We start from the raw sequence: 57671 nt of genomic DNA on the forward strand, positions 1-57671 counted from the left end.
CGGATGGCCAGGAAGTGCGTCGGGTCGCGGAACATCTCGCTGACCGGAATCGTCAGGAACTGCAGCAGCTGCATGAACGCCGAAGGGTCATGCAGCACGCGCTCCTGCAACGCGGAAATGGTCTTGAGTTCAAACTGACGCAACGCGTGGGTGACCCGTCGTTTCACCGACGCGCCTGAGTAATCGCGGAAATCGTAGCTGTACTTCAAGTAGATCGCTTCAATCAGCAAGCGCAACTCGATATCGGCGTCTCGTTCAGGCATCGGCAACACTCTGGGTCGGGCAACGGGCGGTCAATTGATCCGATCCACTCAGATACGTTCCATCTTCGGCAGCCACACGCGAATCAGCGAGAACAGCCGGTCCAGATCGATCGGTTTGGCCAGGTAGTCGTTGGAGCCGGCCTGCAGGCAGCGATCCTGGTCATCTTTCATGGCCTTGGCGGTCACCGCGATGATCGGCAGCTTGCGCCACCGCGGGTTCTTGCGGATCTCAATGGTGGCTTCATAGCCGTCCATTTCCGGCATCATCACGTCCATCAGCACCAGATCGATGTCATCCACGGTGTTGAGCTTCTCGATTGCTTCCAGGCCGTTGCGCCCGACCTCGACGATCGCGCCTTTGTGCTCCAGCGCGCTGGTCAGGGCGAAGATGTTGCGCACGTCGTCGTCCACCACCAGGATCTTGCGGCCCTCGAACACGCGGTCGCGACTGCGCGCGGTCTTGAGCATCTTCTGGCGCTCGTTCGACAGCTGCGATTCGACCTTGTGCAGGAACAGCGTCACCTCATCGAGCAGGCGCTCCGGCGAACGCGCACCTTTGATAATGATGGTCCGCGAGTAGCGCAGCAGCTCGGCTTCTTCGTCACGGGTCAGGTTGCGGCCGGTGTAGACGATGACCGGCGGGAACGCGCAGATCTCGTCGGTGGACATGCGCTTGAGCAACTCGTTGCCGAGCATGTCCGGCAGTTTCAGGTCGATGATCATGCAGTCGTAGGCGTTGTCGCGCAGCAGATCAAGGGCGTCCTGAGCGAAGCCCACCGCCGTGATCTCGATGTCGTCGTCGCCGATCAGCCGCGCGATGCTGTCACGCTGCAAGGCATCGTCTTCGACCAGCAGGATGCGTTTGACCTTCTGCGTGAGCTTGGCTTCGAGGCGGGCGAAAACGTCCTTGAGCTCTTCGCGGGTGGTCGGCTTCACCGCATAACCGATGGCGCCCATTTGCAGCGCGGCTTCCTGACGGTCTTCGACGGAAATCACGTGCACCGGAATGTGCCGGGTGCTCGGCAGCTCTTTGAGGCGTTGCAGAACGGTGAGACCGGAATGGTCCGGCAGGCGCATGTCCAGCAGGACGGCGTCCGGCACGAAAGAGGACGCCAGATCGAAGCCCTCGTCCGCAGCGTGGGCCACCAGGCAGTTGTAGCCAAGTTCATGGGCCAAGTCATAGAGGATGTGGGCAAAGCGCACCTCGTCTTCGATCACCAAAATGCAGCGCTTGGTGAACGGTGCCTTTTCACGGTCATCGGCGAAACGCGGAATCGGCTCTGCAGGCGGTGCAGCCTTGGCGGCCACTGGCGTCGGCGGCGTGATGCGGGACGCAACCGGCGCAGGCTGCACGGCAACCACGGGCGCATCGGCGTACTGCGAAGGCTCCAGCTCGACGTATTCTTCCGGCACCACCAGGGTGAAAATGCTGCCCTGACCCGGCGCGCTGGTGACGCTGATCGAGCCGCCCAGCAGGCGTGCCAGATCGCGGGAAATCGACAGGCCCAGACCGGTGCCGCCGTAGCGGCGATTGGTGGTGCCATCGGCCTGACGGAACGCTTCGAAAATGCTTTCCTGCTGCTCTTCGGCGATGCCGATGCCGGAATCGCGAACGGTGAAGGCCACGCCCTCGCCGGGCTGACGGGAAACGGTCAGGCTCACGGCGCCGCTTTCGGTGAACTTGATCGCGTTGGACAGCAGGTTCTTGAGGATCTGCTCCAGGCGCTGGCGATCGGTGTAAAGGGACACCGGCGTGCCCGACTGAATTTCCACCGAGAATTCCAGCTTCTTCTCGGATGCCAGCGGCTGGAACGTCATGCGCAGGCCGTCCACCAGACGGCTGACACTGCTGTTCTCCGGGCGCATGTCCAGCTTGCCGGCCTCGACCTTGGAAATATCCAGAATGTCGTTGATCAAATTGAGCAGGTCATTGCCGGCCGAGTAAATCGACTCGGCGAACTTGACCTGTTCAGCGGTGAGGTTGTCCTGGGGATTTTCCGACAGCAGCTTGGCCAGAATCAGCGAACTGTTGAGCGGCGTGCGCAGCTCGTGGGACATGTTGGCGAGGAATTCGGATTTGTATTTGCTGGAGCGCTGCAACTCGTCGGCGCGGGCTTCCAGCTCAATCTGGGCGATGTGCAATTCTTCGTTATTGCGGTCCAGCGCGTCACGCTGGTCAGCCAGCGCCTTGCCCTGCTCGGCCAACTGCTCGTTGGTCTGCTCAAGTTCTGCCTGCTGGGTTTCAAGATGCGCCTGGGATTCCTTGAGAATCCGCGACTGCTCTTCCAGCTCTTCGTTGGCGGTGCGCAGTTCTTCCTGCTGCACCTGAAGCTCTTCGTTGAGCTGCTGTGTTTCGGCGAGCACTTCCTGCAAGCGTTGACGGTAGCGCGCCGCCTCGATGGACGTGCCGACGTTCTCGGCCACCAGTTCAAGAAACTCCAGGTCGCGGGGCGTCAATTCGCGCAGAAAGCCCAGTTCGATCACGCCGTTGACGTGGTCATCATTGCTGGTCGGTACCACCACGACGCTGCGCGGTGAGCCTTCGCCCAGGCCGGACGTCACTTTGAAGTAGTCCTGAGGGACGTTGTCCAGAGTGATGATCTGATCCTGCTCGGCGGCTTTGCCGACCACGCCCTCACCGCTGTAGATCGACTGCTCGTGCTGTTCCTGCTCCCGGGAAAAGCCATAGGAAGCCACGCGTACCAGCCCGCCGTGTTCCTGACGCACATACACTGCGGCCACCACCGCGCCCAGGTATTGAGCGAAGAAATGCAGCACGTTGCGGCCCAGCAGATTGAGGGTGAGCTGGCCGATGACCTGCTCGGCCAGTTCGCTCTGACCGTTGCGCAGCCAGGCGACGTGGGACAAGCGTTCGGCGTCCAGCTGCTGGGCCCTGAGGTTGGCAGCGTAGGTGTCGGACAACGTGGTCATGTCTCGACGCCCGACCCAGGCAAGAATCCCGCTGACGATCAGCACGAAGGTAATGTACAGCGACACTGACAGGACCGTGGTGTGCGTCACGTCGGTATTACGCGACATACGCAGTTGATGCTCGACGGTGGCGGCCTGGTCGTACTCCTCGCGTATCTCGTCGGACAGGCGCTTGCCGCGACGGTCCTTGATCGGCGTCTGGTAGTCGCCACCGCTGCGCCGCAGAGTGATCATCTCCTGGGCAAAGTCGTTCCACGCCGACTGCAGCGCCGCGAGTCGCTTGAATCGGTCAACCTGGGGCGGGTTGTCCGCGACCAGTTCTTCGAGGCCCTGGAGCTCTGTGCTGATGGCCGGCTTCGCCACTTCATAGGGGTCGAGAAAACGCTCGTCGCCGGTCAGCAGGAAGCCGCGCATCCCGGTTTCCATGTCCACCGACAGCTTGAGCGAGCGATTGATGTTGTTGATCACCCGGTCGGTGTGCTCGACCCACTGGATCGCCGACAACAGGTAGGAAATCAGAATGACGAAGAAAGCCGCACTCAGCACGCCGACGGCCAGAGGTAAACTGACGTTGCGGCTTAACAGTTTGCGGAAACGTTGCTCATCGACTGCAGAGTTGGTGATCATCGCGGGGGCTCAGGCGGGTTCGTCTAAACGACGGAGTTTGCCGCAAACCTCGGCAAAAACTCCAGCTTCAGACGCACAAGGTTGAATTTTCTGACAATAGATCGAGACCATTCGGGTGCGCACTGTACATTTGAGTGCAATCTAAAAGCCACTACACTCAATTGAATCGTGTTGTTGCGGCGAAGAACTTGTCACAATTGCGCCCCCAGCGAAACGCTGTATTGCCCCATGCCGTGCGATGCGCTCCCTGCCCAATTAAGGAACTTGCCATGTCCGATTCACCCCGCACGATTCTGGTGGTCGAAGATGACAACATCGTCCGGATGTTGATTGTCGACGTCCTCGAAGAGCTTGACTACACAGTGCTGGAAGCTGCCGACGCCGCCGAGGCCCTTGCGGTTCTGAACAACGCTGGCCAGACCATCGACCTGATGATGACTGACCTGGGCCTGCCGGACATGAACGGTAAGGACCTCGCAGTGGAGGCGCGCGCGATCCGCCCGGACATTCCGGTGCTGTTCGCCAGTGGCTACGCGGACTCCGTTGACGTGCCAGCGGGCATGCATAACATCGGCAAGCCGTTTTCCATCGACCAGCTGCGCGACAAGGTCAAGGGCATTCTTGGCAACTGAGCAACGGGCGCAGCGATCCTCGATCCATGTGCTGATCATTGGCTACGTCTGGCCCGAGCCGCGATCGTCGGCGGCCAGCGGGCATGTCATGCAACTGATCGACTGTTTCCTTGGGCAGGGCTGGCAGATCACCTTCGCCAGCGCCGCCACCGAGGGCGAGCACAAGGCCGACCTGGCCAAGCTGGGCATCGCTGAAGTCACCATCGCCCTCAATCACAGCAGTTTTGACGCTTTCATCGGTGAACTGAAGCCCGACGTGGTGCTGTTCGACCAGTTTCTGATGGAAGAGCAGTTCGGCTGGCGGGTGGAAAAGCACTGCCCCAACGCGCTTCGCCTGCTTGAAAGTTCCGACCTGCAGAGCCTGCGCCATGCCCGTCACCAGGCGGTCAAGGAACGGCTCGACGGCAAGCCAGATGCTGACCTGACTGATTACTTTCAGATGCCTCGGGATCAGCTGTTCACCCGAATGGCGACCACTGATCTGGCCCAGCGCGAAATCGCCGCGATCCACCGCAGTGACCTGAGCCTGATGGTGTCCGACGTCGAAATCGACCTGCTGACCCAGGCATTTTCGGTGCCCGCTGCTCAGCTCCATTGGGTCCCGCTGCTGGTACGAGAGCCGGGCGAGGCGCCCGATAGCCCGCGTAGTTTCGAAGACCGGGCGCACTTCATCACCATCGGCAACTTTCGCCATGCGCCGAACTGGGATGCCGTGCTGTGGCTGAAAAACACCGTCTGGCCGCTGATTCGCGCGCAATTGCCCGCCGCTCAGGTTCATGTGTACGGCGCGTATACGCCGCCCAAGGCCGCTGCGCTGCATAACGCTGCCCAGGGGTTTCACATCATGAACTGGGCGCAAGACGCGCTGGCGGTGATGGGTGCGGCGCGGGTTTCCCTGGCGCCGCTGCGTTTCGGCGCGGGGATCAAGGGCAAGATCATCGATGCCATGATCTGCGGCACGCCAACTGTCACCACGCCCATCGGCGCCGAGGCCATGCACGGCGAACTGGCGTTTCCCGGCGCCGTGGCCTCTGATGCGCAAGGGTTGGCGGACGCGGCAGTCAACCTTTACACCGATCAGGTGCGCTGGGAGCAGGCGCAACGGGATGGCTGGCAACTGCTGCCGGCGCGCTTTGGCCATGAACGCCATTGCGCCGTGCTGATTGAACGCATCCTCGCGCTGCGGGACTCCCTTCAGGCCCATCGCACGGCCAACTTCACCGGCGCCATGCTTCGCCACCATCAGCACAAGAGCACCCAGTACATGTCCCAGTGGATCGAAGCCAAGAACAAAAATGCCTGATGCGTTTTGTTTAGCGCACGGCGCGGCGCAGCAGATAGGTATCCATGATCCAGCCTTTCTGTGCCCGCCCCGTTTCACGGGCCTGACGTATCTGCGCGCTGACTTCGTGCAGCGGGCCTGATATCAGCATCTCGTCAGGAGTGCCCAGATAAGCGCCCCAATAGATGTGCAAATCCTGATCGACGAACCGCTCGAAGGTGCAATGGGCGTCCAGCATCACCACGCTGTTGCTGATCTGCTCGCGCTGCTGCGCTGCAAGCTCCCGGCCGGTGGTGATGTGGATCGGCTCGCCGATGCGGTTCAGGCCGATGCGATGCCCGGCCGCCAGCGCCTGCACGCTGGTGATGCCGGGGATGACGTCGTAGGCGAATGACTCGCGACCGCGGGCGAGCACCTGATCGAGAATCCGCATTGTGCTGTCGTACAGCGCCGGATCGCCCCACACCAGAAATGCGCCGGTTTCGCCTGGGTTTATTTCATCGGCGATCAGTTGTTCGAACAACACGGCGCGCTGCTCGTGCCAGTGTTCGATCCCGCTGCGGTAAGACGGCGAATCGTCCCTGCGCCTGGGATCGCTTACCTGCACCAGACGATAGTCATGCCCCTCGATGTAGCGCTCGCAGATGTCCCGGCGCAACGCCAGCAGGTCATCATTGGCGTAACCCTTGTCGAGGATGAAAAACACCTGGGTGCGGTTCAGCGCCTTGATCGCCTGAACGGTGATGTGCTCGGGATTGCCCGCACCGATGCCGATCACGAGGATTGTTTTCATGGGGTGACGACTCTCTGGAGGCGTTTGCGGAAGGTGCATAAGCGTATCGGGTTGTTGATGGGTGTAGTTAGTCCACGGCCAGATGAGCATTACTCCGCAGAATTGATGGTGCTTAGACTGGCCTCTTCACGGCTGAAGCCGGTCCCACTGAAAACACCGCGTACACCCGTAGGACTGGCTTTAGCCGGGAAAGCGTCGGGTGTCACACCGCAAATTGGAGGGTGTTCAAACCGGCCTCTTCCCGGCTGAAGCCGGTCCTACTGAAAACACCGCGTACACCCGTAGGACTGGCTTTAGCCGGGAAAGCGTCGGGTGTCACACCGCAAATTGGAGGGTGTTCAAGCTAGCCTCTTCCCGGCTGAAGCCGGTCCTACCAAGCACCGCATTCAACCTGTAGGACTGGCTTTAGCCGGGAAAGCGTTGGACGTCACTCCGCAGAATTGATGCAGCTCAGACTGGCGTCTTCCCGGCTGGAGCCGGTCCCACTGAAAACACCGCGTACACCCGTAGGACTGGCTTTAGCCGGGAAGGCGTCGGGTGTAACACCGCAAATTTGAGGGTGTTCACGCTGGCCTCTTCGCGGCTGAAGCCGGTCCTACAGAACCCCGCGATCACCTAGTGGGACCGGCTTTAGCCGGGAAAGCGTTGGACGTCACTCCGCAGAATTGATGCAGCTCAGACTGGCCTCTTCCCGGCTGAAGCCGGTCCTACCAAGCACCGCATTCAACCTGTAGGACTGGCTTTAGCCGGGAAAGCGTTGGACGTCACTCCACAAATTTGAGGGTGTTCAAGCTGGCCTCTTCCCGGCTGAAGCCGGCCCTCCTCAAGCCACGCGCCCATCTGCATCTGTTTAAAGCCCGCATCTGTATTCCGCCCAACAAATAGTGCACATTATTGCCACGCCACTCTCCAGACCGGCACGCGCATGACCAAAACAACAAGAGTCACCGACCCTTCCTATGAGCTGATGGATGACCACAACGGGCTGTCGATCATCTACCGCGAGCACGGGTTTCCCTGTCCGCTGGTGCGCTGGCATTTCCATAAGGAATACGAGCTGCACCTGATCGTGGCCAGTTCCGGCAAGGTCTTCGTCGGCGATTACATCGGCAATTTCTACCCCGAGACCCTGTTTCTCACCGGTCCCAACCTTCCCCACAACTGGATCAGCCAGATCGAGGAAGACGAGGTCGTGCCCAAGCGTGACATGCTGGTGAACTTCACCGAAGAGCTGCTCGAAAGCGGCAATCAGGTGTTCGCCGAGCTCAAGACCCTGGCACCGCTGCTCGAACGCGCGCAGTACGGCATCGAATTCCGCTGCAAGCGCACCATCCGCCAAGCCACGAAACTGATGCAGAAAATCGCCGACACCACAGGCATGACGCGCCTGGGGCATTTCTTCATTCTGTTGGAAGTGTTGGCGGCCAGTGATGATTTCCAGTTGCTGTCGGGCACCACCGCGTCGCACCTGTCAGATGATCACGCCGTGGAGCGCACCAACAAGGCCGTGGAATACATCTTCACCCATTACGCCCGCGAGCTGCCGCTGGAAGAAGTCGCGGACTACCTGGGCATGAAGCCGACCTATTTCTCCCGGGTGTTCAAGCAGGCCACCGGCCGCTGCTTTGTCGAATTCGTCAACCGCCTGCGCATCAGCAAGTCCTGCGAACTGCTGGCCGATGGCGACCGGCCGGTCACCGACGTCTGCTTCGAGTCGGGTTTCAATAACATCTCCAACTTCAATCGACGCTTCCAGAAGCTCAAAGGCATGACCCCCTCGCACTACCGACGCCTCGCCGTACAGCGCCTGACCGAACAAAACCTGTACTGATTCGTTGCCCTTTGCCCCCATCAACTACGCTGGAACTGCCCCGCCCCATGCGCTGGCGCAGTTGTGCGGCGCGCCCGTTGGAAACCCCAGTGCAAAAAAGTATCAGTTCAAGTGCGCCGCAGGATTTGTCAACCCGCGCGCACAAGGCTGTAATCAACTGACATTCTTCCTGGCCTCCGGAAGAAACAAAAACAATAACCAAGCTTCTGACGTCCGCCTGGGCGCAGAAGAGGAGTGATAAATGAAGACCTCTGCAAATGTTCTCCTTGCCGGTACCTGTCTGACCCTCCTGTCCCTTTGCACCAGCGCCACTGCCGGTGAAGTCACCATCGCCACCGTCAACAACAGCGACATGATCCGCATGCAGCGGCTGTCCAAGACCTTCGAAGAACAGCACAAGGACATCAAGCTCAAGTGGGTGGTGCTGGAAGAGAACGTGCTGCGTCAGCGCCTGACCACCGACATTGCCACCAAAGGCGGCCAGTTCGATGTGTTGACCATCGGCATGTACGAAGCCTCACTCTGGGGCGCCAAGGGCTGGCTCAAGGAAATGAACGACCTGCCTGCGTCCTACGCGCTGGATGACGTGTTTCCTTCGGTACGCGATGGCTTGTCGGTGGACGGCAAGCTCTTCGCCCTGCCGTTCTATGCAGAAAGCTCGATCACCTACTACCGCAAAGATCTGTTCAAGGCAGCCGGCCTGACCATGCCGGAGCGCCCGACCTGGACGCAGATTTCCGAGTTCGCCGACAAGCTGACCGACAAGTCCAAGGAACAGTACGGCATCTGCCTGCGCGGCAAGGCCGGCTGGGGCGAGAACATGGCGCTGATCACCACCGTCGCCAACTCGTTCGGCGCCCGCTGGTTCGACGAACAGTGGAAGCCGCAATTCGACCAGCCTGAATGGAAGAACGCGCTGACCTTCTACACCAACGTGATGAAGAAGGACGGCCCGCCCGGCGCCTCCAGCAACGGTTTCAACGAAAACCTCGCCCTGTTCAACAGCGGGAAGTGCGCGATCTGGGTGGATGCCAGCGTGGCCGGGTCGTTCGTCACCGACAAAGCCCAGAGCAAAGTCGCCGACAGCGTAGGCTTCACCTATGCGCCCCATGAAGTCACCGACAAGGGCTCGGCGTGGCTGTACTCGTGGGCACTGGCGATCCCGACCAGCGCGAAGAACGACAAGGACGCGCGCGCCTTCACCGAATGGGCGACGTCCAAAGAGTACGCCGCGCTGGTGGCCGAGAAAGACGGCGTGTCCAACGTGCCGCCAGGCACCCGCGCATCGACCTACACCGATGCCTACAAACAAGCCGCGCCGTTCGCCAACATCACCCTGGAATCCCTCAAGGCGGTGACGCCTAAATCACCGACCCTGAAGCCGGTGCCTTACGTCGGCATCCAGTTGGTGACCATCCCCGAGTTCCAGTCGATCGGCACCTCCGTCGGCCAACAGTTCTCGGCGGCACTGGTAGGCACGTCCACCGTGGATCAGGCCCTGACCAACGCGCAAAGCGTGGCCGAGCGTGAGATGAAGCGCGCGGGTTACCCGAAGAAGGGCTGACACCCGTTGCCTGAAGGCGGCAGGCGCTGATTGCCTGCCGCCCACGTTCACGCTCACGTTTTTGCCCGGTTCGGAGTCGACATGAACACCTCTACCCTCACCCCGCGCACCGCCGCGGCCGACGATAAGTCGTCCGCCAAAGGCAGCGTCACCAAGCCCGGCTGGTTTCTGGTCAGCCCCTCGGTGCTGTTGCTGCTGGTCTGGATGATCGTGCCGCTGGGCATGACCATCTACTTTTCGCTGATCCGCTACAACCTGCTCAACCCCGGCGAAAACGAATTCGTCGGGCTTGAGAACTTCGAATTTTTCGTCACCGACGCAGGCTTTCTGCCTGGCGCCATGAACACGTTGTTGCTGGTCGGCAGCGTGCTGGCCATCAGCGTCATCCTCGGCGTGCTGATTTCTGCGCTTCTGGAAGCCAGTGAGTTCTTCGGTCGCGGCATCGTGCGCGTGCTGCTGATCTCGCCGTTCTTCATCATGCCGACGGTCAGCGCGCTGATCTGGAAGAACCTGATTTTCCACCCGGTGTCCGGCATCCTCGCCTGGGTCTGGAAACTGTTCGGGGCGCAGCCGGTGGACTGGCTGGCCAATTACCCGATGCTGTCGATCATCATCATTGTGTCGTGGCAATGGCTGCCCTTCGCGATCCTGATTCTGATGACCGCCATGCAGTCCCTGGATCAGGAGCAGAAGGAAGCGGCGCGTCTGGATGGCGCCGGCCCGATTGCGATTTTCTGGCACCTGACCCTGCCGCACCTGGCGCGCCCGATTGCCGTGGTGGTGATGATCGAAACGATCTTCCTGCTCTCGGTGTTCGCCGAAATCTTCACCACCACCAACGGCGGCCCGGGCTTCGCTTCCACCAATCTGGCGTACCTGATCTACAACCAGGCACTGCTGCAATTCGACGTGGGCATGGCATCGGCGGGCGGCTTGATTGCCGTCGTGATCGCCAACATTGCCGCGATCATCCTGGTACGGATGATCGGCAAAAACCTCACCGACAAGTCTTGAGGGCAAGGCCATGATGACGCTCAAACAATCCCGTCGCCTGCAAAGTGCCCTGCTCGGCACCTTGTCGTGGCTGATCGCGGCGCTGATTTTCTTCCCGATCTTCTGGATGGTCCTGACCAGCTTCAAGACCGAGATCGACGCGTTCGCCACGCCACCGCAGTTCATTTTCACGCCGACCCTGGAAAACTACCTGCACATCCAGGAGCGCAGTGACTACTTCCACTTCGCCTGGAACTCGATCCTGATCTCTTTCAGCGCAACGATCCTGTGCCTGCTGATCGCGGTGCCGGCGGCCTATTCCATGGCGTTTTTCGAAACCAAACGGACCAAGGGCACGCTGCTGTGGATGCTCTCGACCAAGATGCTGCCGCCGGTGGGCGTGCTGATGCCGATCTACCTGCTGGCCAAGACCTTCGGCCTGCTGGATTCGCGCATCGCGCTGATCGTGATCTACACGCTGATCAACCTGCCGATCGTGGTGTGGATGATTTACACCTACTTCAAGGACATCCCGGGGGAGATTCTCGAAGCCTCGCGGCTGGACGGCGCCACCACGCGCCAGGAAATCTTTCGGGTGCTGATCCCGATCTGCAAGGGCGGACTGGCATCGACGGCGCTGCTGTCGCTGATCCTGTGCTGGAACGAGGCGTTCTGGTCGTTGAATTTGACCTCCTCGAATGCCGCGCCGTTGACTGCGTTGATCGCCTCGTATTCGAGCCCTGAGGGTTTGTTCTGGGCCAAGTTGTCGGCGGTATCGACCCTGGCCTGCGCGCCGATCCTGATCTTCGGCTGGATCAGCCAGAAACAACTGGTTCGCGGCCTGTCATTTGGTGCCGTGAAATAACTAACGCAGCCCTCTGTAGGAGCGCGCTTGCCCGCGATTGCGGTGTGTCAGCGCCGAATTTATCGCTTGAGCTACCGCGTTCGCGGGCAAGCGCGCTCCTACAGGTCGGTGTTGAGGCCACCCGAACATCTGGCCCTTCTTGAAGAACAAAAACTGGAGCCCATCATGGCTAACCTGACAATCAGAAATCTGCAAAAAGGCTTCGACGGCCACCAGATCATCAAAGGCATCGACCTGGACGTGAAGGACCGTGAATTCGTGGTCTTCGTCGGTCCGTCGGGCTGCGGCAAATCCACCCTCCTGCGCCTGATCGCCGGCCTGGAAGACGTGACCAGCGGCAGCATCGAACTGGATGGCCGCGAGATCACCCAAGTCACCCCGGCCAAGCGCGACCTGGCGATGGTGTTCCAGACCTACGCGCTGTACCCGCACATGACCGTCGGCAAAAACCTGTCGTTCGCCCTGGACCTGGCCGGCACGCCAAAGGACGAGGTCAAGAAAAAGGTCGATGAAGCCGCGCGCATCCTCGAACTCGGCCCGCTGCTGGAACGCAAGCCCAAGCAACTGTCGGGCGGTCAACGCCAACGGGTAGCGATCGGTCGCGCGATCGTGCGCAACCCTAAAATCTTCCTGTTCGATGAACCCCTGTCCAACCTCGACGCCGCCCTGCGCGTGCAGACCCGACTGGAACTGTCGCGCCTGCACAAAGAGCTGCAAGCGACGATGATCTACGTCACCCACGACCAGGTCGAAGCCATGACCCTGGCTGACAAAGTAGTCGTGCTCAACGGTGGCCGCGTCGAACAGGTCGGCTCACCGCTGGAGCTGTACCACCACCCGGCCAACCTGTTCGTCGCGGGCTTTCTCGGCACGCCGAAAATGGGCTTCCTCAAGGGCATCATCAGCGGCGTCGAAGCCTCGGCCTGTGAAGTCACCCTCGACGCCGGGACGAAAGTACTGCTGCCCTTCACCAATGCTCAGCAGAGCGTGGGCGACTCGGTGACCCTGGGCATTCGTCCCGAGCACCTGGAGCTGGCCAACGAGGGCGATTGCCAGTTGACCGTCATCGCCGACGTCAGTGAACGCCTGGGCAGCGACACCTATTGCCACGTGCGCACCACCTCCGGCGAGCCGCTGACCATGCGAATTCGCGGTGACCTGGCCAGCCAGTACGGCGAGACCCTGAAACTGCACCTGAACAGCGCGCACTGCCACCTGTTCGACGCTCAGGGCCAGGTCATTCGTCGCGCGCTGCAGGCCGCTGCCTGATCCCTCGCACTCCACAGCATTCGGGAACACCGTCATGAAACTGAACAAGCAGAACCTCTCCAACCTGGGCGCCGGGATCGCCATCCCCGCCTACTCCCTCGATGAGCGTCGCCAGGGCATCGCCCACATTGGCGTCGGCGGTTTCCACCGTGCCCACCAGGCGTTTTACACCGATGCGCTGATGTCTCTCGGGGCAAACGAACACAGCGGCGAAGGCCTGGACTGGGCCATCTGCGGTGTCAGCCTGCGCGAGGAAGACCGCGGCAACTTCGACGCGCTGAAGGGCCAGGATTTCCTCTACACGTTGTTCGAGCTGGGCGACACACCGGACACCGAAACCCGCGTGATCGGCGCCATGAGCCAGATGCTCATGTCCACCGACAGTGACCTGGCGCTGATCGACAAACTCGCCAGCCCGGACATCCGCATCGTCTCGCTGACCATCACCGAAGGCGGCTATTGCATCGACGACAGCACCGGCGAATTCATGAGCCATCTGCCGCAGATCCAGTACGACCTCGAACACCCCGCCACACCGAAAACCGTGTTCGGCTATCTGTGCGCCGCCCTGACCCGACGCCGCGCGGAAGGCACACCGGCGTTCACCCTGATGTCCTGCGATAACCTGCCGCACAACGGCGCGGTGACACGCAAGGCCCTGCTGGCGTTCGCCCGACTGCGCGACCCGGAACTGCACGACTGGATCGCTGAAAACGTCAGCTTTCCCAACGCCATGGTCGACCGCATCACGCCGATGACCAGCACCGCCCACCGTCTGCAACTGCACGACCAGAAAGGCATCGACGACGCCTGGCCCGTGGTCTGTGAACCCTTCGTGCAGTGGGTGCTGGAAGACAAGTTCGTCAACGGCCGTCCGGCCTGGGAAAAGGTCGGCGTGCAGTTCACCGATGACGTGACTCCGTACGAAGAGATGAAGATCAAGCTGCTCAATGGCAGCCACCTGGCGCTGACCTATCTGGGCGCGCTGAAGGGTTATCGCTTCGTCCACGAAACCATGAACGACCCGCTGTTCGTCGAGTACATCCGCACCTACATGGACCTGGACGTCACCCCGCAACTGGCGCCGGTGCCGGGCATCGACCTGACCGAGTACAAACAGACCCTGATCGACCGCTTCTCCAATCAGGCGATTGCCGACCAGTTGGAGCGCGTGTGCTCCGACGGCTCGTCGAAATTTCCGAAATTCACCGTGCCGACGATTAATCGTCTGATCGTCGACGGAGGCAACATGGACCGCGCCTCGCTGGTGGTCGCGGCCTGGGCGCTGTACCTGCAGGGCAACCGCACCGGCGACTTCACCGGCGAGAACGGCGTGCCCTACACCGTGGTCGACCCGCGGGCCGACTTCTGCAAGGCGCTGGTGGCCGATGACGTGCTGATCACCCAGCGGTTGCTTGAAGTGGAAGAGATCTTCGGCGCGGCGATTCCACAGTCCGCCGAGTTCGTGGCATCGTTCGAGCACAACCTGAACAGCCTGAAAGAACTGGGCGTCAGCAAAACCCTGGAAAACCTGTTGGCGAAAACCGCCTGAGGTGGAACATGTTTCTCGGCATCGATTGCGGCACCCAAGGCACCAAGGCGATTGTTCTGGATGCGGTCAGCGGCAAGGTACTGGGCGAAGGCTCGGGCGCCCATCACATGATCAGTGGCGCCAACGGGCGCCGCGAACAGGCTGTGCAGGAATGGCTCGATGCGTTCGAGCAGGCGACGGCGGCGGCCTTGCAGCAGGCCGGGGTGTCCGGCGCGGACATCCAGGCCATCGGCGTGTCCGGGCAGCAACATGGCCTGGTGATGCTGGATGAAGCAGGCCAGCTGCTGCGCCCGGCCAAGCTGTGGTGCGACACCGAGTCTTCGCCCGAGAATGATCGCCTGCTGGCGTATCTGGGCGGTCAAGCCGGGTCGCTGGAACGTCTCGGCATTGCCATTGCGCCGGGTTACACGGTCTCGAAACTGCTGTGGAGCAAAGAGCAGTTTCCCGAGCTGTTCGCGCGCATCGACAAGATTCTGCTGCCCCACGATTACCTCAATTACTGGCTGACCGGCCGCAGTTGCAGCGAGTTCGGCGATGCGTCGGGCACCGGATATTTCAACGTGCGCACCCGCGAGTGGGACCTCGACATTCTTCAGCACATCGACCCCAGTGGCCGGTTGGTCAAGGCGTTGCCGGAGCTGATCGAGGCGCATCAGCCGGTTGGCCGGATTCTTCCCGCGATCGCCGAGCGGCTGGGCCTCAACCCGAATGCCCTTGTTTCCAGTGGCGGCGGCGACAACATGATGGGCGCCATCGGCACCGGCAATATCGCGCCGGGCTCGATCACCATGAGCCTGGGGTCGTCGGGCACGGTCTACGCCTTTGCCGACGCGGGCAATGTCAGCGCTCAACCGTCGGTGGCGACTTTCTGTTCTTCATCGGGCGGCTGGCTGCCACTGATTTGCACCATGAACCTGACCAACGCCACCAGCGCCATCCGTGAGCTGTTCGCGCTGGACATCGGCGCCTTCAACGCGGCAGTCGCGTCCTCACCGATTGGCGCCCATGGCGTGCTCATGCTGCCGTTCCTCAACGGCGAGCGGGTGCCTGCCCTGCCCCACGCCACCGGCAGCATTCTGGGGCTCGACAGCACCAACCTGACCCAGGCCAACCTGTGCCGCGCGGTGGTCGAGGGCACCACCTTCGGCCTGCGTTACGGCCTGGACCTGTTGCGCGACAGCGGCATTAAGAGCGATAACATCCGCCTGATCGGTGGCGGCGCCAAAAGCGCAGTCTGGCGGCAGATCGTCGCCGACATCATGGACACGCCGGTCATCTGCACCACCGGCACCGAAGCGGCAGCCCTGGGCGCAGCGATCCAGGCGGCGTGGTGTCATGCTCACGCCGATGCCGGGGGTGACGGCGGCGGCGGCGGCGGCGGCGGCGAATCGCTGCAAGCACTGACCGAGCGGTGCGTCAGCCTCGACCCGGCCAGCGAAACCCGGCCGGTGGCCGAACACGTTGCGGCGTATCAAACTGTCTATCAGCACTATCGCAATCAATTGCAGGGCCTCTGACGGACAGCCCCGTCGGCCTTTATGGAGCAACTATGTATCTGGTCTGTGGCGAAGCACTGTTCGACTTTTTCTGTCAGCCGGACAGCGGACAAAGCAACAAAGTGGGGTATCAGGCCATCGCCGGCGGTTCGCCGTTCAACGTCGCGGTGGGGCTGCGCAGGCTGGGCATCGATGCCGGCTTCTTCGCCGGCATTTCCAGCGATTACCTGGGCAAGCGCCTGTTGAAGGTGCTGGCGGAAGAAGGCGTGCGCGATGACTTTCTTGTGCACGTCGACGCGCCCACCACCCTGTCGATGGTCGCCGTGGGCCCCGACGGCTCGCCGCAGTACAGCTTTCGCGGGGAAGGCTGCGCGGACCGGATGCTGGGCCTCGAGCATCTGCCGACGCTGGACGACAGCGTGCGCGGGTTGCATGTGGGGTCGTTTTCGCTGGTGGTGCAGCCGGTCGCCGATGCGCTGCTGACGCTGGTGCGGCGGGAAAGCGGCAAGCGGTTGATCACGTTCGATCCCAATGTGCGCCTGAACCCGGCGCCGAGCATCGATCTGTGGCGCAGTCAGGTGGCGAAGTTTGCCGAGCAGGCGCACATCATCAAGGTCAGTGATGAGGACCTGGAGCTGTTGTATCCGCAGAAGGACGCGGCGGCGGTTGCCGAGGGTTGGCTGAAGGACAATTGCCAGTGGGTGATCATGACCCGCGGGCGTCAGGGCGCCACAATATTTACGCGGGCGCTGGGCACGTGGTCGGTGGCGGCGCGCAAGGTGGAGACGGTGGATACCGTGGGTGCCGGGGATACGTTTCAGGCGGCGCTGATTGCGTTTCTGACGGAGCGGGGCCTGGATGCGCCCTCTGCTTTGGCGGGGGTAGATCGCGAGACGCTGACGAAAATGCTGGAGTTCGCGGTGGCGGCGGCGGCGGTGACCTGTACCCGTGAAGGGCCGGATTTGCCCTATCGGGCGGAAGTGGTCTAGCGCCCAGCACTCTTAAAAGCAAAATCAAGATCAAGGGCGTCTGCCTGGGGGCAGACTGTTTCGCCTTCGGCGAGTTACTTGGAAAAGCACCCCAAGTAACCAAGGGTGCTTGCTCCTGGTTTGGCCCGACTTCGTCGGGTTCCCTCACTCCGACGACACTCCGTGGGCCCGCGCCGAACGGACATCCCTGTCCTGACGGCGCTCTCGCGGCATCCATGCCGCTCGGCCCACTGCGCGTCGTCTGCGTTCAGCCTGCACCGAAGTCGCGTTTTGTGGTGTTTGAGCTTTCTGCGTATGAAGATCAAGAGCAGATCAAGAGCAGATCAACGGCTTCCCGGCTAAAGCCGGTCCCACTAAAGCCCCGCGTCACTTCCCCAGGCCTGAATGCGCGTCGTCTGCGGGACGCGGAGCGTCGGGGGCGGTGTTAACACGCGGAGCGTGGGAACGATCAGGATCGGCAAACGCATTTGCGGCCTGCGTGTTCGGGGAATGTCCTTCAGCCTGATGAATATCCCCTGTAGGAGCGCGCTTGCCCGCGAATGCGGTGGGTCAGCTGCATATCTGTGGCTGACAGGACGCCATCGCGGGCAAGCGCGCTCCTACACTGAATGTGCATGCGGTCAGTAAGACCGGCTTCTGATCAGAAATGAGGGTGCGGCAACCCCGACCGTAGGACCGGCTTTAGCCGGGAAGCCTTTGATCTGCATTTGCTTCGCTTTTGATCTTCCTACGCAGTAAGTCCAGACACCGCCAATCGCGACTTTGGTGCAGGCTGAACGGAGGTCTCGCGGAGTGGGCCGAGCCGCATGGATGCGGCGAGAGCGCCGTCAGGACATGGGTGTCCGTTCGGCGCGGGCCCACGGAGCGGGACCGGAGTGAAGGAACCCTGACGAAGGAAGGGCCCAACCGAGAGCAGGCACTTTTGCTTACTTTTGGTGCTTTTCAAAAGTAAGTCGCCGAAGGCGAAATGTCTGCCCTTAGGCAGACGCCCTTGATCTAAACAAAAACAATCAAGCCATCTCCGCCTTGGCCATGGCGATCCTGGTCTTCACCTCCTGCTCAGCGACCTGCTGATCCATCTTCTGCTTCTGCAGCTCCGTCACCTGCTTGTCCACCGCCGCCTGCTCGTCCGGACTCATGGCGTCGTATTCCGCCTTGCTGACGCCCGTCAACCGCTGCCGCACCTTCTCCGCGTCGGTCTGGTTCATGTAGGACAGAAACTGATCCTTCACCGAACCCGAGCCATCAGAACCCGCTGCGCCATCATTGGCCGCCAGTTCATCGGAGACGCCCTTGCTGACGCTGTCAGAGGACGCAACCTGCTTGTCAGCGCTGGACACAAACGCCGCAGCCGCAGCCGCCTTGTCATCATCCGTCACCGACGACGCCGTGTTGGCCGCCGCGGCCTTCAGGTTCACCATCATTTTGGCAAACGACTCGTCATAGCCCTGCTTGCCGTCATTACTGCTTTGCGTCGCGCCTTCACCATTGCTCGCAATCGCCGCCACGGGTGTGGCAGCGCCGGCCATGGCGCTGGTGTAGGCATCCGTGTCCGCCGTGGCGTAGTGCGTATGGCTTACGGCCTTCGACACGAACTGCTGGATGGCACTGTTGCCGATTAACATCTTTCACCTCCTGTTCAGGTTGTCCGATGTACCCCGACAGCAGCAAAACCGATGCCACACCGCCTGATCCACCTGAAAGGCCCGCCGCTACGGGCCTGCACACCACCCGTCAAGCCGGAACTGGCCGCAACAATCGACAATGTTTGCCGTCTGCGGCAGGTTCTCGCCGCCGGTTGCCGTACTGGCCAGTGCACCGCTGACAACTTGGGGGCAGCCGCCCTATTTGAGAAACGCCTTCACCGCCTCATTCACCTTGTCCGCCTCACACGCCGGCGCCATGTGCCCGCAATCGCTGTTGAGCACCAGCAACTGCGCGCGCTTTTGAGCGGCCAGCGCCTTGGAAGGTGCCGGGTCCACCATGCGGTCCTGCTCGGAGGTGATGATGAGCAGCCGAGCCTTGATTTTCCCGGCCAGCACGGCCATGTCGCCGTGACGCAGAAGGTCGAAAGACGTCATCGCCTGCAATTGCCGGTACCAGTCGACCGTGCTGAACGGCTGCCCACCTGTTGAGGCAGGAACATTGCCGCCAGGCGCAGGCCTGTTCCCGGCCGGCTTGGCTGCAGCACGCTCCGGTGTCCATAGATAACCGTTATGTACCGCCGTGAGCTGTTTGAAAGCCGTGCCCGGCGCATAGTTGCCGTCGTTCCAGCCGGGCGCGCGCTCGATGGCGGCGAGTTCTGCGTTCCATGCCTGCAGGTCGCGTTCGGTCGGATGTGGCGTGCCGACGATGGTCACCACCTTGCTGGCGAAGTCCGAGTACATCACCGCCCACTGCAAGGCCTGCATGCCCCCCATGGAAATGCCGACGATGGCGTGGGCGTGATCGATGCCCAAGTACATGGCGAGCAAGCGATGCTGCGCCTTGACCATGTCGCGAATGCCGAACTGCGGGAATTTCAGGCGTGGCGCGCTGGTGCTGTTGGACGGAGAGCAAGACACGCCGTTGCCGATGGCGTCCATCGCCACCACGTACCAGCGATTGGTGTCGACCAACTTGCCGGGGCCGATCATGTCGCCCTGATCAGACGTCCGTCCGGCCAGCCAGGTGGTCACCAGCACGACGTTATTGCGGTCTTCTGCCAAGGTGCCGTAAGTGCGATAACCCAAGTCGCAGCGCGTGATCTTGCCGCCGGTCATGTTCAACGAGCCAATGTTCACCCGTTGCTGCTCTGCCGCCTGGCAGATGCCCACACTCATCATGACCAGCAACGCACACAGCGTCCGGTCCGCGTAATGACGCAGTTTCATGGAGATCCTCAGTGATAAAGCCCGGCGTGATAGCGCCTGAAACGTTTGAGGCTTCGGAAAACCATGTATCAACACCATGCCGTCGCGCTGCGCCATCAGCGTAGACGGTTATGGCGCATGAGCGAGGCCGGTTCAGGACTATTTTTTCAGGCCTTTCAATAGCCTGAGTCATTTACGGTTCTGCGTCTCTTTTACCCTTGAAGGCGACAGATATCCGACTGAGGACTCCCCCTGCTTCACCGGCGATGGTAGCGTGCGGTGGTTTCTGATCGAATGATCAGACATTTCTCTCAACAAGCCTGCCAAGGAATGCCCCACCCAATGGACTTTTCGCTCAAACACCTCGCCGCCGCCACCTTGATGTTCGCCGGTGTTTCCGCCTTCGCCCCGGCTGCCTTCGCCAACCTTACCGCGCAACAGAGCAGCACGATGGTCGGCAGTTTCAAAGAAAACGCCGTCACTGATTTCCGCCAGTTCCTCAAGACCGTCAGCACCACCGACGTGGTCAAGGCGGCGGGCATCGAGCCGGCCATCAGCGCCTTCCTCGCCAACAAAAAGCTGTCCGCCGACGAGCAGAACGACATCCATCGCCTGCTTGGGGTTTATGCGCGGGTGAAATACGGCAGCGCCGCCACCGAAACCCTGCGCGAGCTGGTCGCCATTCCTACCTTCCAGACCGAAGGCGTCGCCCAGCACGACAACCCGGCGTTCATCAAGATTGCCGAGAAAATCAAAACCCTCGCCCAGTCGTTCAACCTGACTTTCCGCAACATCGACAACCGCGTCTATGAAGTGTCCCTTGAGGGCTCAAGCCCTGAGGTAGTGGGGATTCATGCCCACGCCGACGTCGTTCCGGTCACCCCGGAAAACTGGGTGCTGGCCGATGGCACTCGCCTCGATCCGTTCAAGGTGACGCTGATCGGCGACCGCATGTACGGGCGCGGCACCGAGGATGACAAGAACGGCATCGTCGTCGCGCTGTACGCCATGAAGGTGATCAAGGAAGAAAAGCTGCCCTTGGCGCGTAATTTCAAGCTGCTGATCGACACCACCGAAGAAACCTCCGGCGACGCCATTCCCTATTACTTCGAACGCAACCCGACGCCGGCCTACAACCTGGCGCTCGACGGCAGCTACCCGGTGGTCATCGCGGAGAAGGGCTACGGCACGGTCATGGCCAGCTTCCCCCGTCGCACCGCCGAAGGCACTGGCGCGGAAATCACTTCGATGACCGGCGGCATGGCGACCAACCAGATCCCGTCGAAGTCAGTCGTGACGCTGGTCAGCGATCGCCCCGCTGAGCTGGCAGGCGAGCTGCAGAAGGCCGGCGCGGATTACGTTCAGCGCAACGGCGGCAACTTCAAGGTTGACGCAGAGGTGGCCGGCAAGGACGTCAAGCTGACGGTCACCGGCGTGTCGGCGCATTCCTCCGAGCCAGAATCGGGGGTCAACCCGGTGGCGCGGATGCTCGATTTCATCAACGGTCTGGATGGCAAAGTCGCGCTCAAGCACAACGCGATCACCGACGCCGCGCGCTACGCCGCTGACAACTGGGGGCTGGATTACCTGGGCAGCAAACTGGGCGTCGGTTTCAGCGATGAGTTCATGGGCCCGCTGACGGCCTCGCTGACCTACGTGGCAATGGACGACAAGGCCTTCAAGCTGGCGGTCAATCTGCGCGTGCCAAGGGGCAAGTCACCGGAAGCGCTGAAGGCGGACATCGCACGGAAGCTGACGGCCTGGACCGAGCAGAGCCACATCACGCCGGGCTTCGATTACTCGATCGCCGAGCCGATGTACCGCAATCCCGAGGGCGAGTGGGTCAAGGCGCTGTTGGCCGTGGCCACCGAGAACCTGGGCATGGAGCACACGTTCGGCACGTCCGCCGGCGCCACATCCGTGCATGAGTTGCCCAACGGCGTGCAGTTCGGTCTGGCCAAACCCGACGTCAAATACACCGGTCACACCGACGCCGAGTTCAAGACCACCGAGCAGTTCCTGCTGGACTTGCAGATCGTCACCGAGATGATGGGCCGCATCGGTCAACTGCCGAAACTCTGACCGCCCTGCCCCGGGCCCGCTGCAATGGCGGGCCTGATTCGCGCCGCAGAATGTGCGGATTTCAGGCACTCAGTTTTGAAGCTTCGAGCCTGACCGGCGCACGATCTTGATCGAGTGTTTGAGGTTGGGCTTGCGCGTCACACTGATCGCCCGTTGGGTAACCGTGTCGAGGGTGATGTTCCAGAAGCCGGTGCTCGGCACGACGATCTTCGCCGGGAAGCGATCGAAGGCGCCGCCGTGATAGGTATGCCGACCGCCGTTCTTGAAACTGCGGAAGTTGGCGTCACTCATGAGGCGGATGTTGCAGGCGTTCGAGGATTCGATCACCACGATGTCGCCTTCATTGAGGTGTTCGCGTTGATGGATGAATTTCACGGGGATCCCACGGCTGTGTTGGAAACGGGCGCGAGAATATCACGGAGGACTGGCCCGGAAGGCACTGCTCGCATCACCGCCTGAGTTACAGACCCAATAAAAAACCTCATGATCGCTCATGAGGTTTTTCTGTTTCTGGCGCTTGGCTCAATGGTATGGCAACCGAGGCCTTCCCGGCTGAAGACGGTCCCACAAGTCGGCGTACACCCGATCCCACTGCATGCATGGAATGCTTTTTAGTGGGACCGGCTTTAGCCGGGAAGAGGCCAGTCTGTACACCATCATTTTTGCGATGTGGCTGCTGACGCCTTCCCGGCTAAAGCCGGTCCTGCACCAGCAACACAGCCAGTCTTACGGGATCACGCCGGGGCGCTGGTGCGGATCAGGTGATCGAAGGCGCTGAGCGAGGCTTTGGCGCCCTCGCCGACCGCGATCACGATCTGCTTGTACGGCACGGTGGTCACGTCGCCGGCAGCGAAAATGCCCGGGATCGATGTCTCACCGCGTTGATCGATGATGATCTCGCCCCGTGGCGACAGCTCGACCGTGCCCTTGAGCCACTCGGTGTTCGGCAGCAGACCGATCTGCACGAAGATGCCTTCCAGCTCAACGGTGATTTCTTCACCGGTCAGACGGTTCTTGTAACGCAGGCCGTTGACCTTCTGGCCGTCGCCGGTCACTTCGCTGGTCAACGCGCTGGTCAGGACGGTCACGTTGGGCAGGCTGTGCAGCTTGCGTTGCAGGACCGCATCGGCGCGCAGGTTGGCGTCGAATTCCAGCAGGGTCACGTGGGACACGATACCCGCCAGGTCGATGGCCGCTTCCACACCGGAGTTACCGCCACCGATCACCGCGACGCGCTTGCCTTTGAACAACGGACCGTCACAGTGCGGGCAGTACGCCACGCCCTTGTTGCGGTATTGCTGCTCGCCGGGGACGTTCATTTCGCGCCAGCGTGCGCCAGTCGCCAGAATCACCGTCTTGCTTTTCAGCACGCCGCCACTGGCGAATTTGACCTGGTGCAGCTCGCCGTTCTTGCCCGGAATCAACTGCTCGCCGCGCTGCAGGTTGATGACGTCCACTTCGTACTGCTTGACGTGCTCTTCCAGCGCAACCACCAGCTTCGGCCCTTCGGTGTGCTGCATCGAGATGAAGTTCTCGATCGCCATGGTGTCGAGCACCTGACCGCCGAAACGCTCGGCAGCCACGGCAGTGCGGATGCCTTTACGGGCGGAGTAGATCGCCGCAGCCGAACCGGCGGGGCCACCACCGACGACCAGCACGTCGAAGGCTTCTTTGCCATTCAGCTTCTCGGCCTGACGGTCGCCGCCGCTGGTGTCGATCTTCGCCAGAATCTCTTCCAGGTTCATACGGCCCTGGCCGAAGAGCTCGCCATTCAGGTAGATGCTAGGCACCGACATGATCTGGCGATCGGTCACTTCCTGCTGGAACAGGCTGCCTTCGATGGCGACGTGCTGCACGTTCGGGTTGAGCACGGCCAGCAGGTTCAGCGCCTGGACCACGTCCGGGCAGTTCTGGCAGGTCAGCGAGAAATAGGTTTCAAACTTGAATTCACCGGTCAGGCTGCGGGCCTGCTCCAGGGTGTCCTCGGAGGATTTGGACGGGTAGCCGCCCACCTGCAGCAGCGCCAGCACCAGCGAGGTGAATTCGTGACCCATTGGCAGGCCGGCGAAGCGCAGCTTGATGTCCTGGCCCGGGCTGTTCAGGGCGAAGGACGGCGTGCGTGCATCGCTGCCATTGGTGTCCAGAGTGATCTTGTCGGAACTGCTGACGATGTCGTTGAGCAATGCCAGCATTTCCTGGGATTTTGCGCCGTCATCAAGGGACGCAATGATCTCGATCGGGCGAGTGATCCGCTCCAGGTAAGATTTCAACTGAGCTTTAAGATTGGCGTCCAACATGGTTCGGCTTCCTTCTTCACTTTCAGGGTCTGGATCCTGTTGAGGATCTAGCGAGTTCTACAAAAAAAACGCCCGAGCGATAACCGCCCGGGCGTTTTTTGGGGGCGATGCGGTTTACGTGCTCATGGGCTCATCGCCCCCGATCCGGTCATGACGACTTAGATCTTGCCAACCAGGTCCAGGGACGGCGCCAGAGTGGCCTCGCCTTCTTTCCACTTGGCTGGGCAGACTTCGCCCGGGTGTGCAGCAACGTACTGAGCGGCCTTGATTTTGCGCAGCAGCTCGGAAGCGTCACGGCCAACACCGCCGTCGTTCAGTTCGACGATTTTGATTTCGCCTTCCGGGTTGATCACGAACGTACCGCGGTCAGCCAGGCCTGCTTCTTCGATCAGGACGTCGAAGTTGCGGGAGATTTTCAGGGTCGGGTCACCGATCATGGTGTACTGGATTTTGCCGATGGCTGGCGAAGTGTTGTGCCAGGCAGCGTGGGCAAAGTGGGTGTCAGTGGAAACGGTGTAGATTTCGACGCCCAGTTTCTGGAACTCGGCGTAGTTGTCCGCCAGGTCTTCCAGCTCGGTTGGGCAAACGAAGGTGAAGTCAGCCGGGTAGAAGAACACCACAGACCATTTGCCTTTCAGGTCGGCGTCCGACACTTCTACGAAGTTGCCGTTCTTGAAAGCAGTTGCCGTGAACGGTTTGACTTGGCTGTTGATGATAGGCATCAGTGAATCTCCTGAGGGTTGTGGAAATGGGTGTAACAAATTCGATGGGGAGGATACTACGCAAAATCGTCGGCAAGAACTCATTGGCAAAGCTCATGCTGACGATTGGTTTTGACTATAAGGATGCTTTATTAATAGAAGACGTTGTGGGTAGGGAAGGATTGACCCAACCTGCCCATTCATGTGGACAGGCTTCGCGGGTAACGCCGGTCCCACCCAAGTGATTCAGCGTGACTCGATGAGGCTACGCACGCGTACGGCGAGTTCGTCGATGCTGAAGGGTTTGGTGAGCAGATCCATGCCATCGTCGAGGAAGTCGCCACGCACCTCAGCTTCCCGCGCATAGCCGGTGATGAACAGCACCTTCAGCCCGGAACGATGCTGGCGGGCCACTTCTGCCAGCTGGCGTCCGTTCAAACCCGGCAGCCCGACGTCCGTCACCAGCAGGTCAATCGGCTCGGCGCCCTGCAGCACGATCAGCGCCTCATGGCTGTCGCAGGCCACGTTGACGCGATAGCCGAGGTCTTTCAACACATCCACCACCAGCATGCGCACGTCAGGTTCGTCTTCGACCACCAGCACGCGCTCGCCCAGGCTGGCGCGGGGCGGTTCGATGCTGCGAACGACGGCAGGTGGAAGTTCGGCCACATCGTGATGACAGGGCAGCAGCAAATCAATCCGAGTGCCGCGCCCCTCTTCACTGGAAATACTCACCCGGCCACCGGTCTGGTTGATGAAGCCATAGACCATCGACAGGCCCAGCCCGGTGCCCTGCCCGATCGGCTTGGTGGTGAAGAACGGGTCAAAGGCCCGCGCGATGACCTCGCTGGACATGCCCTGCCCGGTGTCCTGCACACGCAGGCGCACGTAGTCACCCGGCGCCAGCGCATCTTGCAACAGCCGAATATGGGTCAGTTCGGTCTGGATCAGCAGCCGGCCGCCCTCGGGCATCGCGTCGCGGGCGTTGATGACCAGGTTGAGCAAGGCATTTTCCAACTGATGCTCATCGGTGTTGGTCAGGCACGAGGTCGTGTGCAGATCGACTTCCAGCTCGATGCTTTCGCCAATGGTCCGGCGCAGCAGTTCTTCCATGGACACGACCATGTGATTGACGTCCACCGGCCGCTGGTTCAGCGACTGGCGACGGGCGAACGCGAGCAGGCGATGGGTGAGCGATGCGGCGCGGTTGGCCGACCCCATGGCGGCCTCAATGTAACGATCAATCTCCGACACGCGCCCTGCGGCCACCCGACGCTGAATCAGGTCCAGCGCGCCGAGCACGCCGGTCAGCATGTTGTTGAAGTCATGGGCAATACCGCCAGTCAGCTGGCCGATGGCGTCCATTTTCTGCGCGTGGCGCAGCGCTTCTTCCGCCTGGGCGCGCTCGTTGATTTCGATCTGCAGGCGTTCATTGCTTTCCGCCAGCTCGCGGGTGCGCGCGGCGACGCGCTGCTCCAGACTCTCATTGAGCTCGCGCAGAGCGTCCTCGGCACTGACCTGCGCCGTGATGTCCGTGCTTGTGCTCAACCAATGGGTGATGCTGCCGCGCTCATCGCGGATCGGCAGCGCGCGGGAGAGAAACCAGCGGTACTGGCCGTCCTTGCCCCGCAGCGGAAACGTGTCCTCCCATAACGAGCCAGTCGCGAAGCAGCGCTGCAGACGCGACTCGACCCGCTGGCCATGGTCAGGGTGATGCAACGATCGCCAGCCCAGCGCCATCATCGCCTCATGGGATGTGCCTGTGTAGCTGTACCAGCGTTCGTTGTACCAATGGATGCGCCCGGCGGGATCGGCGATCCAGGCCAACTGACTCATGTTGTCGGCGAGGCTGCGAAACTGCCGCTCACTTTCTTCAAGCGCTTCGGTTCTGGAAAGCGCCTGGTCGTCAGGTCCTGCTGGATTCAAGGGCATGGCTGCCGAAAAACTCGTGCTGGTCAAAGAGTGGGTCCGTCCCTAAAAACAATGGCTCGTCCAGCTTCCTCCATGGAGGCCGGACCGTTCACGTGTGTTGTGCTTTGTTCAATAGCGGGCGCTGGGTAACGCTTAGCGCGTCGGGGTGCGCATGGTGACGAATTCTTCCGCCGCCGTAGGATGCACGCCGATGGTGTCGTCGAAAATCTGCTTGGTGGCGCCGGCCTTGAGTGCGATCGCCAGGCTCTGGATGATCTCGCCGGCGTCCGGGCCGACCATGTGGCAACCCAGCACGCGGTCGGTTTTGGCGTCGACCACCAGCTTCATCAGGGTGCGTTCCTGGTTGTCGGTCAGCGACAGCTTCATCGGCCGGAACTTGCTTTCGAACACCTGCACTTCATACCCGTCCTTCATGGCTTCGGCCTCGGTGAGACCGACCGTGCCGATGTTCGGCAGGCTGAACACGGCGGTGGGAATGTGGCGGTAATCCACCGCACGGTACTGCTCGGGCTTGAACAGGCGCCGCGCCACGGCCATGCCTTCGGCCAGCGCCACCGGCGTCAACTGCACGCGGCCAATGATGTCGCCGACGGCGATGATCGACGGCTCGCTGGTCTGGTAGTCACCGTTGACCTTGATGAAGCCCTTGTCATCCAGCTCGACGTTGACGGTGTCCATGCCCAGGTTGTCGAGCATCGGACGGCGCCCGGTGGCGTAGAACACGCAATCGGTGTTGAACGTGCTGCCGTCGTTCAGGCTCAGCTGCAAGGTACCGTCGGCCAGCTTTTCGATGCTGTTGATTTCGGTCTTGAAGCGGATGTCCATCTCGCGCCTGGCGAGTTCTTCATGCAGGTGGATGCGCACGCTTTCGTCGAAGCCGCGCAGGAACAACTCGCCACGGTACATCAGCGACACGTCAGCGCCCAGGCCGTTGAAGATCGAGGCGAACTCCACGGCGATGTAGCCGCCGCCTACAACGACGACGCGCTTGGGCATCTGCTCGAGGAAGAACACTTCGTTGGAGGTGATGGCGTGCTCGCGGCCTGGAATATCCGGCACCTGTGGCCAGCCACCGGTGGCAATCATGATGTGCTCGGCGGTGTGGACCTGGCCGTTGATTTCGATTTCATGGGGGCCGCGCAGGCGCGCATGGCCTTCCATCAGTGTCACACCGCTGCTGTCCAGCAGTTTGCGGTAGACGCCGTTGAGGCGACTGATTTCACGGTTTTTGTTGGCGATCAGGGTGGGCCAGTCGAAATGCGCCTCGCCGCTGCTCCAGCCATAGCCTTTGGCTTGTTCGAAGTCTTCGGAATAGTGGGCGCCATAGACCATCAGCTTCTTCGGTACGCAACCGACGTTGACGCAAGTGCCTCCCAGATAACGGCTCTCGGCGACGGCCACGCGCGCCCCGAAACCGGCGGAAAACCGCGCCGCCCGGACGCCGGCCGAGCCTGCGCCAATTACAAAAAGGTCAAAGTCGTAGCTCATGTGTCTCTCCTAAGCGATGCGCTAGCATAACCGCTTGAGCGCGCTCGGCAAGTTCCGCAGGACAGAAACGACAAAGCCACCCGAAGGTGGCTTTGTCTGACAGCACAGCTAGACGCTGCCTACCGATACAGATGCATCACTGAGTCGATTTGCCGGTCTTGTAGAAGTGCTCGAAGCAGAAGTTGGTTGCTTCCACATAACCTTCCGCACCGCCGCAGTCGAAACGCTGACCTTTGAATTTGTAAGCCAGGACGTTGCCCTCAGCCGCTTGTTTCATCAGGGCGTCGGTGATCTGGATTTCGCCGCCTTTGCCTGGCTCGGTGTTTTCGATCTTCTCGAAAATGTCCGGGGTCAGGATGTAGCGACCGATGATGGCAAGGTTGGACGGAGCGACGTCCGGCGCCGGCTTCTCAACCATGTCCGTCACGCGGAACAGGCCTGGCTTGATTTCTTCGCCAGCAATTACGCCGTACTTGTTGGTTTCGTTTGGGTCGACTTCCTGAATCGCAACGATCGAGCACTTGTACTGCTGATGCAGCTTGACCATCTGCGCCAGCACGCCGTCGCCATCCAGGTTTACACACAAGTCATCCGCCAACACCACGGCGAACGCTTCGTTACCGATCAGCGGACGGCCGCTCAGGATTGCATGGCCCAGGCCTTTCATTTCGGTCTGGCGAGTGTAGGAAAAGCTGCACTCGTCGATCAGTCTGCGGATACCGACCAGGTATTTTTCCTTGTCGGTGCCCTTGATCTGGTGCTCGAGCTCGTAGCTGATATCGAAGTGGTCTTCCAGCGCGCGCTTGCCGCGGCCGGTGACGATGGAGATTTCGGTCAAACCCGCAGCAAGTGCTTCTTCCACGCCGTACTGGATCAGTGGCTTGTTGACAACTGCCAGCATCTCTTTAGGCATGGCCTTGGTCGCTGGCAAGAAGCGAGTGCCGTAACCGGCTGCAGGGAACAAGCATTTCTTGATCATATAAATCCTTGATGAGCTGGGGGTGTTGCGGCGCAGTCTAATGAGGCGGCAGTAACCTTACAATGCCGCTACTGGCCGTTCGCTGCCTAGGTAGAGGAACGCTGACGCAGATAGTTCCGCAAATCGTTCCGCAGACAGTTCCGCAACTAGCTCAGCAACGGCCTTCCTCGACACGCTTCACCCACTGATTATTGGAGTTCCATGCTGTCCTTCGTACGCGGGCATCCAGCGCCGCGTAACCGCCGTTCTGTGACCTTCGCAAGCGTAGCCCTGTTCGCCATCGCGCGTGGGAAATTGTGCGATTGCCCTTTGGCATTTGCCGATTATCATGGGCGCCTGAATCACTAATCGAGACGAGTCGATGTCTGAAATCAAAAGCGTTAACGGGTACCAGATCAAAAAGCTCCAGGACGGCCAGTGGTGGCTGGTCGGCCACGACGGTGAAGCCGTGGCAGGCCCGTTCTCCAGCGAGAGCAGCGCCATTGAGGTCGCCGCCGTGTTTGAAGACACGCCAGCCCCGCGTCGTCGGGCTGACAAGAAAGACTGATAACCTCGCCCGGCCAGCTCTGCAACGGGGCATGGCCCGGGCGGTATTAACGAAAGCTGACGCGCAGGTGCGGTTACATCAGAGCGCATCATCCTGCAAAAAATGTCGGGTGATGCCGGAACGATGGCACCCGCCCCAAGTCTGAGACTTGCAATCTCCTGGCAGCACACTCCACACCGGCCCTCATCGCGAAGCATTCCACCATGATCAAGATCTTATCCGTCATTGCTGTACTGGCCCTGACCGGGTGCGCGACTGCGCAGAACACTTACCTCAAAGACGGCAAGCAGGGCCTGAGCATCGACTGCTCCGGCGAAGCCATGTCCTGGGCCGCCTGTTACGAAAAGGCTGACGCCTCCTGCGCGGGCACCGGCTACAACATCGTCAGCACCAACGGCACGCCGCAACCCAAGGAAGATGACAAGACCCTGGGCGTCGATGTCGGCAATTACAAAAACCGCACAGTGCTGGTGGTCTGCAAATAACGTCGCTGCCGCTTCACCGCTTGAGCCGCGACACGTTTCAATAGCGTCTCAAACGCCTCACTCGCCCGAGATACAGGCCGTCACGGCGTGCTGCACGTCTTTGGGCCGCAGCGGGTTGTTCGACATGCGCTCGAACAGCTTGATCGAACTGCCACTTGAGCGGGTCTCGATGTCGACGATGGCAGCAGGGTCACTGCTCAACAACTTCTGTGGAACGATGATACGCAGCCCCTCATGGTGCGGCTCGATCTGCGGCGGCTTGCGGCTGTCCGAGATGCGTCCCACGAAGCACGCGGCATAATCCTTCGGCGACTTGCCGGACATGACGCTCATGGTCGCAGGGGTGTGTTCGATGTCCGTAACTGTGGCGCAACCGGTCATCGCCAGGGCCAGAATAACAACCGCCAATTTCATACAATCCCTCCAGTAAAGGTGCTTACGACAAGCCCGACCCGGATTAAATCCCGTGGGTCTGCTTTTTTAACTGCCCGCTCAAATACCGGCCTTGCTCTCAGCGCGGCGCCGATCGGAGCTATGGGCAGCGCAATAAAAGCCGCCGGGATGATCAATGCCCAGGCTCGCCGTGCTATGGTTTCGGGTTTTCGAGAACGCTGTCTCCGGAGACACCCATGAAATTCGTACACCAGCGCGAGCACCTCAACGAAGACGACATGGTCGTCATCGAGTGCTCCCAGCTTTGCAACATACGCCTGATGAGTGATGCCAACTTCCGCAGCTTCAAAAACGGCGGCCGTCACACCTACCACGGCGGCGCCTTCGACCGTTTTCCGGCCAAGATCGCGGTACCCAGCACCGGGTTCTGGAACATCACCATCGACACCGCTAGCCGCAAACTGGACAGCAACGGCGGGCGCAAAACCGCTTTCACCCATTCGATCAAAATCGTCCGCCGCTCGTCCTCGCGTCTGAGCTGATGCGCCATTGAACACCGGATGGCGTGAAATCTTCGTGTTTTTTTTGCGAACATCCGGTCAGCTTTTCCAAGGAGTCAAATGTGAGCAGCCCTGCCCCCGTCGTCAAATATGCCATCAGCTATAAGCTCAACGGCGAGCGTCGTTTCGAATTTGCCCTGTTGCAGTCCCCTTCCGCCGAGGAAGCGCTGGCGGCCCTGCAGAAGATGCACGGCGACGGTGACGATGTCATCAGCGATGTGAAGGTCAGCAAGGCGCTGTAGGCTCAATCTAAAACGGGGAAGCCCATGGTGATGCAGCGTAAAGGCACGACGCCGGCGACGTTCGATCTGTTCGCGGAGGATACGCCGCAACCGCCTTCACGGGAGCAGATCGGGCCGGAGTCCTACGTGTTCCGTGGCTTTGCCCTGCCCTTTATCGAGCCATTGCTGCCGGCCCTGGAGTCGGTTCTGACTCAGGCGCCGTTCCGCAATATGGTGACGCCCGGTGGTTACACGATGTCGGTGGCGCTGAGCAGTTGCGGGGAGTTCGGCTGGACCACTGATCGAAGTGGCTATAAATATTCTCAAGTTGATCCACTTACGGGCCAGCCATGGCCGGCAATGCCCCAGCTCTTCATGGAGCTGGCGGTGGCGGCGGCTTCGGCGGCAGGGTTTGCGGGGTTTGTGCCGGATGCGTGCCTGATCAATCGTTATATCCCCGGGGCGAAGATGTCGCTTCATCAGGATAAGGATGAGCGCGGTTTGGAGTGGCCGGTGGTGTCGGTCTCGCTGGGCTTGCCGGCGATGTTTTTGTTTGGCGGGCTTGAGCGCGGTGATCCGACTCAGAAGGTGCCGTTGTTTCATGGGGATGTGGTGGTGTGGGGCGGGGTGGATCGGTTGCGTTTTCATGGGGTGTTGCCGATTCGGCAGGCGGAGCATCCGCAGTTGGGGGAGCAGCGGATTAATTTTACGTTTCGGAAGGCGCGGTGATCAGTTTGAGATTTAACGACAGATCAAGATCAAGGGCGTCTGCCTGGGGGCAGACTGTTTCGCCTTCGGCGCCTTACTTTTGAAAAGCACCAAAAGTAAGCAAAAGTGCTTGCTCTCGGTTGGGCTCCTCCTTCGTCGGAGTACCCTCACTTCGGTCTCGCTCCGTGGGCCCGCGCCGAACGGACATCCCTGTCCTGACGGCGCTCTCGCCGCATCCATGCGGCTCGGCCCACTGCGCGAAACCTGCGCTCAGCCTGCACCCAAGTCGCGATTGCGGTGACTGAACCTCTTGTGTTTGAAGATCAAAAGCGAGAAGCAGATCAACAGCTTCCCGGCTAAAGCCGGTCCTACGGGGCGTACGCCGGTGCTTTTGTGGGACCGGCTTTAGCCGGGAAGAGGCCCGTGTGAGCACGTTCAATCTCGCGGCATAACGCAAAACCAGCCCCCTCATTCGATCGTACCCACGCTCCGCGTGGGTATGCATCCCGAGACGCTCCGCGTCCATCTGAAGCTGAAGCCGGTCCTACGGGTTGTACGCGGGTGCTTTTGTGGGACCGGCTTTAGCCGGGAAGAGGCCCGCGCGGGCACCTTCAATCTCGGGCTATAACGCAAACCATCCCCCAATCACCCCTCCACTAAGAGCGCGCAGCCGCGCGGCTTTTCACGGGGCACATCACCCGGTGCAGGTTGAGTGCGGTATTGATGATCCCAATGTGGCTGAAAGCCTGGGGGAAGTTGCCGAGCATGCGGTTTTGCTGGGGGTCGTATTGTTCGGCGAGGAGGCCGACGTCGTTGCACAAACCGCACAGGCGTTCGAAGAGGATTTGGGCTTCGTCATCGCGGCCTTGCAGCACATACACGTCAGCCAGCCAGAACGAGCACACCAGGAAGGTCCCTTCGCTGCCAGACACGCCGTCAGTGCTGCGTTCGCTGTCGTAGCGCAGCAGCAGGCCGTCTTTCATCAGCGATTGTTCGATCCGCGTGACGGTGCCGGTGACCCGCGGGTCGTCGACGGGGAGGAAGCCGGTGAGCGCGATCTGCAGCAGGCTGGCGTCCAGTTCCGTGCCGCCATAGGTCTGCACAAAGCTGCCCAGCGCGGCGTCGTAACCGTTGGCGCAGACGTCGGCGTGGATCTGATCGGCGACCTCCCGGTAATGCCTGCCCCGTTCGCGATCTTCCGGGTCATCGCTCTTGGCCAGCACCCCGGCATTGCGGTCGAACGACACCCACGCCATGACTTTGGAATGGGTGAAATGCCGCGGTGCCGAGCGGATTTCCCAAATACCGGCGTCCGGCTGATGCCAGACTTTTTCCAGAAACGGCATGATCACTTTCTGGATTTCCGTACTGCGTGGCAGCGCCGGCAAACCGTTTTTGAGCGTCTGAGTCATGGCGTCTGCGACTTCGCCGTACACGTCCAGCTGCACCTGACTGGCCGCGCCATTGCCGACCCGCACCGGCCGCGAATCCTCGTAACCCGCCAGCCACGGCAGTTGGTACTCCGGTAATCGCCGCTCGCCCGCCAGGCCGTACATGATCTGCACCTGATCAGGGTTGCCGGCGATGGAGCGCAGCAGCCAGTTGCGCCAGGCGGTCGCTTCTTCGAAGTAGCCCAGGTTCATGAACGCCAGCAGGGTCATGGTCGCATCGCGCAGCCAGCAGAAGCGGTAATCCCAATTGCGCTCGCCGCCCAGCTGTTCGGGCAGCGACGTGGTCACCGCCGCAACGATCCCGCCGGTGGGCGCATAGGTCATGGCCTTGAGGGTGATCAGCGAACGCTTGACCTGATCCGTCCAGGGCCCGACATCTGGACAGCGTGAGGAGAAATCAAGCCAGAACGCTTCGGTCTGCCGCAGCGCCAACTCCACGTCGAAGCCCCCGCGCACCGGCTCGTGGGAGGCCTGCCAGGACAGCGCGAAGCCCAGCCGCTGACCGGCTTCAACGCTGAACAGGCTCTCGGTGTGATGGTCCATCGGGTGCAGTTCGGCAGGCGTGCGCAGGACCAGCATGTCCGGACCGGCAACGGCGGTCATGGTGTGCGGCTCGCGCTTCTCGACCCACGGCACGGTGCTGCCGTAGTCGAAGCGGATCGCCAGGTCCATCGAGAAATCCACGCGCCCTTCCACACCCACGACAATGCGCACCACGCTGCTGTCGATCTCCATGGGCATGAAATCGATGAGCAGCGCCTGTCCGGTGTCGGTGGTGAAGAGGGTTTCGAGAATCAGCGTGCCGTCGCAATAACGGCGGCGCGATTGAGCACTGCCGTCAACCGGGGCCAGCTTCCAGCGCCCGTTGTTGCTGTCGCCGAGTAGCGCCGCAAAGCAGGCCGGCGCATCAAAGCGCGGGAAACACAGCCAGTCCAGCGACCCGTCGCGAGCCACCAGCGCTGCGGTCCGGCAGTTGCCGAGCAGCGCGTAATCTTCGATCAATACAGCCATCGGGCAGTTATCCCTCTTGGTGAGCACCTTATTCTTGTTGTGCGCCGTGCCCTTGAGTAGCTGCACCCATGAGTAGCAGCGCAACCGCTGCCCCGAATCATCGAGGCAGGATGTAACGCTCGATAGCCTTGGCCAGCCCGTCATCGGCATTGCTGTCGGTGACGTAGTTGGCCTGTGTCTTGACGCTCACTTCGGCCTGCCCCATTGCGATCGACAGCCCGGCGCGGAGGAACATCGCCACGTCGTTGCCCGCATCGCCGATGGCTGCGGTGTGGGCCAGCGGCACGCCCAACGCATCGGCCAGCGTCTCGAGGGCCGTGCCCTTGTTGGCGTCCAGCGCAGTGACGTCCAGGTAATAGGATTGTGAACGCGCTGCCAGTGCAGACTCGGCAATCAGCGGGTTCAGCTTGGCCTCGAGGCGCTTGAGCAGCTCGAAGTCCTTGCTCGCCGCGACGATCTTGTCGATGCGGTCAAGGTACTCGTCGAAGCTGTCGACCTGAACGAAATCGTAGCCCAGCGTGTTGCGCTCGTGGTCGACGTAATCGCCTTCGGGATTGAGCAGAAACCACTGGTCATCGGCGAACACCCAGACCGCCACCGCCTCGCTCGCGAACAGCTCAAGGCTGGTGCGCGCCGCTGCAGCATCAATGCGGTGGGCCTTCAACAGGCTGCCGTCAGGATTGATGATGTTGGCGCCGTTGAACGCCACGGTCGGCAGCGTGATGCCCAGCGCTTCGATCTGCTGACGCATGGCACGGGGCGGACGGCTGCTGGCGACCGAGAAATAAATACCGGCCTCCTGCAGCTTGCGCACGGCGTCGATGTTGGCCTGGCTCAGGCTGTGATCGGGGTGCAGCAGCGTGCCGTCGATGTCGGACAGCATGAACTGGATGAGGGACTGCGAAACGTCACTCATCCCAGGCGCTGCCAGGTGCGGCCGTCGCGGGCCAGCAACTCATCGGCCGCCGACGGCCCGTCTTCGCCCGCATGGTACAGCTCCACTTGCGGATCCTTGGCCCAGGCATCGATGAATGGCTGCACGGCGCGCCAGCCATTTTCGATGTTGTCGGCCCGCTGGAACAGGGTCTGGTCGCCGGTCAGGCAGTCATAGATCAGGGTTTCATACCCGGTCGACGGCTGCATCTCGAAGAAGTCCTTGTAGGCGAAACCCAGCTCGATGGTCTGCATGTCCAGGGTCGGGCCGGGCTTCTTCGCCTGCAGATCAAACCACATGCCTTCGTCCGGCTGGATCTGGATCTTCAGAAAGTTTGGCGCGGGGCGGTCGACATCGGTGTCGCGAAAGTGCGCGTAAGGCGCGGGTTTGAAGCAGATGGAGATCTCGGTGTCGCGCACGCTCATGCGCTTGCCGGTGCGCAGGTAGAACGGCACGCCCATCCAGCGCCAGTTATCGATCATCACCTTGAGGGCAACGTAGGTCTCGGTGTTGCTCTCGGAATCGACACGGTCTTCCTCGCGATACCCGGTCACGGCTTTGCCGTCGATGCTGCTTTCGGAATACTGGCCGCGCACCGAGTTGGCCAGCGCTTCCATTTCCGACCAGGGCCGGATCGCGCCGACCACCTTGGCCTTTTCGCCACGAACGGCGTCGGCGCCGAATGCAGCCGGCGGCTCCATCGCTACCATCGCCAGCAGCTGGAACAGGTGATTGGGGACCATGTCCCGCAGCGCACCGGTGGTTTCGTAAAAGCTGCCACGGGTTTCGACGCCCACGGTTTCAGCCGCAGTGATCTGCACGTGATCGATGTAATGGTTGTTCCAGAACGACTCGAAAAGACCGTTGGAGAAACGGCTGACCAGAATGTTCTGCACCGTTTCCTTGCCCAGATAGTGGTCAATCCGGTAGATCTGCTTCTCGCTCATGACCTTCAGCAAGCAGTTGTTCAGGGCCACAGCACTGGGCAGATCGTGGCCGAACGGCTTCTCGATCACCACGCGACGGAAGCTCTCGTCGTCTTCGACCATCAGCCCGGAAGAGCCCAGACGCTGCGTCACTTCGCTGAAGAAACGCGGCGCGGTCGCCAGATAGAACACGGCGTTGCGGGTGCCCGTGCTCTTGATCTTTGCGTCGATGTCCGCGTACGTGGAGTCGTCGAGAAAGTCACCGGTGATGTAGGTGATGCGTTTCGACAGGCTGCCCCACAGCGCCGGATCCAGAGGCTCTTCGCCGCCCTGGGCGACCTTGCTGGCCGCCTCCTGACGAATGAAATCCTCGAGCTTTTTGGCGAAATCGGCGTCGCTGACGGTGTTGTGGTCAACGCCGACGATGTGCAGGTCCTCGCCCACCAACCCGTCACGAAACAGGTTATAGAGCGCCGGCATCAACAGCCGTTTGACCAGGTCACCATGGGCGCCGAAGAGGAACAGCGTGGTCGCCGGAGCGACCGGCGCATTCTGCTTGCTGCGGGATAAACCCATTATTTTGGTTCCTTATGACCACCGAATCCGAAACGCATGGCGGACAGCATCTTGTCGCCGTACGTGCTTTGTTGACGGGAGCGGAAGCGGGCGAACAGCGAAGTGGACAGCACGGGGACCGGTACTGCCTGCTCCATGGCCGCCTCGATGGTCCAGCGGCCTTCACCGCTGTCGGCTACGGAGCCGGAATAGGCGTTGAGCTGTGGGTCGGTGGCCAGCGCGTCGGCGGTCAGATCCAGCAGCCAGGAGGAGACCACGCTGCCGCGACGCCAGACTTCAGCGATGTCGCCCAGGTTCAGGTCGAAGCGCTGTTCAACCGGGAGGTTGTCCGAATTCTTGGTCTTGAGGATGTCGAAGCCTTCGGCGAAGGCCTGCATCATGCCGTACTCGATGCCGTTGTGGATCATCTTGACGAAGTGGCCTGCGCCCGGCGGGCCGGCGTGGATGTAACCGTGCTCGGCACGCGGGTCGGCGTCTTTGGCACGGTCCCTGGTGCGCGGGATGTCGCCGATGCCCGGGGCCAGAGTCTTGAAGATCGGGTCAAGGCGCGTGACGACGTCGGTCTCGCCGCCGATCATCATGCAATAGCCGCGTTCCAGGCCCCAGACGCCGCCTGACGTGCCGACATCGACGTAGTGCAGGTTTTTGTCTTTCAGCGCGACAGAGCGACGCACGTCGTCCTTATAGAAGGTGTTGCCGCCGTCGATGATCACGTCGTCGGCATCGAGCAAAGTGGCCAGCTCGTTGATGGTGTCTTCGGTCGGAGCGCCAGCAGGCAACATCACCCAGACGGCTCGCGGCTTTTCCAGCGCCGCCACCAGTGACGCAAGGTCATGGGCTGGCGTGGAGCCTTCGTTGGCGAGCACGGTGCGAGACTTCTCATCGCGATCATAGACCACAGTCGTGTGGCCATTGAGCATCAGTCGACGTGCGATGTTGCCGCCCATGCGGCCTAGTCCAACAATCCCGAGTTGCATGTAGAGGTGCTCCTTAATCAAATTCAGAGGTGCCTCAGTTTATAGCCCAGTGCCGCATAGTGGGTTAGTCCGGGGAGGCAAACTATGGTTTCCCGGTGAAAAAAGTTTCATGTGCATCGGCACAGAGGTCTGCAAGACTGCCTTATGACGCACGTTTTCGCGATCAAGAAACGTTCGCGACAATCAAAAATAAAAAAGTTCCTTTTTTACGCAAAAGAAATCAGAATCCCGGCCGATAGAGGTAGTGAGCAGGACATGCCGAGTAGCAGACGTCCCTGTTTGAACCTTATGAAGTTGAATCCGCCATTTGCGAGGTGTGCAATGGGCACAGTACTGACAGCCAACGCTCCACAAACCCTTTACGTCACAATCCGTCGTGACGAGCTGCGTCAGCTCAGGGAAGAACGCGCCGTATTGCAGAAGAAAGTCGCCCAACTGACTTCGATGCTGCAGCACGCCCAGCTCATCGGCAGTGGCACCGCCCTGCACGCCTGACCCTCGACGCCCCTGCGCCACCCATTCAAGGCGAGCCCGACCTGCAGGCTTGCCGGCGCATCGTTCGATTCCCCCGCAGTACCTGGACAGTACCTTGGCAGTACCTTGCATTCATTGGCGCACGCCTGGCGCACATTTCGACCCTTCGTCGGACCTGAGACAGTCTGTTACGTTCCCCGCCCTGCTCTATCATGCGCGTCTGCAGCCGGCTTCTCCCGATTCGCAGCGCTCTCCTGACAAAATTTTCACCCGTCCGAAAACATAATCCCCGCCCTAAACAGGTTGGTTGCTGGCTAATTGCTGGCACTGGAATGAATCCGGGCGGTGTTCTGTCGCCCGAATGGTCTATAGCGGAGCGCTTGATGGCAACGATGAAACGGAGCACTGCGACTCCGAAAGGGTTCGACTGGGCGGGCATAATCTGGCTGTTCGTGTTTTTCTGGTACTTCTCCGGCATCACCCAGCTGCTGATTCAGCTGACCGGCATCACCGGCTTTGCCGGTTTCCGTCAAGCGTTCGTCATCAGTGGCATCTGGCTTGCGCCGATGCTGATGTTCCCGCAGAAGACCCGCATCATGGCTGCCGTCATCGGCGTGATTCTGTGGGCCTGCTCCATGGCGAGCCTGGGCTACTTCTTCATCTATCAGCAGGAGTTTTCCCAGAGCGTCATCTTCATCATGTTCGAATCGAACATCTCTGAAGCCGGCGAGTACATGACCCAGTACTTTGCGTGGTGGATCGTGCTGGCGTTCATCGCCCACACCGCGTTCGCGATTTTCCTGTGGACCCGCCTGCGCCCGGTGTACATGCCGCGCCCTCGCGCCTATGCCGTTGCCGCAGCGCTGTTGATCGGCATCATCGGTTACCCGCTGGCGAAACAGTTCGCCCGCCATGACGACACCGCCTCGGCCCTCGAAGCCTTCGAGTCCCGCATCGAGCCGGCGGTGCCATGGCAGATGATCGTTGCCTATCACCGCTACACCCAGCAACTGGACGGCATGCAGGACATGCTGACCAGCAGCAGCAACATTGCGCCACTGAAGAATCTCAAGGACCAGCAGGCCAACCTGCCCACCACCCTGGTGCTGGTGATCGGCGAGTCGACCAACCGCGGGCGCATGCATCTTTATGGCTACCCGCGCCAGACCACACCGAACCTGGACGCCATGAAGGACCAGCTGCAGGTATTCAACAACGTCATCACGCCACGGCCTTACACCATCGAGGCGCTTCAGCAAGTGCTGACCTTCGCGGACGAGGAAAACCCGGATCTCTATCTGAAGACGCCGTCCATCGTCAGCGTGATGAAACAGGCAGGCTACAAGACGTTCTGGATCACCAACCAGCAGACGATGACCAAACGCAACACCATGCTGACCACTTTTTCCGAGCAGGCTGACGAGCAGGTCTATCTGAACAACAACCGCAACCAGAACGCTCGGCAGTACGACGGCGATGTGATTGCCCCATTTGCCAAAGCGCTGACCGATGCCGCACCGCGCAAACTGATCGTGGTCCACCTGCTCGGTACCCACATGGCTTATCAGTACCGTTTCCCGGAAGAATTCGCCAAATTCAGCGGACGTGACGGCGTACCGGCGGACATTGATGACAGCAAGCTGGAGTTCTACAACAGCTACGACAACGCCGTGCTGTACAACGATTTCGTGGTGTCCAGCCTGATCAAGGAATACGGCAAGGCCGACCCGAACGGCTTCCTGCTGTACCTCTCCGACCACGGCGAAGACGTCTATGACTCGCCGGGCCGCAACACCCTGGGGCGCAACGAGAACAAGCCGACGATTCCGATGTACACCGTGCCGTTCATTGCCTACGCCTCGCCGAAGTGGAAGCAGACCCATGACTGGAATTTCGAGAGCATCCACGACCGGCCGTACACCAGTTCGAACCTGATCCACACCTGGGCACAACTGGCCGGGTTGAGCTTTGATGAACTCGATACCACCAAGAGCCTGGTCAGCCTGGACTTCAAGGCGCGGCCGCGCCTGATCGGCGACCCCTACGCGCCAAAAGGCCTGAGTGACTTTGCCCACATGGAAAAGGCCGCCAGCCAGCCCGGCGCCATGCCCGAGGTGGTGCAGAAGCAATAGAGGCGAAGTAACGTTCGCAGCAAACGAAAAGGCCTGCGCAATGCAGGCCTTTTTTGTTTCCGCCGGATGGGTATGGGTCAGCGAAGGTTATGTTGAAGGCGTCTGGCGCAACAGCACGCGGGTCACCCGCCGCTCCTGCACTTGCACGACCTTCATGTGCCAGCCTTCCCACTGCAATTCGTCGCCAATCACCGGCAGCCGATCCAGCAGGCTCACCACCAGTCCGGCCAGGGTCTGATAGTCACCGGTCGCCCGAGCCTTGAAGCCGATGCGTTCGCGCAGATGGCTCAGGTTCATGGCGGCGTTGACCAGCACGCCCTCGCCGTCTTCGATCAAGTCCGGGCCCTCGATTTCGCTGGCGTCCGGGAGCTCGCCAGCGATGGATTCGAGGATGTCGGTCATGGTCAGGATGCCGGCGAAGTCGCCGAATTCGTTGATGACGAACGCAATGTGCGTGGACTGCGCGCGCATCTGTTCCAGGGCGTTGAGGATAGAGAAGCTGTCCAGCAGGTTGAGCGTCGGTCGCGCCAAGTGTTCGATGTTCGGCTCGGCGCCGGACAGCCAGGCGTTGAGCATTTCCTTCTTGTGCACGAAGCCCAGCGGTTCGTCGATACGGCCCCCGCGGATCAGCGGCAGCCGCGAGTACGACGAGGCGAGCAGTCGCTGACGAATGCCTTCCGGCGTGTCATCCAGATCGATCACGTCGACGTCATTGCGCACCGTCATCACGCCGCGAATGGGTCGCTGCGCCAACTGCAACACGCCACTGATCATCACCCGCTCGCGGCGGTCGAACACCACCTCGTCGCTGTCACCGTCGAGCATGTCGGCGATCTCCTCCCCGACCTCCTCGGCGCTCGGCCTGCGGCCACCCAGCAGACGCAACACGGCATGGGCGGTGCGCTCGCGGCGTGGCAGGTCGCCTTTGACGCTGCGCTTGCGTCGTGCACGGGCGATCTGGTTGAACGCCTCGATCAGGATCGAGAAGCCGATGGCCGCGTACAGATAGCCCTTGGGAATATGGAAACCCAGACCGTCGGCGGTCAGGCTGAAACCAATCATCATCAAGAAACCCAGGCACAGCATGATCACCGTCGGATGGGCGTTGACGAAGGCGGTCAGCGGCTTGCTGGCGATGATCATGATGCCGATCGAGAACACCACGGCAATCATCATGATCGACAACTCATCGACCATGCCCACGGCGGTAATCACGGCATCCAGCGAGAACACCGCGTCGAGCACGACGATCTGCGCGACGATGGGCCAGAACAGCGCGTAGGTCGTGCTGCCCGCCCGCTGGGTAACGTGGCCTTCGAGGCGCTCGTGCAGTTCCATAGTCGCTTTGAACAGCAGGAACACGCCACCGAACAGCATGATCAGGTCGCGTCCGGAGAAGCTCTTCTCGAAAATCTCGAACAGCGGCTCGGTCAGCGTGACCATCCACGAAATGCTCGCGAGCAGGCCCAGGCGCATGATCAACGCCAGCGACAGGCCCAGGACTCGCGCACGGTCGCGCTGCTCGGGCGGCAACTTGTCGGCGAGGATGGCGATGAAAACGAGGTTGTCGATGCCAAGCACCAGCTCAAGCACGATCAGGGTCAACAGGCCAAGCCAGGCCGTGGGGTCTGCAATCCATTCCATGGGTCAGCGCCCTTTCACAGTCAATGGGACGGACATGAAAAGGCCCGACACACGGCGAAGTGGGTCGAGCCAGGGAGATATCGTGTTCAAGCGGGATAAAGCGAAATGAACGCCTGCGACCCTGTTTGAAGGGAGTTGGCGACTGGGAGGTTCCAGAGAGAGCGACATGTGAGTCCTGAAAGCAATACGGGAGGCGATCCTATCGCGCTCTCGGAATCGTCTTACAGGACAGAACTGTTACAAATGGTTTGGAAGGTGTTGCCGGGGCAACAACAGAAACACCGCGGGTGTTTAGTAGGACTGGCTTCAGCCGGGAAAGCGTCAGGCGTCACACTGCGAAATTGAGGGTGTTCACACAGGCCTCTTCCCGGCTGAAGCCGGTCCTACGAAAAACATCGCGTGCGTTCACCGGGATGGTGAGTGAACGCATGGGTGCGAACGGCTTTGCCTCCGTAGGAGCCGGCTTGCTGGCGAACGCGGTGGGTCAGCTGTGAGTATGTCGACTGACACCACGCATTCGCCAGCAAGCCGGCTCCTACGGTCTCCACCCGACATCATTAATCGGTGTCGCGCAGGCGCCTAAAAGAGCCCCTTCCCGGCTGAAGCCGGTCCTACGAGATTGCGTGCGTTCAGCGGGATGGTGCGTGAACGCATGAGTAGCACCGGCCTTGCCGCTGTAGGAGCCGGCTTGCTGGCGAACGCGGTGGGTCAGCTGTGAGCATGTCGACTGACACCACGCATTCGCCAGCAAGCCGGCTCCTACGGTCTCCACCCGACATCATTGATGCGGTGTCGTGCAGGCGTTCGAACCAGGCTCTTCCAGGCTAAAGCCGGTCCCACTCACAGCATCCCGTGGAATCGGCTTTCGCAATCACCACTCAGCTACAGCGCTTTCTGCCAGAACAATGCGCGGCCCATTTGCGGGTCCAGCTGGTAGTCGGCGAACCCCAGCTTGCGGTAGGCGCCCTTGGCCGCTTCGTTGCCCTCCAGCACTTCGAGGGTGATTTTGCAGCAGCCGCGCTGGCGGGCGATTTCCTCGACCTTGACCAGCATCTTCTGGCTGATGCCCTGCCCCCTTGCCGAGGCGATCACCACCACATCATGGACGTTGACCAATGGCCGGCAAGCGAAGGTCGAGAAACCTTCAAAGCAGTTGACCAGGCCAACCGGCTCGCCGGCGATGAACGCCAGTACGCTAAACGCATGGGGACGCTTGGCCAGTTCGATCGCCAGTTGCTGACGGGTATCCACCGACAGCGACTGACCGCCACCCATGGCATCTTCGGCGTATTGATTGAGCAGAAATCCGATCGCTTCTGCGTGAACCGAGTTGCTATAGCTGGCTTGCAGTACCAGAACCTCAGGGGCTTGCATTGACTTCCTCTACCGCTGGAGAAACCTCAACAGGCACTCGACTCTGTGGGACGACGTGCCGCGTGGCGGCGATTCTAACGCCCTTGCCGAAAAAATATCCTTATACAGAAGTAGGAAATGTCTCCGATCGGTCAGGAATTATTCCGGCACGCACCGAGAAAAGGCAGCGCTATCGAATTGTGCGCGCCGCGTCCCACAACAGCGCAGAAGTTGCACCGGAGTAGACCATCGGCTCGTTGATTGTCCAACAATCCGACCGGCGGCGCCCCGTTACACGGGCCGAAACCCCATGCTCCGCAGCGGCGCACTCAGGGCGTTGCAGATCGGTGCAGCACCCTGAATTCCAAGATCCACCCCATCGCAACCCTGCATGCCAGACACGGCCCTGAAAAATTGTCGAAACTTCTACACGGGCGCCGGGGTCATGTGAATAGAGCAACTATGCTGTTGAAATATCGAAGCAGAGTCCGCTTTCACCTTGTCCTCTATTGTGCAGTCGGTAAATGGGTATCGATCTTGCGTAGGTCTTGTGTGCCTGGCCATAGGAAATGGCCGTTTACAACCAAGTGCTGTACCAACACTGCATATCGAACTGGAGAAAACGATGATTAGTGCCGCTGTCAAAACCCAGAAGGGAGAGAGTTTTAATCAGCCGGCCAGCGAGCTGACCCATCTGCCGGTCTTCGCAACGACGAGCGCACCTGTGCTGCAACTGCCTCCTGTTCAACCAGTCATTTCTTCGGTTACCCGCAAGAAAGTCCTGTTCGTGACTTCAGAGATGGCCGACCTGGTGAAAACCGGCGGCCTGGGCGATGTGTCTGCCGCACTGCCGCGCGCCATGCGCCACCTGCACGATGTACGCGTGCTGATTCCCGGCTATCCACAGGTCATCAATAGTGGCAACCCGATCCACATCATCAGTGAGCTGCCGGGTCATGCCGCGCTGCCTCCCTGCAAGATCGGCCGGATGGACATGAAAGACGGTCTGGTCATTTACGTCCTGATCTGTCCTGAGTTGTACGAGCGCGACGGCACGCCCTACGGTGACAATGACGGTCGCGATTGGTCCGACAACCACATTCGCTTTGCCCGCCTGGGCCTGGCGGCCGCTGATTTCGCAGCGGGCGCGGTCAAGACCCAGTGGTGCCCCGAGCTGGTTCACGCCCACGACTGGCCAGCCGGTCTGGCGCCGGCGTACATGAAATGGCGCGGTCAGACCACGCCATCGATTTTCACTATTCACAACCTGGCGTATCAGGGTTTTGTCAGCATTGCCTCCAGCCGTGAGCTGGGCATTCCGGACGAAGCGCTGAACCCGGAAGGCATGGAGTTCTACGGTCAGCTGTCGTTCATCAAGGCCGGCATGGCTTACTCCAGCCACATCACCACCGTGAGCGCGACTTACGCCAAGGAAATCACCACGCCGGATTTCGGCTGCGGCCTGGAAGGCTTCCTGCAGAGCAAGGCCGATCGCGGCCAGCTCAGCGGCATCCCCAACGGCATCGACGAGAGCTGGGACGCTGCCACCGATGAACACCTGATCTGCCGCTTCGCGCCCAATGAGTGGACGCGCAAGGAAATCAACGCCGACTACGTGCGCGAGCTGTTCGAGCTGGAGCCATCCACCGGCCCATTGTTCGCCGTGGTCTCCCGTCTGGTTTACCAGAAGGGCCTGGACCTGACCATCGGGGTTGCCGAGCACATCGTCAACAACGGTGGCCAGATCGCAATCATCGGCCGGGGCGAGCCTGAAGAAGAAGACGCCATGCGCGAACTCGCCGCTCGCTTCCCGGGCCAGGTCAGCGTGCGGGTCGGCTTCAACGAAACGGACGCACGTCGGATGTTCGCCGGCAGTGACTTTCTGCTGATGCCATCGCGCTATGAGCCTTGCGGTCTGAGCCAGATGTACGCCCAGCGCTTCGGCTCCCTGCCGATTGCACGCCGCACTGGCGGCCTGGCCGACACCATCGAAGACGGCTGCACTGGCTTCCTGTTCGATGAGTCCACGGTTGAGAGCTACAGCGAGGCGCTGACCCGCGCGTTCAAGGTCTTCGAAAGTCCATTGCTGCTTAACGCCATGCGTTGCCGCGCCATGGCCGCTCCGTTCGATTGGCACAAGGCGGTGGAACCCTACGCCGATCTTTACCAGGAGCTGCTGAAGAAGAACGCAGGCGCGGCACTGCATTATTGATAACTCACTGATCAAGGAATTACGGATGCCTTCGCGCACGGATCAAAACTGGCGCCACGGCGCCGTCATGCTCGATCCACAACACACCCGGTTTGCCCTCTGGGCACCGGACGCCCAAAGCGTCAGCGTCGAATTCGAAAGCGGGCCTGCCCAGGCCCTTCAGCCACAGCAGGACGGCTGGTTCGTGCTCGAGACCGAGTGTGGTGCTGGCACGCGCTATCGCTACAACGTCGCCCTCGATGCAGACAACCACCTCACCGTTCCTGACCCCGCTTCTCGGGCTCAGGATGGCGACGTGCACGGCTACAGCATCGTTGTCGACCAAGCCGCCTACCAGTGGCAGAACACCGAGTGGCAAGGTCGCCCCTGGCATGAGGCGGTCATTTACGAGCTGCATGTCGGTGCACTGGGTGGCTACGAGGGCGTCGAAAAACGTCTCCAGCACCTCGTCGACACCGGCATCACTGCCATCGAGTTGATGCCCATCGCGCAATTTCCGGGGGATCGCAACTGGGGCTATGACGGTGTACTGCCCTATGCCGCGCAGTCGTCCTACGGCACGCCCGACCAGCTCAAGCACCTGATCGACACCGCCCACGGTCTGGGTCTGGCGGTCATTCTCGACGTGGTTTACAACCACTTCGGTCCGGATGGCAACTACCTCGGCGCGTACGCCAGTCATTTCTTCCGCAGCGACAAGAAGACCCCGTGGGGCGACGCCATCGATTTTCGCCGCCGTGAAGTCCACGACTTCTTCATCCACAACACCATGATGTGGCTGCAGGACTATCGGTTCGACGGCCTGCGTTTCGACGCGGTACACGCCATCGAAGACCCGACCTTCCTGCAGGACCTGGCCAGGCACGTACGCGGTACCATTCCGGCCGAGCGTCACGTCTGGCTGACCCTGGAAAACGAATTCAACGAAGCCGGGCGCATGGATCAGGGCTACGACGCCCAGTGGAACGATGACGGCCACAACACGCTGCACGTGCTGCTGACCGGCGAGACCGACGCGTACTACACTGACTTCGCCGAAAAGCCCACGCAAAAGCTGGCACGTCTGCTGGGTGAGGGCTTCGTCTATCAAGGCGAATCCACCCGCCATGGTCACGCCCGGGGCGAACCGAGCGGCCACCTGCCACCGAGCTCCTTCGTGCTGTTTCTGCAGAACCACGACCAGATCGGCAACCGTGCCTTCGGCGAGCGCCTCGTCCAGCTGAGCCCACCGCAAGCGCTGCAGGCAGCAACCGCGCTGCTGCTGCTGTCACCGATGATTCCGCTGATGTTCATGGGCGATGAATGGGGCGCGAGCGAACCCTTCCTGTTCTTCACTGACTTCCATGACGAGCTGGCAGACGCCGTGCGTGAAGGCCGTCGCGGCGAGTTCAAGGATTTCGCTGCGTTCAAGGATCCGGCCAAGCGCGAGCAGATTCCCGACCCTAACGCGCTGAAAACCTTCGAGGCCTCGCGCCCGGCGTTCGATGCGTTGCTGCTGGAAACCGACAAGGGTCAGGACCATCGCAACTGGCTGGCGCTGTACAAGGCGCTGCTGGAAATCCGTCGCACCGAGCTCTTCCCTCGCCTGCCAGGCGCGACCGCCCTTGGCGTGAAAGAGCTGGGCGACAAAGCCGTGAGCGCACGCTGGAAACTGGGCGACGGCAGCGAGCTGCGCATCGACCTGAACCTCGGCACCGAGGCGGTCGACACCGATGATTACGCGGCCTACAGAGTCCTTCATCAGTCCCACACCAAGTCCACAGAACTTTCCCCATCCGCCACCCTCAATCCATACACGGCCATTGTCAGCCTGAAATCGAGTGATGTTGTGGAGGAACAGGATGAGCAATGAGCAACTGGAAACACTGGCAGCCCAGGCGGGCCTGTCGGTTGACTGGAAGGACGCCAACGCCAAACCGCAACACGTAAGCCCCGAGGTCCTGCGCAAGGTCCTCGGCGGCCTGGGTTACCCGGCCGAGACGGACGAAGACGTCGAAGCCAGTCTCAAACGTCTGAAAGCAGAAAGCCAGCCAGCCACCCCGCCGCCGCTGATGACCGTCGACCATGGCAAGGATCTGGATCTGTCGGCGTGGTTCGCGCCGGCCACCGTGTTCAAGTTGACCCTGGAAGACGGCTCGCTGCTGGAAGCCAGCCTGACCGACAAGGCTGCGCTGCCCGGACTGGCCACGGTGGGTTATCACCAGTTGGAAGTGAACGGCCAGCAGTTGACCATCGCCGTTGCGCCGAAGACCTGCTACAGCCTGACCATGGCCAGCAAAAAGGCGATCGCCCGCGACTGGGGCCTGACCACTCAGCTGTACTACCTGCGTCGCGACGGCGATGGCGGTATCGGCGACACCCAGGGGCTGGAAGCTTTCGTACGCGCCGCAGGCACCCGTGGCGCTTCGGCCGTGGCAATCAGCCCGGTTCACGCGATGTTTTCCAACGACAGCGAGCGCTACAGCCCCTACTCCCCGTCCAGCCGTCTGTTCCTCAACGCACTGTATGCAGCGCCGGGCACCATTCTGGGTGACCGTGCCGTTGAGCTGGCCATCGAAAAAGCCGGACTGGCGGACGAGTTCAAACGTCTGGAAGCGCTGGAGCTCATCGACTGGCCCGCCGCTGCCAAAGCAAAGTGGACACTGCTGCGCGAGCTGTATGCAGGCTTCACTGGCAGCGATCACCCCTTCCATGAAGACTTCAAGAGCTTCCGTCGCGCGGGCGGCGAAGCGCTGGAAAACCACTGCCGCTTCGAAGCCTTGCGTGACGCCGGCGATGAACTGGGCATGGGTGGCAACTGGCATGAATGGCCGGAACAGTACAAGAACCCCCAAGACCCTGCCCTCGACGCCTTTGCCGCAAAGCATGAGCAAGAGATCGGCTTTCACGCCTTCGCCCAGTGGCTGATTGCCCGCGGCCTTGAGCGCGCCCAGACCGCAGCACGTTCGAGCGGCATGAGCGTCGGCCTGATCGGCGACTTGGCGGTGGGTGCGGACGGTGCCGGCAGTCAGGCCTGGAGCCGTCAGGACGAGTTGCTGTCCGCACTGACCGTCGGCGCACCGCCGGACATCCTCAACCGCTCGGGCCAGAGCTGGGGGATCTCGGCGTTTTCGCCTACGGGCCTCAAGCGCAACGGCTTTCAGGCGTTCATCGAGATGCTCCGGGCCAACTTCGCCAACGCCGGTGGCCTGCGCATCGACCACGTCATGGGCCTGCAGCGGCTGTGGGTGATCCCGATGGGATCACCGCCAAGCGAAGGCGCTTACCTGAATTACCCGCTGGACGACATGCTGCGTCTGTTGAGCCTGGAATCCTGGCGTCACGAAGCGATCGTTCTGGGCGAAGACCTCGGCACCGTGCCCGAAGGCCTCCACGAAAAACTGTCCGAGCGCGAAATCCTCGGGATGCGCGTGCTGTTGTTCGAACAGGACGACGCAACGTTCAAGCCGATCATGAAGTGGTCCAAAGATGCACTGGCCACCACCAGCACCCACGATCTGCCCACCCTCACCGGCTGGCTGAGCGAGCTGGATATCCAGTGGAACAAGACCCTGGGGCTCCTCGATGATGAGGCCGAGCAGAAGATGCGTGACGGCCGTGAGCGCGAACGCAAAGGTCTGATCAAAGCCCTGAAGCAGAATTACACGCTGCCGGGCAGCGGTGACACCATCAGTGCCAGCGACATCATCGACTACAGCATCGCCTATCTTGGCCACACCCCGGCGCCGCTGGTGCTGCTCCCGATCGAGGACGCCCTCGGCATCGAAGAGCAGGCGAACTTCCCCGGCACCATCGACAGTCATCCCAATTGGCGACGTCGGCTCAAAGGCGACAGCGGTTCACTGCTGGACAACGCCAATGCAGCGCGACGCCTTGAAATTCTGGATGCGGCACGCAAACAAGCCGCGGAGCGTGATCACAAATGAGTACCCCTCTTAAATCCCTGCGCGCCACCCAGCGATTGCAGTTCCACAAAGACTTCACCCTCGACGACGCCACCAGGCTGGTGCCCTACTTTGCCAGCCTTGGCATCAGCCACATTTATGCCTCGCCGCTGCTCAAAGCCCGCGCCGGTTCCATGCACGGCTATGACGTGGTCGACCCACGGGTGATCAACCCCGAACTGGGCGGTGAGCCGGCGCTGCTGCGTCTGGTCGCGGCGCTGCGCGAGAACGGCATGGGCCTGATTCTCGACATCGTCTCCAACCACATGGCGGTCGGTGGTAATGACAATCCCTGGTGGCTGGATCTGCTCGAGTGGGGCCAGCGCAGCCCGTACGCGAAGTTCTTCGACATCCAGTGGAATTCCCCGGACCCGCTGCTCAAAGGCCAACTGCTGTTGCCGTTCCTGAGCACCGACTACGGCACCGTGTTGCAGAACGGCGAAGTGCCCCTGCGCTTCGATGCCGAACACGGCAGCTTCCACGCCGAGCACTACCAGCACCACTTCCCGATCAACCCGGCCACTTACGCACCGCTGCTGAGCGCTGCGAAGCGTCCGGAACTGGACGACGTAACCCAGCGTTTCGCCCATCTCGACGACTTTCCTCAGGCCTATGAGCGTGCGCGTCAGGCCAAAGCCGAGCTGGCGGAGCTGGTCAAGGCCAAGCCGGAGCTCATCAAGGCCATCGAAGACGGTCTGGCGCAGTTCGATTCCAGCAAACCGGAAGGCTTCGACCGTCTGCATCGCTTGCTTGAGCTGCAGGACTATCGTCTGGCCAGCTGGCGCACAGCAGGCGACGACATCAACTGGCGGCGCTTCTTCGACATCAACGAGCTGGGCGGCCTCAAGGTCGAGCGCTCGCAGGTGTTCGAGGCCACCCACGGGAAGATTTTCGAACTCATCGCTGAAGGCCTTGTGGACGGTCTGCGCATCGACCACATCGATGGGCTGGCCGACCCGCGCGGTTATTGCCGCAAGTTGCGCCGTCGCGTCGACAGCCTGATGAAGCTGCGTCCGGCGGGCACCGAGCTTGCGCGTCTGCCGATCTTCGTCGAGAAGATCCTCGGCTCTGACGAGCAACTGCGCACTGACTGGAATGTCGACGGCACCACCGGTTATGAATTCATGAACCAGGTGTCGCTGCTGCAGCACGATCCGAAAGGCGAAGCGGTGCTCGGCGAGCTGTGGAGCCGCATCAGCGGACGCACGGCGGACTTCAACAAGGAAGTGCTCGAAGCGCGCGATCTGGTCCTTCACGGCACGCTGGCGGGTGATTTCGAGAACCTGGCCCAGGCACTGCTGCAGGTCTCGCGCAGTGACGTGATGACCCGCGACATGACCCTTGGCGCCATCCGCCGCGCGCTGCTGGCGCTGGTCAGCAACTTCCCGGTCTACCGCACCTACCTCACCGCCTGCGGCCGTTCAGCCGAAGACGAGCGCTTCTTCCAGCAGGCCATGGACGGTGCGCGGGAAATGCTCGGCGAAGGCGACTGGCCGGTGCTGGATTCGCTCAAACTCTGGCTGGGCGGCGAGAAGCTGCGCGACTACCCGACGGGCCCGTTGCGTGAAATGCGCCGCAAGGCTGGCAACCGTTTTCAGCAACTGACCTCGCCCGTGGCGGCCAAGTCTGTGGAAGACACCTCGTTTTATCGCTCCGCCGTGCTGCTGTCGCGCAACGATGTGGGCTTCCACCCGCAACATTTCAGTGCGCCGGCGGAGGCATTCCATCAGGTGTGCATCGATCGTCACAAGACCTTCCCCAACAACCTGCTGACCACCGCCACCCACGACCACAAGCGCGGCGAAGACACTCGCACCCGTCTGGCCGTGCTCAGCGAACTGGCGCCCTGGTACGCCGAGCAGGTCGAGCGCTGGCAGCAGCTGTCGGCGCCGCTCAAGGCGGGTGAAACCTCCATCAGCCCGGGTGACGAGCTGATGCTGTATCAAGCGATCATCGGCAGCTGGCCGCTGGATCTCGAAGGCGAACCCGCCTTCGAAGCCTATGCAAAGCGTCTGACTCAGTGGCAGGAAAAGGCCCTGCGTGAAGCCAAACTGCACAGCAGCTGGAGCGCGCCCAACGAAGCCTACGAGACCGCTTGCCGCGAGTTTCTGGAGCACGTGCTGCTCAACACTGACGGCCTGGCACTGCGCCAATCCATCGGTGCCACGGCCAATCGCATCGCCACGGCCGGCGCGCTCAACAGTCTGGCGCAAACTTTGCTGCGCATGACGGCGCCCGGTGTGCCTGATCTGTATCAGGGCACCGAGTTCTGGGACTTCAGCCTGGTGGATCCGGACAACCGTCGTCCGGTGGACTACCCCGCTCGCGAACGTGCGTTGCAGGCGTCCGCGCCGGTCACCGAGCTGTTGAACCACTGGCACGACGGCCGGATCAAGCAGGCGTTGATTGCCCAGGTGCTTTACCTGCGCAACGAGTACCCCGCTCTGTTCAGTGAAGGCGAATATCAACCGCTGGAAGTGCTTGGGGAACACGCCGATCACGTCCTCGCTTTTGCCCGGGTAACGAAGGAGATGCGGGCTATTGTTGTGGTTCCGCGCTTGCCGGCTGAACTATTGGGCACTGCGCAAACTCCATTCATCAGTGCAGAAAATTGGGGCGATACACGAATCAACCTGCCGTTCGCTGATTCACATCCAAATTGGAAGGGACTTTTTTCACAGGCTACAGTCACATCCAGCAAGGAAATGTTGCTCAGCGCAGCGCTCAAGGAAATTTCTGTAAACCTGCTTATACAAACCTTGTGATACCGGGAGTGTCGAGATGAGTGCCGACGATAAAAGAATCAGCGAGCTTGCCCACCAGATCTGGGAAACGGAAGGCAAGCCACATGGGCAAGACGCCCGCCACTGGGAAATGGCTAGCAAGCTGGCCGCCGCCGAGGCGAAGTCGCCTAAAAAACCGGCTGCTGCGAAGACGGCGAAGTCCAAGCTTGACGGCAAAGCGGAGCCCAAGGCTGCCGCCGCCAAACCTGCCCCTAAGGCTGCTGCAAAACCTGCTGCGAAATCTGCGGCCAAGCCTGCGGACAAACCCGCGGGTACTGCCGATGCCAAGCCAGAAGCCAAAGCAGACGCCAAGCCTGCCGCAAAACCAGCGGCCAAAGCATCGGCCAAGCCTGCTGCCAAGCCTAAGGCTTCGGCGAGCAGTGCTGACGCTTCCGCCAAACCGGTCAAGCCCGCCGCCAAGTCTTCTGCGAAGAAGCCCGCTGCAGCGAAGCCACCTGCGCCCTGATCCCAAGGCGTAACGCGTCATCGTCGCAAAGCCAGTAACCCTGCCGCAGGGATCGTCGCAAAACGGTCGTTTCCCTGCGGTAGTTTTGGATCAGTCGCACCACCCTGTTGCACCCACCCTGTTGCATCGATGGCGCAGTCCCGCACTGAGGCCACGGCTTTGTTCGCCTTCAGGAACTCATTCGCACGTCAGGAATACACATGAGCACGCAAGATAAGAAAGCCGCTACACAGAATGAATCCGGCAACGCTGGCAGCCCCGAAGTCACCGCCTCGCGCATCCGTGAAGGCCTGCCCTTCCCGCTCGGCGCCAGCTGGGACGGCCTCGGCGTCAACTTCGCCATCTTTTCCGCCAACGCCACCAAGGTTGAACTGTGCCTGTTCGACGCCGCCGGCGAAGTGGAGCTTGAGCGTATCGAGCTCCCGGAATACACCGACGAGATCTATCACGGCTACCTGCCGGATGCCCACCCGGGTCAGGTCTATGGCTACCGCGTCTACGGTCCGTACGATCCGAAAAACGGCCACCGTTTCAACCACAACAAACTGCTGATCGACCCGTACGCCAAGCAACTGGTCGGCGAGCTGAAGTGGTCCGAAGCCCTGTTCGGTTACACCATCGGTCACCCGGACGACGATCTCAGCTTCGACGAGCGCGACAGCGCCCCGTTCGTGCCCAAGTGCAAGGTCATTGACCCTGCCTACACCTGGGGCCGTGAGCAGCGTGTGGACGTGCCGTGGGACAAGACGATTTTCTACGAGACCCACACCCGCGGGTTCACCATGCGTCACCCGTCCGTGCCCGATGAAGTCAAAGGCACGTTCGCCGGCCTGATGGTCGATGACGTGATCAAGCACATCAAAGGTCTGGGCGTGACCTCGATCGAATTGCTGCCGATCCACGCCTTCGTCAACGACCAGCATTTGCTGGAAAAGGGCATGACCAACTACTGGGGTTACAACACCCTGGCGTTCTTTGCCCCGGATCCACGCTACCTGGCCCACGGCAAGATTTCCGAGTTCAAGGAAATGGTTGCGCACATGCACCATGCCAACCTGGAAGTCATCCTGGACGTGGTCTACAACCACACCGCCGAAGGCAACGAGCGCGGCCCGACCCTGTCGATGCGCGGTATCGACAACGCCTCCTACTACCGCCTGATGCCGGATGACAAGCGCTTCTACATCAACGATTCCGGTACCGGCAACACCCTCGACCTGAGCCACCCGTGCGTCCTGCAGATGGTCACTGACTCGCTGCGTTACTGGGCGACCGAAATGCACGTCGACGGTTTCCGCTTCGACCTGGCCACCATCCTCGGCCGTTACCACGATGGTTTCAGCGAACGCCACAGCTTCCTCGTGGCCTGCCGCCAGGATCCAGTGCTGCGTTCGGTGAAACTGATCGCCGAGCCGTGGGACTGCGGTCCAGGCGGTTACCAGGTCGGCAACTTCGCGCCGGGCTGGGCGGAGTGGAACGACAAGTTCCGCGACAACATTCGCGCATTCTGGAAAGGCGACGAAGGCCAGTTGGCAGACTTCGCCAATCGCATGACCGCGTCGGGCAACCTGTTCAACCAGCGCGGCCGCCGGCCGTACGCGTCGGTTAACTTCATCACCGCCCACGACGGCTTCACGCTGCACGACCTGGTGTCGTACAACGACAAGCACAACGAAGACAACGACGAGAACAACCAGGACGGCAGCAACGACAACCGTTCGTGGAACTGTGGCGTCGAAGGTCCGACCGACGATCCGGAAATCAACGCGCTGCGTCTGCGTCAGATGCGCAACTTCTTCTCGACGCTGCTGCTGGCTCAGGGCACGCCGATGGTGGTCGCCGGTGACGAGTTCGCCCGTACCCAGCACGGCAACAACAACGCCTACTGCCAGGACAGCGAGATCGGCTGGGTCAACTGGGATCTGGACGAAGACGGCAAGGCCTTGCTGGCGTTCGTCAAGCGTCTGATCAAGCTGCGTCAGTCCTACCCGATCCTGCGTCGTAGCCGCTTCCTGGTAGGCGATTACAACGAGTCGCTGGGCGTCAAGGACGTCACCTGGCTGTCGCCAAGCGGCGAAGAGATGAGCATCGAGCAATGGGAAGACCCGAACGGTCGCTGCCTGGGCATGCTGATGGATGGCCGCGCGCAGGAAACCGGCATTCGTCGTCGCGGCTCTGAAGCCACGCTGCTGCTGCTGGTCAACTCTCACCACGACGGCGTCAACTTCACCCTGCCGGAGGTACCGGAAGGCCTCAACTGGACCAGCCTGATTGACACTAATCAGCCGGAGATCGATGGCACGGATCAGTTCGAGTTCGGCAGCGAGTACACGGTCACGCCGCGTTCGCTGTTGCTGTTTGAACTGCAAAAGGCTCCACAGGCGTAAGTCCTCCCGCCTGAAGTCTAAGTGACACCCGCTTGCCCGCGATGGGGTCAGTCAGCCAGAGGTAATGGCTGACTGATCCGGTCGCGGGCAAGCGTCGTTTTGGCAACACCCTTTCATGCCCCCCCGCCGGACACCTGCGCTGCCCACCCCGGATTCATTGACTTTGTAGTCACGAATCGACCTGCATGTTCTAAAACTACAAATTATGTAGTGCTCGAAAATAATCACTACAAAACCGTTGACGAGGCCTGTTGCCGACTGCATAGTGCAGGCGTCTCCCCGATCGGGAGAGCTGGCAAAAGTATTCCGGGCCCGTTCGACACAGCCGTCGAACAACCTCTGGATGTGTGCTGCCCACAAGGCAGATTGATGAAGCGGAACCTGCAAGATCGACCCACCAGGCCGAACGCTGGCGACACGTCCTCATGACACTTGTGGTCGACCACTCAGTCGCCCGTGTCCTCAAGGCGTCCGCCGTTTCTCTTCCGGGTCCGATCTTCCTCCTCTGCTCTCTTCAATGCCCACACACATGTGGCCCGGCACCGGCTCTGTGTACCGACGGACCCTGCTTGTCAGCATCTGGAAGGACTGCGAATCGACGGACGATTCGCCATTGCGTTTGAACTCACTCGATAGATTAACCAGTGGTCAAAAAGGGGTAACAACCATGAACCTGAACAACCAACCTACCATTGATCAATTGGCTCGACTGTTCGCCGCACGCAAGGATTCCCTTGATAGCCACATCCTCTGGGTGTGCGAGGAAGGCAACGTGCACATGGACGGCCTGGGTGCCTGCACCGAGGAAGAACAATTCGAGAGCCAGCACCCGCACATGCGTGCCCGCCTCAAGATGTACCGCAAGGGTCACGGCTACGTCGGCAAGAAGGCCGCAGCGGACAAGCAGTTCCTTGGTCAGGTGCTGGAAACCCTGAGCAGTGAATGGGGTGCGGTGCAGCAAGCGCCTGGTCTGCGCGTCATCGACAAGCTCTGCTGATTGACGCGTCGTTGCCTGCCCCTTTTCGAGGGCAGGCAACGGCGATTTTTCGCAACGGTGAACCTGTTGCCAGCCACCGCCAACACTCCCCTCATACGCCTCCCCCGATTTGCCTTGAACTTGGCACCGCCATCCTCTTCCAATGCAGGCGAGCCGCGTCGACGGTTCGCATCAATCCATGGAACAGACAACGCCCGCGTGCGTAATTAAGGTGCCGTAATGGATCTGGACAAGCTCAGCAAACACGTCAAGGCCGGAGAAGTCACCGAGGTCAATCTGGTGTCGATCGAAGGTGGCTCGTACGCCATACATGCGCTCCTGGACGGCAAGTCCAATGCCGTCAGCAGCCCCGACGGCAAAGTCCTGCACGTGGCCTCGGTCGACGAAGCGCGCAAATGGCTGTCGTCCCTCCAGGAAGTGAAGCTGTTCATCGTTCACCCGGTGGTTTACGACGAAATGGTCGGCCAGCCCCACACCACACCCGAAGCGCCCCGCCAGCCAATTCCGTTTCGCTCGGGTCATTGATCTAAGCGGCGCGATGCGTACCGGTTCTCGCTGGGTGCATGCGATGCATAGTGGGACCGGCTTTAGCCGGGAAGAGGCCGGGGCGATCACCCGCGAAAGTCGATGACTATCCTCGACTTCACTTCGCCCTCTTCAAGCTCTCTGAATACCTGATTGATCTCGGCCAACGGTCGCAACTCGATGTCGGCCTTCACCTTGCCTTCGGCGGCGAAGGCCAACGCTTCGGCCATGTCTTGCCGGGTTCCGACGAAAGAGCCACGCACGGTGATGCAATTGGCGACCACCTCGAACAGCGACAAGGGAAACTCGCCCGGCGGCAAGCCGACCAGCACGCACGTCCCACGCTTGCGAGTCATGCCCACGCCTTGCTTGAACGCCGCCAGCGAAGGCGCGGTGATCAGTACGCCATGCGCTCCGCCATCGGTGACGTCCCTGACCGCTTGCACCGGATCACCCTCGCGGGCGTTCACCACTGCGTCTGCGCCCAATCGGGTGGCATGGTCGAGTTTGCCGTTGTCGACATCCACCGCACACACGCGCAGGCCCA

The 57671-nt window shown here is 61.0% G+C and carries 44 protein-coding genes and 1 pseudogene (2 of these 45 only partly in view); 26 read left to right on the plus strand and 19 right to left on the minus strand.

Going from position 1 to position 57671, the window contains the following annotated elements; translation table 11 throughout:
• Both EC919_RS03790 and EC919_RS03795 read right to left on the minus strand, forming a co-directional pair.
• Nucleotides 1-263: the beginning of a CheR family methyltransferase gene (locus EC919_RS03790; protein WP_133771356.1), read on the minus strand. It extends 556 nt beyond the left edge of the window; the window shows 263 of its 819 coding nt (coding positions 1-263); its start codon is at nt 261-263; the stop codon falls past the left edge of the window.
• Nucleotides 264-311: 48 nt separating this feature from the next.
• Nucleotides 312-3821: a response regulator gene (locus EC919_RS03795; RefSeq protein WP_133771358.1), complete on the minus strand. Its 3510-nt coding sequence runs from the start codon at nt 3819-3821 to the stop codon at nt 312-314.
• Between the two features lie 269 nt (nt 3822-4090).
• Here EC919_RS03795 and EC919_RS03800 point away from each other — a divergent pair, with 269 nt between their 5' ends.
• The gene (locus tag EC919_RS03800; protein WP_133771360.1) at nt 4091-4453 is read left to right on the plus strand and encodes a response regulator; all 363 of its coding nucleotides are present in this window, start codon (nt 4091-4093) and stop codon (nt 4451-4453) included.
• Nucleotides 4443-5756, plus strand: coding sequence for a glycosyltransferase (locus tag EC919_RS03805; protein WP_243842200.1), 1314 nt, complete (start codon nt 4443-4445; stop codon nt 5754-5756). The genes EC919_RS03800 and EC919_RS03805 overlap by 11 nt, the downstream gene beginning before the upstream one ends.
• Before the next feature lie 10 nt (nt 5757-5766).
• Here EC919_RS03805 and cobF read toward each other — a convergent pair whose 3' ends face one another.
• A complete protein-coding gene (gene cobF / locus EC919_RS03810; RefSeq protein WP_133771362.1) occupies nt 5767-6528 on the minus strand; it encodes a precorrin-6A synthase (deacetylating) in 762 nt (253 codons plus the stop codon).
• 925 nt (nt 6529-7453) lie between these two features.
• On the opposite strand from cobF, the gene EC919_RS03815 reads away from it, so the two are divergent.
• From EC919_RS03815 to EC919_RS03850, 8 genes are all read left to right on the plus strand, one after another.
• A complete protein-coding gene (locus tag EC919_RS03815; protein ID WP_133771364.1) occupies nt 7454-8359 on the plus strand; it encodes an AraC family transcriptional regulator in 906 nt (301 codons plus the stop codon).
• A gap of 241 nt (nt 8360-8600) precedes the next feature.
• Nucleotides 8601-9923: an ABC transporter substrate-binding protein gene (locus EC919_RS03820; protein ID WP_133771366.1), complete on the plus strand. Its 1323-nt coding sequence runs from the start codon at nt 8601-8603 to the stop codon at nt 9921-9923.
• Nucleotides 9924-10004: 81 nt separating this feature from the next.
• On the plus strand, nt 10005-10937 hold the full coding sequence (locus tag EC919_RS03825; RefSeq protein ID WP_133771368.1) for a carbohydrate ABC transporter permease: 933 nt from the start codon (nt 10005-10007) through the stop codon (nt 10935-10937).
• Nucleotides 10938-10947: 10 nt separating this feature from the next.
• Complete coding sequence (locus tag EC919_RS03830) at nt 10948-11781, plus strand: carbohydrate ABC transporter permease (protein ID WP_065991391.1); 834 nt, start codon at nt 10948-10950, stop codon at nt 11779-11781.
• Nucleotides 11782-11946: 165 nt separating this feature from the next.
• Entirely contained in the window at nt 11947-13050 is a 1104-nt protein-coding gene (locus EC919_RS03835; RefSeq protein ID WP_133771370.1) for an ABC transporter ATP-binding protein, read from the plus strand.
• A gap of 34 nt (nt 13051-13084) precedes the next feature.
• Nucleotides 13085-14602 (plus strand): mannitol dehydrogenase family protein, encoded by a 1518-nt coding sequence (locus tag EC919_RS03840; RefSeq protein ID WP_133771372.1) that lies wholly within the window; start codon nt 13085-13087, stop codon nt 14600-14602.
• A gap of 8 nt (nt 14603-14610) precedes the next feature.
• Nucleotides 14611-16119, plus strand: a complete 1509-nt coding sequence (gene xylB / locus EC919_RS03845) for a xylulokinase (RefSeq protein WP_133771374.1) — start codon at nt 14611-14613, stop codon at nt 16117-16119.
• A gap of 32 nt (nt 16120-16151) precedes the next feature.
• Nucleotides 16152-17087 carry a carbohydrate kinase family protein gene (locus EC919_RS03850; RefSeq protein ID WP_133771376.1) on the plus strand — a complete coding sequence of 312 codons (936 nt, stop codon included), beginning with the start codon at nt 16152-16154 and terminating at the stop codon, nt 17085-17087.
• A gap of 1010 nt (nt 17088-18097) precedes the next feature.
• Here EC919_RS03850 and EC919_RS03855 read toward each other — a convergent pair.
• Both EC919_RS03855 and EC919_RS03860 read right to left on the minus strand, forming a co-directional pair.
• The gene (locus EC919_RS03855) at nt 18098-18712 is read right to left on the minus strand and encodes a hypothetical protein (RefSeq protein ID WP_133771378.1); all 615 of its coding nucleotides are present in this window, start codon (nt 18710-18712) and stop codon (nt 18098-18100) included.
• A gap of 219 nt (nt 18713-18931) precedes the next feature.
• Nucleotides 18932-19960, minus strand: a complete 1029-nt coding sequence (locus EC919_RS03860; RefSeq protein WP_166650481.1) for an alpha/beta fold hydrolase — start codon at nt 19958-19960, stop codon at nt 18932-18934.
• A gap of 321 nt (nt 19961-20281) precedes the next feature.
• On the opposite strand from EC919_RS03860, the gene EC919_RS03865 reads away from it, so the two are divergent.
• Nucleotides 20282-22021 (plus strand): dipeptidase, encoded by a 1740-nt coding sequence (locus tag EC919_RS03865; protein WP_133771382.1) that lies wholly within the window; start codon nt 20282-20284, stop codon nt 22019-22021.
• Nucleotides 22022-22090: 69 nt separating this feature from the next.
• Here the strand turns inward: EC919_RS03865 and EC919_RS03870 are convergent, their stop codons facing one another.
• The 6 genes and pseudogenes from EC919_RS03870 to galU all read right to left on the minus strand — a co-directional run bounded on the left by EC919_RS03870 (nt 22091) and on the right by galU (nt 29418).
• Complete coding sequence (locus EC919_RS03870) at nt 22091-22396, minus strand: DUF1883 domain-containing protein (RefSeq protein ID WP_074885497.1); 306 nt, start codon at nt 22394-22396, stop codon at nt 22091-22093.
• A 359-nt stretch (nt 22397-22755) separates the two neighbouring features.
• Nucleotides 22756-24318 carry an alkyl hydroperoxide reductase subunit F gene (ahpF, locus tag EC919_RS03875; protein ID WP_133771384.1) on the minus strand — a complete coding sequence of 521 codons (1563 nt, stop codon included), beginning with the start codon at nt 24316-24318 and terminating at the stop codon, nt 22756-22758.
• A gap of 158 nt (nt 24319-24476) precedes the next feature.
• Nucleotides 24477-25040 carry an alkyl hydroperoxide reductase subunit C gene (ahpC, locus tag EC919_RS03880; protein WP_133771387.1) on the minus strand — a complete coding sequence of 188 codons (564 nt, stop codon included), beginning with the start codon at nt 25038-25040 and terminating at the stop codon, nt 24477-24479.
• 225 nt (nt 25041-25265) lie between these two features.
• A pseudogene (locus EC919_RS03885) lies at nt 25266-26924 on the minus strand (ATP-binding protein); the annotation flags it as partial.
• A gap of 159 nt (nt 26925-27083) precedes the next feature.
• Nucleotides 27084-28439, minus strand: coding sequence for a glutathione-disulfide reductase (gene gorA, locus EC919_RS03890; protein WP_133771391.1), 1356 nt, complete (start codon nt 28437-28439; stop codon nt 27084-27086).
• A 136-nt stretch (nt 28440-28575) separates the two neighbouring features.
• Nucleotides 28576-29418: a UTP--glucose-1-phosphate uridylyltransferase GalU gene (galU, locus tag EC919_RS03895; RefSeq protein ID WP_133771393.1), complete on the minus strand. Its 843-nt coding sequence runs from the start codon at nt 29416-29418 to the stop codon at nt 28576-28578.
• A gap of 361 nt (nt 29419-29779) precedes the next feature.
• On the opposite strand from galU, the gene EC919_RS03900 reads away from it, so the two are divergent.
• The gene (locus EC919_RS03900; RefSeq protein WP_133771395.1) at nt 29780-29965 is read left to right on the plus strand and encodes a hypothetical protein; all 186 of its coding nucleotides are present in this window, start codon (nt 29780-29782) and stop codon (nt 29963-29965) included.
• A gap of 203 nt (nt 29966-30168) precedes the next feature.
• On the plus strand, nt 30169-30450 hold the full coding sequence (locus tag EC919_RS03905; RefSeq protein WP_133771396.1) for a hypothetical protein: 282 nt from the start codon (nt 30169-30171) through the stop codon (nt 30448-30450).
• Between the two features lie 57 nt (nt 30451-30507).
• Here the strand turns inward: EC919_RS03905 and EC919_RS03910 are convergent, their stop codons facing one another.
• Nucleotides 30508-30864 carry a hypothetical protein gene (locus EC919_RS03910; protein WP_133771398.1) on the minus strand — a complete coding sequence of 119 codons (357 nt, stop codon included), beginning with the start codon at nt 30862-30864 and terminating at the stop codon, nt 30508-30510.
• A gap of 215 nt (nt 30865-31079) precedes the next feature.
• On the opposite strand from EC919_RS03910, the gene EC919_RS03915 reads away from it, so the two are divergent.
• The 3 genes from EC919_RS03915 (at nt 31080) to alkB (ending at nt 32353) form a co-directional block, all read left to right on the plus strand.
• Nucleotides 31080-31385 (plus strand): DUF1883 domain-containing protein, encoded by a 306-nt coding sequence (locus tag EC919_RS03915; protein WP_133771400.1) that lies wholly within the window; start codon nt 31080-31082, stop codon nt 31383-31385.
• Between the two features lie 80 nt (nt 31386-31465).
• Nucleotides 31466-31645 (plus strand): hypothetical protein, encoded by a 180-nt coding sequence (locus EC919_RS03920; protein ID WP_133771402.1) that lies wholly within the window; start codon nt 31466-31468, stop codon nt 31643-31645.
• Nucleotides 31646-31675: 30 nt separating this feature from the next.
• Entirely contained in the window at nt 31676-32353 is a 678-nt protein-coding gene (alkB, locus tag EC919_RS03925) for a DNA oxidative demethylase AlkB (RefSeq protein ID WP_133771795.1), read from the plus strand.
• A gap of 635 nt (nt 32354-32988) precedes the next feature.
• Here the strand turns inward: alkB and EC919_RS03930 are convergent.
• The 4 genes from EC919_RS03930 to gnd form a co-directional block, all read right to left on the minus strand.
• Nucleotides 32989-34794, minus strand: a complete 1806-nt coding sequence (locus EC919_RS03930; protein ID WP_133771404.1) for a glycoside hydrolase family 15 protein — start codon at nt 34792-34794, stop codon at nt 32989-32991.
• A 97-nt stretch (nt 34795-34891) separates the two neighbouring features.
• Nucleotides 34892-35710: an HAD family hydrolase gene (locus EC919_RS03935; RefSeq protein WP_133771406.1), complete on the minus strand. Its 819-nt coding sequence runs from the start codon at nt 35708-35710 to the stop codon at nt 34892-34894.
• A complete protein-coding gene (gene zwf / locus EC919_RS03940) occupies nt 35707-37230 on the minus strand; it encodes a glucose-6-phosphate dehydrogenase (protein WP_133771408.1) in 1524 nt (507 codons plus the stop codon). Before zwf ends, EC919_RS03935 begins: the two co-directional genes overlap by 4 nt.
• Nucleotides 37230-38207, minus strand: coding sequence for a phosphogluconate dehydrogenase (NAD(+)-dependent, decarboxylating) (gnd, locus tag EC919_RS03945; protein ID WP_133771410.1), 978 nt, complete (start codon nt 38205-38207; stop codon nt 37230-37232). The genes zwf and gnd overlap by 1 nt, the downstream gene beginning before the upstream one ends.
• A 321-nt stretch (nt 38208-38528) precedes the next feature.
• Here gnd and EC919_RS03950 point away from each other — a divergent pair, with 321 nt between their 5' ends.
• Nucleotides 38529-38702, plus strand: coding sequence for a DUF6026 family protein (locus tag EC919_RS03950; protein WP_133771412.1), 174 nt, complete (start codon nt 38529-38531; stop codon nt 38700-38702).
• Nucleotides 38703-39064: 362 nt separating this feature from the next.
• Nucleotides 39065-40813 (plus strand): phosphoethanolamine transferase CptA, encoded by a 1749-nt coding sequence (locus EC919_RS03955; RefSeq protein WP_133771414.1) that lies wholly within the window; start codon nt 39065-39067, stop codon nt 40811-40813.
• Between the two features lie 87 nt (nt 40814-40900).
• Here EC919_RS03955 and EC919_RS03960 read toward each other — a convergent pair whose 3' ends face one another.
• Entirely contained in the window at nt 40901-42457 is a 1557-nt protein-coding gene (locus EC919_RS03960; RefSeq protein ID WP_133771416.1) for a TerC family protein, read from the minus strand.
• An 882-nt stretch (nt 42458-43339) separates the two neighbouring features.
• On the minus strand, nt 43340-43831 hold the full coding sequence (locus EC919_RS03965) for a GNAT family N-acetyltransferase (RefSeq protein WP_133771418.1): 492 nt from the start codon (nt 43829-43831) through the stop codon (nt 43340-43342).
• Nucleotides 43832-44435: 604 nt separating this feature from the next.
• On the opposite strand from EC919_RS03965, the gene glgA reads away from it, so the two are divergent.
• The 8 genes from glgA (at nt 44436) to EC919_RS04005 (ending at nt 57124) form a co-directional block, all read left to right on the plus strand.
• A complete protein-coding gene (gene glgA, locus EC919_RS03970; protein ID WP_133771420.1) occupies nt 44436-46022 on the plus strand; it encodes a glycogen synthase GlgA in 1587 nt (528 codons plus the stop codon).
• 25 nt (nt 46023-46047) lie between these two features.
• Nucleotides 46048-47874, plus strand: coding sequence for a malto-oligosyltrehalose trehalohydrolase (gene treZ / locus EC919_RS03975; RefSeq protein ID WP_133771422.1), 1827 nt, complete (start codon nt 46048-46050; stop codon nt 47872-47874).
• Nucleotides 47864-49948, plus strand: a complete 2085-nt coding sequence (gene malQ / locus EC919_RS03980; RefSeq protein ID WP_133771424.1) for a 4-alpha-glucanotransferase — start codon at nt 47864-47866, stop codon at nt 49946-49948. Before treZ ends, malQ begins: the two co-directional genes overlap by 11 nt.
• The gene (locus EC919_RS03985; RefSeq protein WP_133771426.1) at nt 49945-52731 is read left to right on the plus strand and encodes a malto-oligosyltrehalose synthase; all 2787 of its coding nucleotides are present in this window, start codon (nt 49945-49947) and stop codon (nt 52729-52731) included. The genes malQ and EC919_RS03985 overlap by 4 nt, the downstream gene beginning before the upstream one ends.
• A 16-nt stretch (nt 52732-52747) precedes the next feature.
• Complete coding sequence (locus EC919_RS03990) at nt 52748-53215, plus strand: DUF2934 domain-containing protein (RefSeq protein WP_133771428.1); 468 nt, start codon at nt 52748-52750, stop codon at nt 53213-53215.
• Nucleotides 53216-53415: 200 nt separating this feature from the next.
• Nucleotides 53416-55602: a glycogen debranching protein GlgX gene (glgX, locus tag EC919_RS03995; protein ID WP_133771430.1), complete on the plus strand. Its 2187-nt coding sequence runs from the start codon at nt 53416-53418 to the stop codon at nt 55600-55602.
• Nucleotides 55603-56269: 667 nt separating this feature from the next.
• Nucleotides 56270-56599: a hypothetical protein gene (locus EC919_RS04000; RefSeq protein ID WP_074885710.1), complete on the plus strand. Its 330-nt coding sequence runs from the start codon at nt 56270-56272 to the stop codon at nt 56597-56599.
• A 219-nt stretch (nt 56600-56818) separates the two neighbouring features.
• On the plus strand, nt 56819-57124 hold the full coding sequence (locus EC919_RS04005) for a DUF6482 family protein (RefSeq protein WP_133771433.1): 306 nt from the start codon (nt 56819-56821) through the stop codon (nt 57122-57124).
• Nucleotides 57125-57210: 86 nt separating this feature from the next.
• Here the strand turns inward: EC919_RS04005 and adhP are convergent, their stop codons facing one another.
• On the minus strand, nt 57211-57671 hold the final stretch of the coding sequence (gene adhP / locus EC919_RS04010; RefSeq protein ID WP_133771435.1) for an alcohol dehydrogenase AdhP. It continues 571 nt past the right edge of the window; only the last 461 of its 1032 coding nucleotides appear in the window; its start codon lies beyond the right edge, outside the window; its stop codon occupies nt 57211-57213.

This window comes from Pseudomonas graminis (genome assembly GCF_004364335.1).
GTDB lineage: Bacteria > Pseudomonadota > Gammaproteobacteria > Pseudomonadales > Pseudomonadaceae > Aquipseudomonas > Aquipseudomonas graminis_D.

Bases quoted from the DNA above. Each gene is read 5' to 3' on its own strand.
- glgA (WP_133771420.1), top strand. From the start codon at position 44,436: ATGATTAGTGCCGCTGTCAAAACCCAGAAGGGAGAGAGTTTTAATCAG.
- ahpC (WP_133771387.1), bottom strand. From the start codon at position 25,040: ATGCCTATCATCAACAGCCAAGTCAAACCGTTCACGGCAACTGCTTTC.
- EC919_RS03950 (WP_133771412.1), top strand. From the start codon at position 38,529: ATGGGCACAGTACTGACAGCCAACGCTCCACAAACCCTTTACGTCACA.
- EC919_RS03965 (WP_133771418.1), bottom strand. From the start codon at position 43,831: ATGCAAGCCCCTGAGGTTCTGGTACTGCAAGCCAGCTATAGCAACTCG.
- EC919_RS03800 (WP_133771360.1), top strand. From the start codon at position 4,091: ATGTCCGATTCACCCCGCACGATTCTGGTGGTCGAAGATGACAACATC.
- gorA (WP_133771391.1), bottom strand. From the start codon at position 28,439: ATGAGCTACGACTTTGACCTTTTTGTAATTGGCGCAGGCTCGGCCGGC.
- EC919_RS03985 (WP_133771426.1), top strand. From the start codon at position 49,945: ATGAGTACCCCTCTTAAATCCCTGCGCGCCACCCAGCGATTGCAGTTC.
- alkB (WP_133771795.1), top strand. From the start codon at position 31,676: ATGCAGCGTAAAGGCACGACGCCGGCGACGTTCGATCTGTTCGCGGAG.
- EC919_RS03820 (WP_133771366.1), top strand. From the start codon at position 8,601: ATGAAGACCTCTGCAAATGTTCTCCTTGCCGGTACCTGTCTGACCCTC.
- EC919_RS03860 (WP_166650481.1), bottom strand. From the start codon at position 19,960: ATGAAACTGCGTCATTACGCGGACCGGACGCTGTGTGCGTTGCTGGTC.
- EC919_RS03850 (WP_133771376.1), top strand. From the start codon at position 16,152: ATGTATCTGGTCTGTGGCGAAGCACTGTTCGACTTTTTCTGTCAGCCG.
- EC919_RS03910 (WP_133771398.1), bottom strand. From the start codon at position 30,864: ATGAAATTGGCGGTTGTTATTCTGGCCCTGGCGATGACCGGTTGCGCC.
- EC919_RS03795 (WP_133771358.1), bottom strand. From the start codon at position 3,821: ATGATCACCAACTCTGCAGTCGATGAGCAACGTTTCCGCAAACTGTTA.
- ahpF (WP_133771384.1), bottom strand. From the start codon at position 24,318: ATGTTGGACGCCAATCTTAAAGCTCAGTTGAAATCTTACCTGGAGCGG.
- EC919_RS03900 (WP_133771395.1), top strand. From the start codon at position 29,780: ATGTCTGAAATCAAAAGCGTTAACGGGTACCAGATCAAAAAGCTCCAG.
- EC919_RS03960 (WP_133771416.1), bottom strand. From the start codon at position 42,457: ATGGAATGGATTGCAGACCCCACGGCCTGGCTTGGCCTGTTGACCCTG.
- EC919_RS03855 (WP_133771378.1), bottom strand. From the start codon at position 18,712: ATGTTAATCGGCAACAGTGCCATCCAGCAGTTCGTGTCGAAGGCCGTA.
- malQ (WP_133771424.1), top strand. From the start codon at position 47,864: ATGAGCAATGAGCAACTGGAAACACTGGCAGCCCAGGCGGGCCTGTCG.
- gnd (WP_133771410.1), bottom strand. From the start codon at position 38,207: ATGCAACTCGGGATTGTTGGACTAGGCCGCATGGGCGGCAACATCGCA.
- EC919_RS03865 (WP_133771382.1), top strand. From the start codon at position 20,282: ATGGACTTTTCGCTCAAACACCTCGCCGCCGCCACCTTGATGTTCGCC.
- EC919_RS03955 (WP_133771414.1), top strand. From the start codon at position 39,065: ATGGCAACGATGAAACGGAGCACTGCGACTCCGAAAGGGTTCGACTGG.
- EC919_RS03990 (WP_133771428.1), top strand. From the start codon at position 52,748: ATGAGTGCCGACGATAAAAGAATCAGCGAGCTTGCCCACCAGATCTGG.
- treZ (WP_133771422.1), top strand. From the start codon at position 46,048: ATGCCTTCGCGCACGGATCAAAACTGGCGCCACGGCGCCGTCATGCTC.
- zwf (WP_133771408.1), bottom strand. From the start codon at position 37,230: ATGGGTTTATCCCGCAGCAAGCAGAATGCGCCGGTCGCTCCGGCGACC.
- EC919_RS03915 (WP_133771400.1), top strand. From the start codon at position 31,080: ATGAAATTCGTACACCAGCGCGAGCACCTCAACGAAGACGACATGGTC.
- EC919_RS03830 (WP_065991391.1), top strand. From the start codon at position 10,948: ATGATGACGCTCAAACAATCCCGTCGCCTGCAAAGTGCCCTGCTCGGC.
- EC919_RS04000 (WP_074885710.1), top strand. From the start codon at position 56,270: ATGAACCTGAACAACCAACCTACCATTGATCAATTGGCTCGACTGTTC.
- EC919_RS03825 (WP_133771368.1), top strand. From the start codon at position 10,005: ATGAACACCTCTACCCTCACCCCGCGCACCGCCGCGGCCGACGATAAG.
- cobF (WP_133771362.1), bottom strand. From the start codon at position 6,528: ATGAAAACAATCCTCGTGATCGGCATCGGTGCGGGCAATCCCGAGCAC.
- xylB (WP_133771374.1), top strand. From the start codon at position 14,611: ATGTTTCTCGGCATCGATTGCGGCACCCAAGGCACCAAGGCGATTGTT.
- galU (WP_133771393.1), bottom strand. From the start codon at position 29,418: ATGATCAAGAAATGCTTGTTCCCTGCAGCCGGTTACGGCACTCGCTTC.
- glgX (WP_133771430.1), top strand. From the start codon at position 53,416: ATGAGCACGCAAGATAAGAAAGCCGCTACACAGAATGAATCCGGCAAC.
- EC919_RS03835 (WP_133771370.1), top strand. From the start codon at position 11,947: ATGGCTAACCTGACAATCAGAAATCTGCAAAAAGGCTTCGACGGCCAC.
- EC919_RS03930 (WP_133771404.1), bottom strand. From the start codon at position 34,794: ATGGCTGTATTGATCGAAGATTACGCGCTGCTCGGCAACTGCCGGACC.
- EC919_RS03905 (WP_133771396.1), top strand. From the start codon at position 30,169: ATGATCAAGATCTTATCCGTCATTGCTGTACTGGCCCTGACCGGGTGC.
- EC919_RS03815 (WP_133771364.1), top strand. From the start codon at position 7,454: ATGACCAAAACAACAAGAGTCACCGACCCTTCCTATGAGCTGATGGAT.
- EC919_RS03935 (WP_133771406.1), bottom strand. From the start codon at position 35,710: ATGAGTGACGTTTCGCAGTCCCTCATCCAGTTCATGCTGTCCGACATC.
- EC919_RS03840 (WP_133771372.1), top strand. From the start codon at position 13,085: ATGAAACTGAACAAGCAGAACCTCTCCAACCTGGGCGCCGGGATCGCC.
- EC919_RS04005 (WP_133771433.1), top strand. From the start codon at position 56,819: ATGGATCTGGACAAGCTCAGCAAACACGTCAAGGCCGGAGAAGTCACC.